The sequence below is a fragment of the Asticcacaulis aquihabitans genome (assembly GCF_032490435.1).
GTDB lineage: Bacteria > Pseudomonadota > Alphaproteobacteria > Caulobacterales > Caulobacteraceae > Asticcacaulis.
In genome coordinates, this window is record NZ_JAVGWM010000001.1 from 1 (window position 1) to 57,235 (window position 57,235).

Genomic DNA, 57,235 nt, shown 5'->3' on the forward strand with positions numbered 1-57,235 from the left:
TTGCGCGGCACCAAGCGTGAAGACGTTGAGCGCGGCCAAGTTCTGTGCAAGCCGGGTTCGATCACGCCGCACACGAAGTTCGTTGCCGAAGCCTACATCCTCACCAAGGAAGAAGGCGGCCGTCACACTCCGTTCTTTACTAACTATCGTCCTCAGTTCTACTTCCGCACGACCGATGTCACAGGCATCGTGAAGCTGAAGGAAGGCGTTGAAATGATCATGCCTGGCGACAACGCTGAGCTGGACGTTGAGCTGATCACCCCGATCGCCATGGAAGAGAAGCTGCGCTTCGCTATCCGTGAAGGCGGCCGCACCGTCGGCGCCGGCGTCGTGTCCAAGATCGTCGAATAATCAAGACTTCGTTCCTGAGCTATTCGATATAGTCGCTTAAAACCCCGTCGGTGCAAACCGGCGGGGTTTTTCGTTACGGAGAGGGGGTTAAGAAAACTCAGGCTTTACATCCGCTTCCCATATCTGTCCGCCTGAACGGCCAATTTCGCCGTTTTCATTTATGGCCTCCAGCGGGCATTCCGGCAGATAGATTTGTACAGGTACATATCGTACCTTGAGAGGACCATCCTCAACCTCTACCGCCGGGAAGGTGAGGCCAAAGTTCAGCAAATCCGGCTCCAGCCGCAAATGGAGGGCTTCATCCAGATGCCCATCCATAGAATCAAAATATCCGCGCATCCGCCAGCTTACGACATCGGACACATGCGGTGAAATCTGGCGGGCGGTTTCCGCAGCCACGAACGGCGGCAGGAGGCGGGTGATCGGATCATTTCCCCATTGCTGGAGCGCCACCGTCGCGTCCACAACGATATAGGGCGGAACCACCAACCAGGCATGGCCGAGCACGGCATCCTGAAAATCCTGGAAATCATGCTTGTAAAAGCCGCAGCACAGGCCTTCGCTTGGCGCATCGAATGTGGTGCTGCCCAGGACGCTGAAGCTCCAGATGCCGAGGCGGTCGAGCATGCGCGACATCATGGTTGAGGCTTCCACGCAGCCGCCATGCCAGTTATCGGCGTGGAAGGCAGCGATTATCCGTTCGCACAGACGGGGCACGATATCGCGGACATGCGCGTCATAGGCTGCGCTGCGCGGCCGTATCTGCACCCAGTGAGCGTACAACGCGCGCAGATCCTCGGCCGGCATAGTTGACGACTGGTCGTAGAAGGCGAAGCGTGAGGTATCGATACCCGCTGCGCGCAAATCCGCATCAAGCCTGTGGAATTCGACACCGGAAGCGGTAGGCGGTGTCGATGGCCTGACAGACATGTCGTTTTCCTCTTGGTACAGACTGATACTGGGTACAGATCGATACTGTGGTGCGCCGCAAGGGTGATGTCCAGTGCAATCAGAAATCGATGCGTTTCATGACGGCGACAAAATGTCGGACTAGGCGGACCGGCCTTTTGCCGGTATGGTCTGCATATGAGAATTCTTTTCATGTTTGGCGGGCTGGTCTTCGTCGGACTGGGTATTCTCGGCGCGTTTTTGCCGGTGATGCCCAGTACGGTGTTCTTTATCATCGCCGCTGTCTTCTTTGCCCGCTCCAATCCGGAATGGGAGGCAAAGATCATGAATCATCCCAAAATCGGTCCGCCGATCCGCGCGTTTCGCGAACGCGGCGCCATCGGTCAGTCGGCTAAGATCGCGGCTGTTTCAGCCATGGCGGTCAGCTCGGTTGTTTCGGCTATATTGCTGCATGGCTACTGGCGGTTCGCCCCCGCCGCCGTCTGTGCGGTGTGCGCCCTGTTTATCCTGACCCGCCCCAGCGAATAGAAGCCCCATGAAAGACCTGATCCGAACCAATAATCCGGCCTTGATCTCCTTCGTGGAGTCATTGCTGAAAAGCGCGGACCTAGCTTACTTTATCGCCGATCAGGCGATAAGCGCCGCTGAAGGCTCAATAGGCATGTTCCCGAAACGCATTCTGGTCGCCGACGAACAGTTCGCGAAAGCGCGCGATCTATTGATCGACGCCGGTCTTGAAGACGAACTGCAGCCGCCCAAATCCTGACATTACGGATTTGTAATCTTGCCGATCTTTGTTTCCCGTGCAACCGCCTTGACGGCCTCGGCAGGCCGGGGCTAGCGTTCGCGCCTCTTTATATGGGGAATGTGACTTGATGAAATCCGCCCGTTTGCCGTTGATCCTTCTGGGGTCTTTCCTGATGACCACAACCATGATGACGGGAGCGGCCATGGCCCAGACCTCCACAGCACAATCCCCGACCGCCGTAACGCAGGCAACGCACAATATCCTGACGCCGGAACGTGTGTTCGCCGATCCCGACATAAACGGGCCCAAATCTGTCGGTGTCAAACTGTCGCCGGATGGCACGCTTCTGACCTGGCTCAAGCCAAAGGCCAGCAATGCCCAGGTCCAGGATCTGTGGGCCGTGCCGGTCAAGGGCGGCGAGCCGTTTTTGCTGGTTGATGCGGATAGCCTGTCGTCGCAAAACAAGGAATTGTCAGAGGCCGAGAAATCCCGCCGCGAACGTATGCGCGTTTCCGCCCGCGGTGTCGTCGCCTATGAGTGGTCTGAAAACAGCCAGTCGATCCTTTTGCCGCTCGACGGTGATATCTATCTGGTCGATCGCGCCACAAAGAAGATCAGCCGTCTGACGGAGACGCCGGGTGATGAGGTCGATGCCAAGCTGTCACCAAAGGGTGGCGCTGTGGCTTTTGTCCGCGACCAGACCCTGTATCTGAAGGACCTGAAAAGCGGTATCGAAACCCAGTTGACGCCGAAAGGCGAGGGAACGACCACCTATGCCACGGCGGAGTTTATCGCCGAGGAGGAACTGGCCCGCCACACCGGCTATTGGTGGTCCCCTCTGGCGACCCAGATCGTTTACCAGAAAACTGACGAAAGCGGCGTTGCCGTTGCGCAACGCGTGGAGATCGGTGGCGAGGGCGTCAAGATTGTTGATCAGCGCTATCCGTTCGCCGGCAAGCCCAACGCGATTGTCGAACTCTATGTGAAGACCATCGGCCAGGAAACGCCGGTGAAGGTCGATCTGGGGAGCAATCCAGACTTTTACCTAGCCCGCGTCAACTGGGCCAAGGACGGCAAAACCTTCTACGTCCAGCGCTTGAGCCGCGATCAGCACAGACTTGATCTGCTTCAGGTCGATCCGGCGACAGGCGCGACCAAGACCATTCTATCGGAAACATCCGACAGCTGGGTGGAGCTGCATGACGATTTCAAATTGCTGAGCGACGGAAGCTTCATCTGGTCGTCCGAACGCGATGGAAACAATCACTTTTACTACTATGGCCCCGACGGCAAGCTGGTCCGCCAGGTTACGCATGGCGACTGGCCGGTCGATAAGCTGGCGGACATAAACGAAAAGACCGGCGAGCTTTATTTCGAAGCCTCGAAGGATACACCCATAGAACATGGCCTTTACAAGGTCAGCTTCCGCAAGGCGGGAGAGCCGGTCGCCATCACCCCTCCGGGCGGTTGGTGGACGACGTCGGTGTCCGGCGGCGGCGCTGCCTTTATCGGCAGCTATTCCGATCCGACGACACCGCCGCAGTCTGCGCTCTATGACGGCTCGGGCAAACGCCTGCGCTGGATCGAGGAAAACAAGCTGGACGCGTCACATCCCTACTATGCGTACAAGGATACCTACAGCGCGCCGGAATTCGGCGAACTCACGGCGGCGGACGGGGAGAAGCTGGAATATTACCTGTTAAAGCCGCGCAATTTCGATCCGTCGAAAAAGTACCCGGTCATAGTCTCCATCTATGGCGGTCCGGCGAGCGCGACGGTTAAAAAGACGTGGGTGGCCGCCAGTAACCGCCTGTTCCAGGAAGCAGGCTTCATTGTCTTCTCGCTCGACAATCGCGGTACGCCCGGCCGGAGCGTGAAATTCGGCCGCGCCATCTACAAGAAGTTCGGCCAGCCCGACATCGACGACCAGATCATGGGCGCCAAATGGTTGCAAAGCCTGCCCTATGTCGATGGCGCGCACATCGGCATTATGGGCTGGAGCCAGGGCGGCTTTGTCACGCTGATGGCGATGACGGCCAAGGATACGCCGTTCGCCGCCGGTGCGGCGGGGGCGCCGCCGACGCAATGGGGCCTGTACGACACCGCCTACACGGAGCGTTACATGTCGACGCCGCAGGCCAATGCGGACGGTTATGCGGCTTCGGATGTGCTGAACCGCATCGATAATCTCAAACCCGGTGCGCTTCTGCTGATGCACGGCATGGCCGATGATAATGTGCAACTGGCCAATTCGACGCGCGTCATGGCGGCCTTGCAAAAGAAGGGCGTGCCGTTCGAATTGATGCTGTTCCCGGGTGAGCGTCACGGTCTCAAGGGGAACGAACGCAACCTGCAACGCTTCCGGCTGCAACTCGATTTTTTCACCCGCAAGCTCAAGCCCAAGGCTTAATATTGTGCGGCGGGATGTGTATTTCCCGCCGGTCACTTTGATTACAAACGCTTCATGACAGCTAATTAAGTTGTAACCGGCGTAACCTGTGTCCAAAATGTGTCCAACAGATCATTTCCTACAGGATCAAATACAATGAAGACCTTTGCCCTGATCGCCTCCGCCTCGGCATTTACCGCTATCGCCCTTACGGCATCCGCCGTTTCGGCGCATACGGAAGTGCAACTTGAAAACATCGCCGCGCGGGTTGTTGTCACGCCGGAAAATCGCGCCGATGTCGAACTCAAGGTCGTTTACGGCAAGGTGCAGGTGCCTCAGATCATGGTTCGCACCAAGGGCGACACCTTAGTCGCCGACGGCAAGTTGAAGGGGCGCGGCCTGAATTGTAAGTCCGGCGGGGTTAACATCAACGGGCTGGGGCAGGTGGCCAGTGCCGATCTTCCGACGGTATATATAAAGGTCCCGATGGACGCCAAAATTGCGGCCGGCGGGGCGACCTACGGCACGGTCGGGGCCAGCAAGTCCCTGGAGTTCAGCGAAGGCGGTTGCGGTAGCTGGCAGTTGGCAAGCGTTTCCGGCAAGGCCGAAATTAATATCGGCGGCTCCGGTGATGTGTCGCTGGTCAACAGCGCCGACGCCGAGGTCAATATTGGCGGTTCCGGCAATTTCACCGCGCAATCCGTCAACGCTTTGGAGGTCAATATCGGCGGTAATGGCGATCTGCTCGTCAACAAGCTGAATGGGCCGCTGCAAGTGAACATTGGCGGTTCCGGCAATGTGAAGGTCGACAGCGGTGTAGCCTCGTCGATGGAAGTCAATATCGCCGGTTCAGGTGACGTCCGTTTCGGCGGAGAGGCCAAGAGCCTGGAAGTCAATATTGTTGGCTCCGGCGATGTGCGCGTCAAGTCGGTGACCGGTAATATTTCACGGTCGATCATGGGGTCGGGCAAGGTGATCGTCGGTCAGTGGTAAAGCGCAAGGGAATTCTCCCTGCAACTGTGGCGCTTTAGCCCTTTACACGGTTAATGCCTGTGTTAACGATTTGAGCCCGGTGGATCGCATCCGCCGGGCTTATGCTTCAGGGGTGGGGATCGTGTTCGAGGAAGAGGTCAGGCGGCGCATTCATTTTGCACCTGAACCCGATTGGGTAAAGGTGCAGGATTTCAAGCGCCCCGCGACGCTCGATCAATCCAAGTCGCCATACGGTTTTTACACTTGGCTGGTCGATGACCAGTCGAAACTGGATTTTCGTCCGCACCGCTACGATCGCACGATCGAGGAAGTGGTGAACCTGTCGGCCTTGAGCTATCTGGCCAATGTCACCCTTCCGTTCAATCCCTATTACGATGAACTGACCATCCATCACATCCGCATTCTGCGTGGGGACCAGGTCATCGATGTGGACGTTGAATCCCGCTACATCGTCATGCGGCGCGAACGCAGCTTCGAGCGCCTGGTGCTGGATGGACGGTGGACTCTGGCCGTCACCCTGCCGGACGTGCGGGTTGGCGACATCATCGATACGGCTATGACCCTGTCCGGCGATCCGGCCTGCTTCCAGGGCGAGTTCTCGGTTCCGGTCCTGCTCCAGAACCTTATTTACTGGGATCGACGCCATGCCCGTCTGCTGGTGCCGCCGGAACGCCAGATCTACATGAAGCCGTTCCCCCTCGGCTGGACCGAGCCGCGGATCTCGGTTCTGGCGGACGGATACAGCGAAATCCTGTTTGAGGCATCGCAGGTGCGCGAGTGCGATTATGAGTCAGATACGCCGGGCTGGGTCATGCCGGTGAGGGGCGCCTACGCGTCCAGCATCGATACCTGGAAACGCGTTGGGGACGTAATGCGCGCGGGGTTTGAGGGCGATACCGACTATCCGGACGGTTTGCTGGACATCATCCACCAGATAGAAATCGACCATGCGGCGACCTCGGATCGCATTGTCGCCGCCGTTCGTTGGGTGCAGGAAAATATTCGCTACTTCGCTTTTTCATTCGGCGAAGGCGGGTTCGTGCCGCGCACCCTTAAGGAGATTTTCGCCGACCGTATCGGCGACTGCAAGGACGTCTCGAAAATGATCGCGGCCATGCTGACGCGGATGGGTATCGAGGCCTGGCCGGCCCTGGTCGACACCAGCCGTGGTTTCGATCTCGCTAATACCCAGCCCCGCCTGGGTGCGTTCAACCACTGTATCTCCATGTGCTACCACGACGGCCGGATGTACTGGTTCGAAGGCACGTCGGATGTGGCGCAGGGCGGGGACCTCGACCACATGGCCCAGAACGATCTGGGCTACGCTCTGATCCTGAAACCCGGCGGCGATCTGATCCGCATGATGGATAAGGCGCCGGGCCTGGATTATGAAGTGCGCGAGGTCATTCATCTGCCGGTCAAGACGGGTGAAGAGACGGTCATAGAGATCGACTATGTCTATCGCGGTGCACGGGCTGACGGTGTGCGTCGGGAACTCCGGCACCAGAGCCTTAGCAGCTATGTCGAAGACCGTTGTGCCCTGTTCAGCTATATCTATGGCATGAACATGTGTGCCATTCCGCAAATGACCGACGATCGCAAGCGCAACGAGATCATCATCACCACGCTCGTCACGACCGACAATCCCTGGCACATGACCAGCCGAAACGGAGAAAAGGTTTTCTTCAGTCCGGAGTCCGGTTTCGACTATGTGCTGGAGGAACCGGAAGGGCGGCGTCGGTTTCCGTTCGACATTGGCGATGTCCGCGAAGGGCGCATCACCACCCTGATCAAGACGGCATTGCCACTTAGCTGGCCGACCCAGGCCAGAAGCTGGGATTTTGGCGGTTTGCGCCTAAGCTTCACCCCGCGCCAGACCGCGCAGGGCTATGAAGCGGTGCGCGACTATACGGTGTCGCGGCCGTGGCTGACGGCCGAAGAAAAGATGGCGCTTGACCGGGCATACAGCGATATTGGCACCTATGACCGGATGAGCATTTGTGCGCCTGGCCGGGCGCCGGTCAAATGGCTGCCGGGTTTGATGACACGCGCCGCTCTTTGGGGCGGCTTGCCGCTGCTTGGCCTAGCTATCTGGGGCGTGGTCCACCTGCTGACTTGACAGAAGCTATCTGCCGGATGTCAATGACGGGCATAATATAAAAAACGTCAGGGAAGACATCATGAAGGGATTGGCATCCTCCAGCCGGCGAACAGTGTTGTTCACGGTCGGTGCATCGGCGCTCGTCGCAGCCTGCGGCGGCGGTGGCAGCAGCAGTGGGGGAGGCGGCGGGACGTCCTCCGGTAGTTCCAGTTCTTCATCGTCTTCGGTGACCTTACCCGATCCGGCGACGGCGCCCGCGCTCAAAACCGTCTTTGCCAGCAAGTTCAAGATTGGTTTTGCCGTCGATCCGGCAATTACCGGCCAGTCGCCGACCAATGCCTTACTGCTCAAACATGCCAATACCCTGACCGCTGAAAGCGTCATGAAGGCCAATCCGATAGGCGTGTCGGCGGGCGTTTATGATTTCACCCAGGCCGATGCTTTGATCGCCTTTGCGCAGGCCAACGGAATTTCCGTGCGGGGACATGCTCTGGTCTGGCACCAGACCTCACCGTCATGGTTTTTCGACGGCGACCGGACCGATATGACCGCCTATAAGGCTCTGGTGCGCGGGCGGCTGGAAACATATGTGACGGATGTCGTCACCCACTTCAAGGGCAAGGTCTATTGCTGGGACGTCGTCAACGAAGTGACCAGCGATACCGCAGGGGCGACCTATCGTGACAGCGAATGGTATCGTATCTTCGGGTCTGACTTCATCGACTACGCCTTTCGCGCGGCGCGGGCGGCCGACCCTGGTGCGCAATTGTTCATCAATGAATATCTGACGGAGGAAGCCGGGAAGCGCGGCCGCCTGATGACGATCGTCCAGGGACTGCTTGACCGCGGCGTTCCGGTCGACGGGGTTGGGCATCAGCTGCATATCAGCATTTCCTACCCTGGCGCCGCGGAAGTCGAGGCGGCTCTTGCGGCGGTCGAAGCGAAGGGGCTCATCAACCATGTGACCGAAATGGATGTGTCGGTCTATGCTGATCCGGGAACCTGCGATGCAAGCGCCACCGGCTGTCTGCCCGCCGTGACGGTGGGATCGACGGGTTATAATGCCGCCCTTCGGTCACAGGCGCTCAAATATCGCGAACTGTTCGCCGTCTTCGCGGCGCACACCAGCGTCAAGTCCGTGACCCTCTGGGGTGTGGCAGACAATCATACCTGGCTCGATACTTTTCCCGTGACGCGGAAGAATTATCCCCTGCTGTTCGACACCGCCGGCAATCCGAAATCCGCCTTCTGGGCGGTGGTCGATCCGGCTTTCGTGCCTTAAGCTGTGAAAATTCCCACAATGGGTGTTGCGCGCCGCGCTTTCGGCTGATAAACCGCACGCCTCCCATGGATACGCCGAGACTCAGGTCTGGCTGTCCCTGAGAACTGCAGGGGTGTAGTTCAGCTGGTAGAGCGTCGGTCTCCAAAACCGGATGTCGTGGGTTCGAGTCCCTCCGCCCCTGCCATTTCTTTTCGGAACGCGTTTTGAAACGTGTCACGCTTGTCGTGCACTTTTTGGATAAAATGCGGTCCAAATTAAATGTAGGCTTGAAACCTGGGTTTCGAGCCTCATTTCTGTTGTTCGGAAGCCGCGACGTGCGCGGCGCAGACTGATAGGCGTTTTAACGGTGAAGAAACCTGAAACCCAAAAAGCGGGTACAAAGACGAAGACCGTGGAGCCGGGCCGCAAGGTGGCAATCGGTAAGGTCGATCCGGTAAAGGCGCCCGCAGGGGCCGCCGCTGTCGAAAAGACGCCGAAGAAGCCATTCAACCCGGTGAAGTTCTTCAAGGAAGTTCAGGTTGAGGCCAAGCGCATCACCTGGACGACGCGCAAGGAAGTCTGGATCACGACCGTGATGGTCCTGATCATGGTTGTCCTGGCTGGCGTCTTCTTCTTTGTCATTGACGGCGCGCTCGGTTTCCTGACCAATTACGTTACAAAGATCGGCATTCAAGGATAATCTGACATGGCAAATCCCGCACACTCCGAGGCGCCGGTCCTCTCCAACCCGAACCACAAGTGGTATATCGTCCACGCCTATTCCAACTTCGAAAAGAAGGTGGCCGAAGCCCTGCGCGAGCAGGCGAAAAGCCAGGGTCTGGAAGACAAATTCTCCGAAATCCTGGTGCCTACCGAGGAAGTCGTCGAGGTTCGTCGCGGCCGCAAGTTCAATTCAGAGCGCAAGTTCTTTCCGGGCTATGTCCTGGTGAAGATGGAGCTGTCTGACGAAGCCTATCACCTGGTCAAGAACACCCCGAAGGTCACCGGCTTCCTGGGTTCCGGCTCCAAGCCGATGCCTGTGTCGCAAAGGGAAGTCGATCGTATTGTTGGCAATTCAGCCGCTGCGGTTGAGCGTCCGATGCCCGTCCTGTCCTTCGATATCGGTGAGAAGGTCAAGATCACGTCCGGCCACTTCGCATCGTTCGACGGTGTTGTCGAAAGCGTCGATCAGGAACACGCCCGTCTGCGTGTGTCCGTGTCGATCTTCGGTCGCGCCACGCCGGTTGAGTTGGAATACGCCCAGGTCGAAAAGACCGCGTAGCCCGTTCGCATCGTAAATTTAAAAAACGCTCCGACATGTCGGGGCGTTTTTTTATGCTCTACGGCCTGAGGCACCACGTCTAGCGTAATTGCTTTAGGTCATGCTATCCCTTGCGTCGTGCTTGGCCGATGTTTTAACCATTTTGCGATGCGTAATGCCTGCCTGACGGCGGTGGGGCTGGCTCTTGCCGGCGGAGCAATGGCTCAAGATTCAACCGAGGTCGTTGTCGTCGGCAAGAAGCCGGACGCTATCGAAAAGATAGATCGCCTCAGCTACGACATTGAATCCGATCCGGACGCGCAGACGGGCGTCATCCTCGATATATTGCGCAAACTGCCGTCGGTCACCGTATCCTCCGACGGCAAGGTGCAACTGCGCGGCGCCAATGTGACCATATTGATTGATGGCAAGGTGCCCGCGGACGGAAATGCCGTGGTGAAGGTTCTGGCGTCCGCCGATGTCGAACGAATCGAAGTGATTACCAACCCGTCGGCGCAATTCGCACCGGACGGCACGGGAGGCATTATCAATATCGTCACCCGCAAGCGGCGCAAAGTCCATCTGTCCGGTGATCTAAACCTTCAGGCAAACACGCTTGGGCAAGCAGGGCTGTCTTTATCCACGACGATCAACAGCGGGCCGTGGTCGGCGGGTGGCCAGTTACGTCTCGATCACGGGCGCAATCGAACGCGTCTGTTTGAGCGTCAGGCAGCGCTGAACCCTGACGGTGGCTACGATGTCCTTGATCGTGAAGATCACTTGCATACGGCGTCGGACGAGGCGACGGGTGGTCTGTCACTTGAATATAGGCTGTCCCCGCGCAGCAGCCTCTCCTTCAAAGGTAATTACGGCAATTACGACGCGATGACCAAGGGATGGAGCCATTACAGCGGCATCGCCGACTATGACGAGACGTCCCTTGTGACGTCGGGGAGTCATAATGGGGATGTCCTGGCTCAATACGATTATCGCGGCGATGCGAATAACGAGACCCTTAGCCTGAGTTTCGATCATTCCGATTACGCCAATCTGACCCGTTCGACATATGATCGGGGCGATGGCGACCTCTATGGCACGATTTCGGACATCGGTGGCAATAGCGACCGGGTGCAGGGTGATTATGAGCGGCGCTTCGGCCGGCGTCTACTGACGGCGGGCCTGTCCATCGATCGGACCTTCAATCGCGATGTGTCGCGCCTTGATAGCCGCGGCACGGACCTGGACCTGGCCGTTTCCGACTACGATTACGCCTTTTCGGGCACGCGAACTATATCGGCCATATATGCGACGTGGCAGACCCCGTGGGGACGGTGGACTCTTCTGCCCGGTATGCGTCTGGAGGCAGCGCATCTGAATCTGGTGGGGGATGTCGGCGTTTCCGATCTTACCCTTTATCCGTCGCTTCATATCAGCCGCTATCTCAACGACACCGATCGCGTGAAGTTCAGTTTTTCGCGTCGGGTATCACGTCCGTCCATCGGTGAGTACAACCCCAATATCCAATATTGGGGCAATAATCTCGGAGTCACCGGTAATCTGGCGCTGAAGCCGCAATTCACCAATGCCTATGAGGCGGCCTACGACCGCAATATCGGCGATTTCGGAATGGGCGCCACCCTGTATTTCCGCGATACGCGCGGGAGCTTCTCTCCCTACAGCCTCGTCACCGCGGATGGCCTCCTTCTGAGCACATCCATCAATTCCGGACGCAGTCGTTCGGGCGGGACGGAACTGACTCTCCACGGTAAGGTGTCGAAGCGCGTCAAATACGCGATCAACGCCAACCTGTACTACACACAAGCACCGTATATAGACGGATACGTGCAGAAGATGCGCGGGCGATTTTCCGGGTCGGGCAACGGCCTTCTCGAATATAACGCGCCGAACGGCGACCAGTTTCAGATCAACCTGACGGGGTTTGGCCGCCGGTTGACCTATCAGGGCCAGACCAGCGGCGCCTGGCGCGCGGACATGACCTATCGCCGTCCGCTGACCGACAAGGTCGCCGTGGTGGTCAGCATGACCGACCTGTTCAACAGCTTTCATTTTCGCAGCGTCGTCGATACAGCGCTGTTGAAAACCGAATCCGAGGGCGAGGCAAATATGCGGGCGATCAAGATCGCTTTGTCCTATCGGTTCGGCGACGGTGGCCGTTGAGCCCTTTGGCCATTCATGCGTCCCGTTATGAGGCTTGCCACCCCTGAACAAATAGGTTATAGCGCGCGCTCTTCGTTTCACGACGGGGATAAATCCGTGGGAGGCCAAAGCCAAGCCAGGCCAACTATACCACGGCTCACAACGCGCCTTACGGCGCTTCAGGAGATTTCCAATGGCTAAGAAAATCCTGGGCTATATCAAGCTCCAGGTGAAGGCCGGCTCTGCCACGCCTTCGCCCCCCATCGGCCCTGCACTGGGTCAACGCGGCGTCAACATCATGGGTTTCTGTAAGGAATTCAACGCCCGTACCGAAAACGTCGAGAAGGGCACGCCGCTTCCGACCATCATCACTGTCTATCAAGACAAGTCCTTCACGTTCCAGACGAAGACGCCTCCGGCGACCTTCTTCATCAAGCAGGCGTTGAACCTGAAGTCCGGCTCGAAGCTGCCGGGCCGCGACGTTGCCGGCAAGATCACGCGCGCTCAACTGCGTGACATCGCCGAAAAGAAGATGAAGGATCTCAGCGCCCACGATCTCGATCAGGCGACCAAGATCATCGAAGGTTCTGCCCGTTCCATGGGCCTGCAGGTGGTGGACTAATATGACCCATATCGCAAAACGTATTAAGGCCTGGAATGCCGACAGCAGCAAGCTGTACGGCCTGACCGAAGCTCTGAACGTCGTCAAGGCAAACGCCAAGGCCAAGTTCGACGAAACGGTCGAAATCGCCATCAATCTGGGTGTTGACCCGCGTCACGCCGACCAACAGGTCCGCGGCGTTGTCAACCTGCCGTCCGGCACGGGTAAGGACGTTCGCGTCGCCGTGTTCGCCAAGGACAAGAAGGCCGAGGAAGCTCTGGCAGCTGGCGCTGAAGTCGTCGGTGCCGAAGACCTGGTCGAAAAGATCCAGGGTGGCTTCATGGACTTCGACCGCGTCATCGCGTCTCCAGACATGATGGCTCTGGTTGGTCGCCTCGGTAAGGTGCTGGGCCCGCGCGGCCTGATGCCGAACCCGAAGGTCGGCACTGTCACGCCGAACGTTGCCCAGGCCGTCAAGGACGCCAAGGGCGGCGCGGTTGAGTTCCGTGTCGAAAAGGCCGGTATCGTCCACGTCGGCGTCGGCAAGACCTCGTTCACTGTCGAAGCTTTGGAAATCAACGTCAAGGCTTTGGTTGACGCGCTGGTTAAGGCCCGTCCGTCGGGCGCCAAGGGCCTCTATGTCAAGAAGATCGCTTTGTCTTCGACCATGGGCCCGGGCGTAAAGGTTGACACGGCGTCGGCTCAGTAATCGTTCCGACTGTCGATTTTGCATCGCAAGTGAAAAGCCGCTCCTGTTAAGGGGCGGCTTTTTGCTTTGTAGCAGGATCAGGCTGGCCAGGATCAGGCCGGCGGGCCGCTATGGAAGCGGAAATCTGGATCGGGATCGGCGATCAAGGCTTGCTCGACCGGTCGGATGAGGGCGATACGCTCAGCGATGTCCTGAGCATCGCCGTAAAGACTGGCCAGTTTTATATAGCCCTGATAGTGACGGGCTTCGCTTTTCAGCAGGCCAAAATAGAACTTGCCCAAATCACCATCCAGGTGCGGCGCCACCGCGCCAAACCGTTCGCACGACCTGGCTTCTATGAAGGCGCTGATCAGAAGAATATCAATCATCATGCCGGGCTCCGTGCGCCGGCACAGGCGGCGCAATCCCATGGCGTAGCGCGATGGGGTGAGGGGGCGCAAAGCGATGACGCGTTTCTTGAGGATTTTCATCACCTGCTCATGGTGCGCCAGTTCCTCGCGCGCCAGACGCGCCATGGCCATGACCAGGGCTTCGCTTTCCTGATACTTGGCGATCAGGTTGATGGCGTTGCTGGCGGCCTTGTACTCGCAATTTTTGTGGTCAAGCAGAAGCAGGTCGAGATTTTGCAGAGCAGCGTCGATCCAGGCATCCGGTGTCCGGGACCCCAGAAACGCATGAATATCGGCCAAGACGTCGGTCGGCATGATGACTCCTTTTGGCGTGCGTCTTTGGCAAGGCTGCGCCCTGAAATCAAGGGTGAAGATATGGAAATCAAGGGTGAAGATATGGCCCTGAATTTACGACTGTCTTCAAATTGTAACAAAATAAACAATGGTTGCTGTATATATTTCAGAACTTAAGGAAGTGACACCTTAACATTACCTATAATTCATTCGACATAGGCAAGTTTTTGGTTAAAAGACACCTTGTCAAATACCACCTGTGATATGCGACTGCGAGCCAAACGGTCTTGGCTTCTATCGAATACTCAGGTGAAGCTGTATGTCCTGTAATAATAACTTCAGGCTATAAGTTTATCTGAGTGAACTTCCTCTCCGGGTTGCCGCAGCTCAGGTAATGCGGGGGAAGATGTAGGCGCATCTTCCCCTATTTAATTACTCGGCTTAAAGGAACGCGTGACGATACTGGCTATCGCTTACCCCTATTTGCGCAGGCCATAGGCCCGCTCGACGCGCGCGATCCGGACTTCGTAATGTTCATACCACATATCTCGACCGGCTTTTTGCGCAGCCATGTGGTCAACAACGCGTTTCCAGTTGCGGATGGCGTCCTCATTTTCCCAGAATGAATTGGTAATTCCGAAGCCGTCGGCGCCGCGCACGCTTTCAACGCCGAGATAGCCAGGCTGTTTGGCGGCCAATTCAATCATGCGTGTCGACATATCGCTATAGCCCCATTCTTCCTGGGTGCGTTGCGAACTGAAAGTGACGACATAGTAGGGCGGGGCGGGCAGGGTGGCAAAGGTCATGCGGAGGCTCGGCTGAAGGTCTGACGGTAGGCGGTTGGGGTGGTGTTGAGATGTTCGCGGAAATGGTGGCGCAAATTGGTCGGGCTGCCGAAGCCGGTATGCTCGGCGATCCGCTCGATGCTGATGTCGCTGGTTTCCAGGTGATCCTTTGCCTCACTCAGGCGGACATGCAGCAGCCATTTGGCCGGCGTCATACCTGTGGCTTCACCGAAGCGCCTGAGGAAGGTGCGCTCGCTCATGCCAGCGCGACGGGCAAGGTCAGGAATGCGGTGTTCCTTGTGCAAATGTGTACGCATGTAGTCGAGCAGTGGCCCCAGGCGATCGCTCTCGTAATGGGTCGGTACGCTGCGTTCGATGAATTGCGCCTGACCGCCGTCACGATGGGGTGGCACCACAAGACGGCGTGCGACGGTATTGGCGGCGGCAGGACCGAAATCACGACGGATAAGATGCAGGCACAGGTCGATACCGGCGGCACTGCCTGCCGATGTCATGATCTGGCCTTCGTCGATGTAGAGGACATCGGGGACGACGTCGATATCGGGATAGAGCGTTTTGAGCTGCTCGGTATATTTCCAATGGGTCGTGGCACGCAGCCCTTTCAAAAGGCCGCTTGCCGCCAGTACGAAGACACCCGAACAGATGGTTAGGATACGGGCGCCGCGCCGTTTGGCGGCGATTAGCATGTCGGTCACTTCATGTGGAACCGGCCGATCTATGGGCCAGCCAGGCACAATCACGGTTCCAGCGCCCTCAAAAACGGACATCCCGCCGTCGACGTGGATTTTTAATCCGGCCGTCGTCTGCGCCGGTTGACAATCCAGGCCGCCCACCGCGAACTGATACCAGTTCGGCCCCATTTCTGGGCGGTCGAGGCCAAACAATTCAACCGCGATGCTGAACTCGAACAATGGCATGCCGTCGAAGGCGAGGAGCGCCACATTACGATTGGGGAGGGAGGATGGATTTGGCATGATTCTGTCTTTAGGCGTCAATTCTGCCATCTTCAAGGGCGAAAAGGGCCTTTTGGGGAGGTTGGCCGGGCAAGGTTGGCCCCCGTCATTGGCGGATATACGGAAAAATGTACGCTCAGCCTTGATATTTGTATGCTTTGCCTGTAATAGGCGCGCCTCGGCTTGAAGGAAGCGATTCCTTCGTGTCGTTCTGTCCGAGACCTTCGGGGATCAGGGGCCACCTGATCCATAATGTGCGAGAGCCCTTGCACGCCGAATTGAGACGGGACGCGAACCGCCAAACAGAATTCCCGTGCCGCCTTAAAAGGTCGCGCGTCTCTGTGGTGATCAGCATCTCATCTGGACAGTAACCTTCACGTTCCATTCGGGACGCGAAGGCTTTTGTTTGTTCTGCGGGTTTTCCGCAGGACGTCACCCCCATGGAGGCCAGCAATGGACCGCGCAAAAAAGGCCGAGTCGATCGAAGAGCTGAAAAGCGTCTTCGCAAACTCCGGCGCCGTGGTTGTTACCCAGTATACGGGTATGACCTTTGTGGAAATGTCTGAACTTCGCAACCGCCTCCGTAAGGAAGGCGCCGTTGTGAAGGTGTTCAAGAACCGTCTGGCTCAAAAGGCCCTGGATGGCAAGGTCGGCGAAAAGGGCGATGCCCTGTTCAAAGGCCCGGTCGCCCTGGTCTATTCGGCCGATCCGGTTGTTGCCGCCAAGGTTTCCGTCCAGTACGCCAAAGAAAATGACAAGCTCAAGATCATTGGCGGCATCATGGACACGGAAGTCCTGACCGAAGCCGGCGTCAAGTCGCTTGCGACCCTGCCGTCTCTGGACCAGCTGCGTGGCAAGCTTATCGGCCTGCTGCAAGCCCCGGCGACCAAGATCGCTGGTGTTCTGCAAGCTCCGGCCGGCGCCGTGGCCCGCGTCATCGGCGCGTACGCTGCCGCGAACGCCTAATCAGACCCTTTCACTCAATACACTCATCTTTTAAGGAAATCACATGTCTAAGTTGGAAAAGCTGGTCGAAGACCTGTCCGCCCTGTCCGTCCTGGAAGCCGCTGAGCTCTCCAAGCTGCTCGAAGAAAAGTGGGGCGTTTCCGCCGCTGCTCCGGTTGCCGTCGCGGCTGCCGCTCCGGTCGGCGCTGCTCCGGCCGAAGCCGCCGAAGAGCAAACCGAGTTCACCGTTGTCCTGACCGACGGCGGCGACAAGAAGATCAACGTGATCAAGGAAATCCGTGGCATCCGCTCCGACCTCGGTCTGAAGGAAGCCAAGGACCTGGTCGAAGGCGCTCCGCAGAACGTTAAGGAAAACATCTCGAAGCAAGAAGCCGCCGACATCAAGAAGAAGCTGGAAGACGCCGGCGCCAAGGTCGAAGTTAAGTAATTTCGGCTTTAGCCAACGTCTAAAAAATTCAGGCCCGGAGGTTCGCTTCCGGGCCTGTTTTTTATACAAACCAAAATAATTGATGTCGCCCCTTTACATGTGGCGGCAACGGGCGTATGTGACGCTCCCCCATAGGGCGTATTGCGCCTTGTTTTGGGGCCCGAATGCCGGTCTTATGCTCTTTCTACCGGCGAAGGGTTTGATCCGAATCTACGGATCATCACACAGCGTCTTTGGCTACCCAGCCATAAAAGAGCAGGCGCAAGGCAAATTTTTCGGTCGAAAACCGGCCCAAACCCAACCCTTCGCGCGCAGTTTACTCTGCATAATTTTGATCACAATCAGGCGTTTATAACGCAAGGAAAAACGATGGCCTTATCGTTCACCCAGAAGAAGCGGATTCGTAAGTCTTTCGGCCGCATCCCCGAAGCTATCCGTATGCCCAACCTCATCGAGGTGCAGCGCTCGTCGTATGAGCAGTTCCTGCAACGCGATGTCCGTCCGGCCAACCGCATCGATGACGGTCTGGAAGCGGTTTTCAAATCCGTTTTCCCGGTGAAAGACTTCAACGAGCGCGCCACGCTCGAATATGTCTCTTACGAGTTCGAAGAGCCTAAATATGATGTCGAGGAATGCATCCAGCGTGACATCACCTATGCTGCGCCGCTGAAGGTCAAGCTGCGCCTGATCGTTTTTGAATCCGACGAAGAAACCGGCGCCCGTTCCGTCAAGGACATCAAGGAGCAGGACGTCTATATGGGCGATATCCCGCTCATGACCGACAAGGGTACCTTTGTCGTCAACGGCACCGAGCGCGTCATCGTTTCGCAGATGCACCGGTCTCCGGGCGTCTTCTTCGACCACGACAAGGGCAAGACCCATTCGTCGGGCAAGCTGCTGTTTGGCGCGCGCGTCATTCCGTACCGCGGTTCGTGGCTCGACTTCGAATTCGACGCCAAGGACATGGTCTATGTCCGTATCGACCGTCGCCGCAAGCTGCCGGCAACCTCGTTCCTCTATGCCCTGGGCATGGACGGCGAAGAAATCCTGACGACCTTCTACGATGTTGTGCCGTACGAAAAGCGCGAAGCCGGTTGGGTCACGCCTTACAAGTTCGAACGCTGGCGCGGTGTGAAGCCGGAATTTGACCTGATCGATGCCGATTCCGGCGAAGTGGTCGCTCAGGCAGGCACCAAGATTTCCGCCCGCGCCGCCAAGAAGCTCGCTGACACCGTCAAGTCTCTGCTGCTGAGCCAGGACGCCCTGGTTGGCCGTTACCTGGCGCGCGACGCCGTCAATTACGAGAACGGCGAAATCTACGCCGAAGCCGGTGACGAGCTTGATGCCGCCGCCGTCAAGACGCTGGAAGAAAACGGCTTCACCACGGTGGACGTGCTCGACATCGACCACGTGACTGTTGGACCGTACATGCGTTCAACCCTGCGCGTCGACAAGAACAACTCGCGCGAAGACGCTCTGTTCGACATCTATCGCGTTATGCGTCCGGGCGAGCCGCCCACGATCGAAGCCGCAGACGCCATGTTCAACTCGTTGTTCTTCGAGCTGGAGCGCTACGACCTGTCGAGCGTTGGCCGCGTCAAGATGAACATGCGCCTGGAACAGGAAGTCGCTGACACTGAGCGCGTTCTGCGCAAGGACGACATCCTGAAGATCCTCAAGATCCTAGTCGGTCTGCGGGATGGTCGCGGTGAAATCGACGATATCGACAATCTCGGCAACCGCCGTGTGCGTTCGGTCGGCGAATTGCTGGAAAACCAGTACCGCGTTGGTCTGCTGCGTATGGAGCGCGCCATCAAGGAGCGTATGTCGTCGGTCGATATCGACACCGTCATGCCGCATGACCTGATCAACGCCAAGCCCGCCGCCGCCGCTGTCCGCGAATTCTTTGGTTCGTCGCAGCTGTCGCAGTTCATGGACCAAACCAACCCGTTGTCGGAAATCACGCACAAGCGTCGCCTTTCGGCGCTTGGGCCTGGCGGTCTGACTCGCGAACGTGCAGGCTTCGAAGTCCGCGACGTTCACCCGACCCACTATGGCCGTATCTGCCCGATTGAAACGCCGGAAGGCCCGAACATCGGCCTGATTAACTCGTTGGCCACCCATGCCCGGGTCAACAAGTACGGCTTTATCGAAAGCCCTTATCGCAAGGTTGTGGACGGCCAGGCTCAGGAAGAGGTCGTCTATATGTCGGCCATGGAAGAGTCCAAGCACGTCATCGCCCAGGCCAACATCACCATGAAGGATGGCCACATCGTTGATGACCTGGTTCAGGGTCGCGTCAATGGTGAACCGGGCCTGCAACAGGCCTCGACCGTCGATTATATGGACGTGTCGCCGAAGCAGGTTGTTTCTGTCGCCGCAGCGCTCATCCCGTTCCTTGAAAACGATGACGCCAACCGCGCTCTGATGGGATCGAACATGCAGCGTCAGGCCGTTCCGCTCGTTAAGGCGGATGCGCCTTTCGTCGGTACCGGCATGGAAGAAGTGGTTGCCCGCGATTCCGGCGCTACGGTCGCCGCCCGCCGCACCGGCGTGGTCGAGCAGATCGACGGTACGCGTATCGTTGTCCGCGCGACGGAAGAAAGCGATCCGAACAAGCCGGGCGTCGATATTTATCGCCTGTCGAAGTTCCAGCGCTCCAACCAGAACACCTGTATCAACCAGCGCCCGCTCGTTCGCGTGGGTGACAAGGTGGCTGCCGGTGACATCATCGCCGACGGCCCGTCGACCGACCTCGGCGATCTGGCCCTGGGCCGCAACGTTCGCGTCGCCTTCATGCCGTGGAACGGGTACAACTTCGAAGACTCGATCCTGATTTCTGAGCGTATCGTTCGCGATGACATCTTCACCTCTATCCACCTGGAAGAGTTTGAAGTCATGGCCCGCGATACCAAGCTTGGGCCTGAAGAAATCACCCGCGACATTCCGAACGTCGGTGAAGAAGCCCTACGTAACCTCGACGAAGCCGGCATCGTCGCCATTGGCGCCGAAGTCCAGCCGGGCGATATCCTGGTTGGCAAGGTGACGCCGAAGGGTGAAAGCCCGATGACGCCGGAAGAAAAGCTTCTGCGCGCCATCTTCGGCGAAAAGGCTTCCGACGTGCGCGATACCTCGCTGCGTCTGCCGCCGGGCGTTGCCGGTACAATCGTCGAAGTCCGTGTCTTTAACCGTCACGGCGTTGAAAAGGACGAACGCGCTCAGGCTATCGAGCGCGCCGAAATTGAACGTCTCGGCAAGGACCGCGACGACGAACTGTCGATCCTGGAGCGCAACATCTACGGTCGTCTGAAGGAACTGCTGCTCGGCAAGGTCGCCGTGTCCGGTCCGAAGGGCATGGGCCGTGGCGAAGTCACCGAGGAAAAGCTGGCCGAGGTCTCCAAGGGCCTGTGGTGGCAGGTTGCCCTCGAAGACGAAAAGATCATGGCCGAACAGGAAGCCATGAAGCGCCAGTTCGAAGACGCCCGCAAGCGTCTGGACCGCCGTTTCGAGGACAAGGTCGAAAAGCTGCAACGCGGTGATGAACTGCCCCCGGGCGTCATGAAGATGGTCAAGGTGTTCGTGGCGGTGAAGCGCAAGCTGCAACCGGGCGACAAGATGGCCGGCCGTCACGGCAACAAGGGGGTTATCTCCAAGATTCTCCCGGTCGAAGACATGCCGTTCCTGGCCGATGGCGAACACGTCGACATCGTTCTGAACCCGCTGGGCGTGCCTTCGCGCATGAACGTCGGTCAGATCTTCGAAACCCACCTGGGTTGGGCCTGCGCCAATATCGGCAAGCAGATCGCGGCGTTGCTGGAAGACTGGCAACATGGCGGTCAGAAGCAGGCACTGATCGACCATCTGCAAGGCGTCTATGGCAAGGATCAGGAGCTTCCGGAGACGGATGAAGAACTGATGGACCTGGCCCGGAACCTGTCGCGCGGCGTGCCGATCGCGACCCCGGTATTCGACGGTGCGCATATCAGCGACATCGAAGACATGCTTGAGTTTGCCGGTCTCGATCGTTCGGGCCAATCGATCCTGTTCGATGGTCAGACGGGTGAGCAGTTCAAGCGTCCGGTCACCGTGGGCATCATCTACATGCTGAAGCTCCACCACTTGGTCGACGACAAGATCCACGCCCGCTCCATCGGGCCATACTCGCTCGTTACCCAGCAACCGCTGGGCGGCAAGGCGCAGTTTGGTGGTCAGCGCTTCGGGGAAATGGAAGTCTGGGCTCTGGAAGCGTATGGCGCCGCCTACACGCTGCAGGAAATGCTCACCGTCAAGTCGGACGACGTGGCGGGCCGCACCAAGGTTTACGAAGCGATCGTCCGCGGCGACGACAGCTTCGAAGCCGGTATCCCGGAAAGCTTCAACGTTTTGATCAAGGAAATGCGTTCCTTGGGTCTGAATGTCGAGCTGGAAAACGGGCAGGGCTAAGCGAGCCGGGGAGGGCGCAAATCCTCCCCTGATCCCTTAACCGCATTGAATTTTTTACGGGCCTCGCCCAAATTGGAGTCACTGGAATGAACCAGGAAGTCCTGAATATCTTCAACCCGGTCCAGGTCGCCCCGACCTTCGACCAGATCCGCATCACCCTGGCGTCGCCGGAAAAGATCCTGTCGTGGTCGTTCGGCGAGATCAAGAAGCCGGAAACCATCAACTATCGTACCTTCAAGCCGGAACGTGACGGCCTGTTCTGCGCCCGTATCTTTGGCCCGACCAAGGATTACGAATGCCTGTGCGGCAAGTACAAGCGCATGAAGTACAAGGGCATCATCTGCGAAAAGTGCGGCGTCGAAGTGACGTTGTCGCGCGTTCGCCGTGAGCGCATGGGTCATATCGAGCTGGCCTCGCCGGTCGCTCACATCTGGTTCCTGAAGTCGCTTCCGTCGCGTATCGCCATGATCCTCGACATGGCCTTGAAGGACGTCGAGCGCGTTCTGTACTTTGAAAACTACATCGTCACCGAGCCCGGCCTGACCTCGCTGAAGCAGCACCAGTTGCTGTCGGAAGACGAATATTACCGTTGCCAGGAAGAATTCGGCGATGACAGCTTTACCGCTGAAATCGGCGCCGAAGCCGTGCGCAACATGCTCATCGCCATGAACCTCGCCGAGATTGCCGAGAAGATCCGCAGTGATCTGGTCGACAACACCTCGGAAATGAAGGGCAAGAAGCTCTCCAAGCGCCTGAAGCTGATCGAAAACTTCATGGAATCCGGCAACCGCCCGGAATGGATGATCTTGACGGTTGTGCCGGTCATTCCGCCTGAACTGCGTCCTCTGGTTCCGCTCGATGGCGGTCGCTTCGCCACGTCCGACCTCAACGACCTCTATCGCCGCGTCATCAACCGGAACAACCGTTTGAAGCGCCTGATGGAACTGCGCGCGCCGGACATCATCATCCGCAACGAAAAGCGCATGTTGCAGGAATCGGTTGACGCCCTGTTCGATAACGGTCGCCGTGGTCGCGTCATCACCGGCGCCAATAAACGTCCGCTGAAGTCGCTGGCCGATATGCTGAAGGGCAAGCAAGGCCGCTTCCGTCAGAACCTGCTTGGCAAGCGCGTCGACTATTCCGGTCGTTCGGTTATCACCGTCGGTCCGGAACTGAAGCTGCACGAGTGCGGCATTCCGAAGAAGATGGCTCTGGAACTGTTCAAGCCATTCATCTACGCCCGTCTCGATGCCAAGGGTCTGTCCGGTACGGTCAAGCAATCCAAGCGCATGGTCGAGCGTGAGCAGCCGCAAGTGTGGGATATCCTCGAAGAGGTCATCCGCGAACACCCGGTCATGCTTAACCGCGCTCCGACCCTTCACCGTCTCGGCATTCAGGCGTTCGAGCCCAAGCTGATCGAAGGCAAGGCCATCCAGTTGCATCCGCTCGTCTGTTCGGCCTTCAACGCCGACTTCGACGGTGACCAGATGGCCGTCCACGTGCCGCTGTCGCTCGAAGCTCAGCTTGAAGCGCGCGTCCTGATGATGTCGACCAACAACATCCTGTCGCCCGCCAACGGTCGCCCGATCATTGTCCCGTCGCAAGATATCGTCCTCGGCCTCTACTACCTCTCTCTGGTGAAGGACGGCGAAATCGGCGAAGGCATGATCTTCTGCGATCTCAACGAAATCCAGCAGGCGCTGGACTCGAAGGCCGTGTCCATGCACGCTAAGATCAAGTGCCGCTTCACCCAGAAGGACGCCGATGGCGTTGTGCGCACCAAGGTCGTTGACACGACCCCGGGCCGCATGAAGATCGCCGCCTTGCTGCCGCATAACGAAAACATCGGCCTTAAGGTTCTGGACAAGACCCTGACCAAGAAGGAAATCGGCAACCTCATCGACATCGTCTACCGCCACTGCGGTCAGAAGGCGACGGTGATCTTCGCCGACCAGATGATGGCGCTGGGCTTCAAGGAAGCCGCCCGCGCCGGTATCTCCTTCGGCAAGGACGACATCGTTATCCCCGACACCAAGAAGGGCATCGTCGATGAGACCCGCCATCTGGTTGAGGAATACGAGCAGCAATACGCCGACGGTCTGATCACCAAGGGTGAAAAGTACAATAAGGTGGTTGATGCCTGGTCCAAGGCGACCGACCGCGTGTCGGACGAAATGATGAAGGAAATCAGCCGCAAACATACGGACGCCGATGGCCGCGAAAAGGAGATCAACTCGATCTACATGATGGCCAACTCCGGCGCCCGGGGTTCGCAGGCCCAGATGAAGCAGCTCGGCGGTATGCGCGGCCTGATGGCCAAGCCCGACGGCTCCATCATCGAAACGCCGATCATCTCGAACTTCAAGGAAGGCTTGTCGGTTCTGGAATACTTCAACTCGACCCACGGCGCTCGTAAGGGCCTCGCGGATACCGCGCTGAAGACCGCCAACTCCGGCTACCTGACCCGTCGTCTGGTCGACGTCGCTCAGGATTGTATCATCATGGAAACCGACTGCGGCACCACCAAGGGCATTACGCTCAAGGCGGTTGTTGAAGGCGGTGACGTGCTGGTCTCGCTCGGCCAACGTGTTCTGGGCCGTACCACGGCTGAGGACATCAAGGACGTGGCGACCCAGGAAGTCGTGATCGAAGCCGACACCTATATCGACGAAAATGTGGTGGACCTCATCGACGCCGCCGGCGTGCAATCGGTCAAGGTACGCTCCGTCCTGACCTGTGAAGCCGAGCTGGGCGCCTGTGCGGCCTGTTATGGTCGTGACCTGGCCCGCGGCACCCGTGTCAATATGGGTGAAGCGGTTGGTGTCATCGCGGCTCAGTCGATCGGTGAACCCGGCACTCAGCTGACCATGCGTACCTTCCACATCGGCGGTACCGCCCAGGTCGCCGAACAGTCGTTCTACGAAACGACGTCGGATGGCGTGGTCAAGTTGTCGACGGCTCCGACGGTCAAGGGCTCGCATGGCGATCTGATCTCCATGTCGCGTAACCTGATCATCACCATCCATCACGATGGCAAGGATCGCGAAACCTACAAGGTGCCGTACGGCTCACGCCTGCGCGTCACCGCAGGCGCGACGGTCAAGAAGGGCCAGCGTCTGGTGGAATGGGATCCGTATACCACGCCGATTATCACGGAAGTCGGCGGTAAGGTTCGCTACGAAGACCTGAACGAAGGTCAGACGGTGCGTGAGGAAACCGACGAAGCGACCGGTATCTCGAACCGTGTCGTGGTCGATTACCGCGCGTCCAAGGGCGCTGAATTGCGTCCGAGCATGGGTATCACCGATGATGCCGGTGCGTACAAGAAGCTGACCAACGGCGGTGACGCCCGTTATCATCTGCCGGTCGGAGCCATTCTCTCCGTCGGTAATGGTGACGAGGTCAAGCCGGGTGACATCGTCGCCCGTATCCCAACCGAAGGCGCCAAGACCCGTGACATCACCGGTGGTCTGCCGCGCGTCGCCGAACTCTTCGAAGCCCGCCGTCCGAAGGATTGCGCTGTCATCGCCGAAATGGATGGCCGCGTTGAATTTGGTCGCGACTACAAGAACAAGCGCCGCATCAAGATCACGCCGGAGGGCGAGGGCGAAGCCGTCGAATTCCTGATCCCGAAGGGCAAGCATATCTCCGTCCATGACGGCGATTTTATCCAGAAGGGCGACTACATCATCGATGGCAACCCCGATCCGCACGATCTGCTGCGCATTCAGGGCGTTGAGGCGCTGGCCGAATATCTGGTCAACGAAGTGCAGGAAGTCTATCGCTTGCAAGGCGTGCCGATCAACGACAAGCACATCGAAGTCATCGTGCGTCAGATGCTGCAGAAGGTCGAAATCCTCGATGCTGGCGATACGGGCCTCATCAAGGGCGACCATCTCGATAAGGCGGAAGTCGATATCGAAAACGCCAAGGCTGAAAAGCGTGGCGGTCGGCCAACCCTGACCCAGCCCATCCTGCTGGGTATCACAAAGGCCTCGCTGCAGACCAAGTCGTTCATTTCGGCCGCATCCTTCCAGGAAACGACCCGCGTTCTGACCGAAGCCTCGGTTCAGGGCAAGATCGATACCCTGGACGGCCTGAAGGAAAACGTCATCGTCGGTCGTCTGATCCCGGCCGGTACCGGCGCCTATCTGCGTCAACTCCAGCGCGTCGCCATGAAGCGCGACGAGCAACTGTCGCATCAGCGCGAAGAGGCCATGGAGCCTCTGCCCGCTGAAGTGCTGCTTGAAGGACCTGTGGACGCCGGCGAATAAGCCGTCTTCAGAGACACCAATGATAAAGCCCCCGTGCCTTAGGTGCGGGGGCTTTTTTCATGTCTGAAATCTGTCCAATTGTTAACTGGTCACGACCAACCGCTCTTTATAGCTTCGGCGCATGACAAGGCTACGGTGTTACAGATTCGCATTTGCTCTCGCTGCCGCCTGCCTGGGCCTCGCCGGTTGCAGACCGGAGACGGCGCCAGCGGCTGAGCACGCCGTGGCTGAGGGACTGGAAACACCCCGCCCTTCAGGGCCGTTTGGTGTTGGTGTCGTTGAACGCGATGGCCGTTGGTTGATTTACTATCCAGCGGAAATGAATCTCACCGCGCAAGCGGCACCAGCCCTGCCTAAGGACTACGCCGCTGACTTGAAGCGCCGGTTCGGGTCATTGGTCTCGCAGGCATTGGAAGCGGGCAAAGGGTTCGCTGTGGCCAATGCGCGTCCCGCGACGGGTGCGCGGCCGGTGATCGTGTTCGCACCCGGTTGGCATATGATGGCTCAGGACTATCGCGCGGTACTGGAGGATATTGCGAGCCGCGGCTACGTTATTGTGGCGCTGGAGAGGCTGCCGGAAAGCCAGACACCGCCTTACACTGCCACGGCGCGAGCGCTTACGGAAGGCCGGGCGCTTGCAGCCAGTGTCGCCGCCGACCGTCTGGATTGGCTAAATACGGCCATCGATTCTCAAAAGGTTGTCCTTATGGGGCACTCGGTTGGCGGTGCGGCTGCCGTGCTGGCGGCAAGCGCCGACTCGACGGTAAAGGGCGCGGTCAATCTCGACGGGGATTATGCGGATGAGGCCGCATCAGCCCGGCCCACCGTCCCTATGCTGTATATGCTCAGTTACGCCCCGGACGAAGCGGCGTCCAGTGTTGCCCGCCGGGCTGAGGCCTGGCGTCGGGTGAAAGCGAAATCATCTGCGCCGCTCGCCCTGCAAATCCAAGGCTTTCGCCATTTGAATTTTCTCGATGCTGCGCTTCTGGCCGAGCAGGTGCCACTCAAAACCCGGGCCAGTGGTTTCGGCTATTATATTCCCGCCGCCGGGCTACGAATGACGGCGGACCTTGTCGCAGCCTTTTGCGACGAATACGCGAACGGTAAAGATTGGGCCTTGGCACAAAAGCGCGTGCACTGGCGCGACGCGGTTCCCCTGGCAAATTAAAGCGCGGACCGGATCGATTTTTTACGCCGAGTAGCGCCACCTTACCGGTTCACGACAGGCGGCAGGTTCCGCCGGAATGAGCTGCTGCCCACTTGCGGGCAGCCGCCGTGAATAGGAACACAGCATGGACCCGGTTATCTACACACCCGATATGGAACACAGCATCGAGGACGAAGCGGAGATCAACGCCCAGCTTGCCGATACCTTACTGAAGATCAGCAAACGGACTGAGGCCGACGGGTTTCATGGCCTGCGCAGCGTTCATGCCAAGAGCCACGCCTTGCTGGTGGGTGAGCTTGAGGTCGCCACCGATCTACCGCCGCATCTCGCGCAGGGACTTTTCGGTCATGCAGGAACCTATCCGGTAATGATGCGGTTTTCGACGACACCCGGCGACATTCTGCCCGACAGCGTGTCAACCCCGCGTGGCCTGGCCATCAAGGTGGTGGGGGTCGATGGGGCACGCCTTCCTGGTTCCGAAGGCGATATGACGCAGGATTTTGTCATGGTCAACGGCCCGGCATTCCAGACATCCAATGCCAAATCATTCCTCAATAGCCTGAAATTGCTGGCGGCTACGACGGACAAGGCCGAAGGTGCCAAAGTAGCGTTGTCCGCCGTTATGCGCGGCACTGAAAAAGTCATCGAGACGTTCGGTGGCAAGAGTGCCTTGGTTCGCGGCCTCGGCGGAGAACCCGCCAGCCACCCGGCCGGCGAAACCTACTACACTGGCGTGCCGATCCTTTATGGCCGGTACATTGCCAAGCTTCAGGTCGTGCCGGTATCGGAAAACCTGACCATGCTGGCCGATCAGCCGATCGATATTACCCATGGCCAGACGCCCATCCGTGATGCCATGATCGAACATTTCGCGCTGTATGGCGGTGAATGGGAGGTACGGGTTCAACTCTGTACCAATCTCGACACCATGCCGGTCGAAGACGCGGCGAAGGTATGGCCGGAAGACCAAAGCCCCTATGTCACGGTCGCCAGGCTACGCGTGAAGTCTCAGACGGCCTGGAGCGAAGAACGATCCCAGGCCGTAGACCACGGCATGTCGTTTTCGCCGTGGCATGGACTTGCGGCGCATCGTCCCTTGGGCTCGATCATGCGGTTGCGGAAGTCTGCTTACGAAGCCTCGGTGCAGTTCCGGTCGGCGCATTCTGGGCATCCGGTTGCTGAACCCCGGTCACTGGACAACCTGTTTACGGACGAGCAGGTGTCGGAGTTGACAGACGTTTATTATCCCTGACCGCTTGACTCCGTGTAACCTATAAGTTACCTATAACCTATAGGTTACACGGAGGGTGCCATGTCAGAAAATGAACGCCTTATCAAACAGGCCGAACATATGGGCGGTCTACGCCGCTTGCTGTTGATAGGCCAGGCTGTCGGTTATATCGGGTGGATTGGGTCGCGCGGGCTAGGCTATGTCCAAGGCCTTAGCATCGATCCGCTCGTTCTAATGGTGGTACAAAATCTGTGCTGGCCGTTATGGATGGTTAGCCTGTTGGCGAGTCTGTGGCTGATGCGTCGCACAACCAAGAACCGCCAACTCAGCGCGCTGCTGGATGATGAGCGTACCGCTGAGTTGACCAAAAAGGTCTTCCAAATTGGCTATTGGGTCCTGTTGATTGCCTTAGCGCTTGTCTACGCCTCTACGTTTTTGACCGACGTCGATATCCGCGCCATAGCGCCAATCCTGCTGTCGCTTGGTGTCGCTGCTCCGTCGCTGACCTATGCCGCGCTCTATCGTAGTTGATCGATGAGCGTTCTGAAAAACCGCTTAAAAGAACACAGGTCCGCACGCAACCTGACCCAAGCCGATTTGGCAGTTATGGCGCAGGTGTCGCGCAAGACAATAAATACCATTGAGAACGAGGTCTTTATCCCATCCACGCTACTCGCCTTGTCTTTGGCTCGGGTGCTGGAGGTTAAGGTTGAGGACCTGTTTTACCTGGAGGAGACATGAAACTGCGCACATGGGGACGTAAGTCAGACCCTCGTAAGCTGGAAGCCGATCGGAGGCGTCAGCAATTGATGATCTATACCGCCATCTACGGTGGCAGCAGCGCCGGCGTCCTTATGATGGCCTTGGCAGCTTCGGCCCTGTCGCGTTAAACCGCCTGGCCGGCCGCCCAACCCGATGACCACGCCCATTGGAAATTGTAACCGCCAAGCCATCCTGTCACATCGACACATTCGCCGACGAAGTACAGACCCGGCTGAAGCTGGCTTTCCATGGTCTGAGACGAAAGGGTGCGTGTGTCGATACCGCCCAAGGTGACTTCGGCCGTGCGGAAGCCTTCCGTGCCGTCGGGAATGAAGGACCAGCGATTGACGGCGTCAGCCAGGGTCTGCATCACGGCCTTACCAAGGTCGGCCATGCGCACCTCCGGTGACAGGGCGTGCCAGTCCAGAATCCGATCGGACAGGCGCCGCGGCAGATACTCCGCAAACGCATTGCCAAGTGTTTGCTTCGGGCGGTCTTTGCGATGCGTCTGCAAGGCTTCGAACATATTTGTTCCCGGCAACAGATCGACTTCTACCGATTGTCCCGGCTTCCAGTAGCTTGAAATCTGCAGCACTGCCGGTCCTGACAGGCCGCGGTGCGTAAACAGGAAGCCATCGGTAAAGCGCGTCTTGCCACAGCTAACCCGCGCGATCAGCGATACGCCGGACAACCCGTCTATGGCGGCTAGGCGGTCGCCGCCGAAGGTGAAGGGCACAAGCCCGGCACGGGTATCGGTGATGTCGTGACCGAACTGGCGGGCGATATCGTACGCCAGACCCGTTGCGCCCATTTTCGGGATCGACAATCCGCCGGTAGCCACCACCAACTTGTCGCACCGTAACTGACCTTGCGAGGTCGCGATTTCAAACCCATCGTCTCGACGGATGACGCCAGTAATATCGATGCCCGGATGCAGCTCCGCGCCGGCTTGGGTCATGTCATCGAGCAACATGTCGATGATATCGCCCGCAGACGTTTCGCAAAACAATTGCCCCTCGGTTTTCTCGAAATACGGGATACCGCGCGCGATGACGCGGTCAAGGAAATCCCACGGCGTAAAGCGTTTCAATGCCGAGATGCAAAAGTGTGGGTTTTGCGACAGGAAGTTTTTAGAGGTGGCCTGCAAATGGGTGAAATTGCATTTGCCGCCGCCCGATATCCGGATTTTCTCGGCCGGTTTACGCGCGTGATCCAACACGATCACCCGCCGTCCACGACGGGCGGCCTCTATGGCGCACATCAGCCCTGCTGCACCTGCGCCCAATATGACGACATCGAACCTGACTTCGGTCATTCGCAAATATTTCTCTCAACTTGACCCAAGGTCTATCTTGTTCGCGCCGCAACTTACGTTAAGGTCGGCCGCAACCCTGTAGCACAAAAGCGGAGGCGAACATGTCCGATCTCGAAACCATTACCCAGAAAATTGCCGGCGCCGTTGGTGAAAATTCCGGCCTCGGCAAAATCATCAAGGTCGACTTCGGCGATGCCGGCAAGATTCTGATCAATGCGGCTACCGTTCCGAACGTGGTCAGCAATGATGACGGCGAGGCCGACACCACCATCCAGATTTCCATCGATGACCTGAAAGCCATGGCGGCTGGCAGCCTTGATCCCATGATGGCCTTCATGATGGGCAAGATGAAAATCCAGGGCGATATGAGCGTCGCCCAGAAACTGGCGCCCCTGCTTAAAGGTTAAGCCTGCTCACCGGCTAGAAGCGTCGAAAATCAGCCGGGCCCATGCGTATTGGGCCCGGCATTGCCGACCACGCTGTCGGCCACGAACGGATTGGTTTGACGTTCGAGGTTGAAACTCGACATCGGGCCATGGCCCGGCACGAAGCGCACATCGCCCAGTGGCCACAGCTTTTTCGTAATCGCATTGATAAGATCGGCATGATTGCCGCGTGGGAAATCCGTGCGCCCGATCGATCCTTTGAACAGCACGTCGCCGACTTGGGCGAATTGTGACGGGGCGTGGTAAAAGACGACATGCCCAGGCGTATGACCAGGGCAATGAATAACGTCCCAGGTGGTTTCGCCCAACCTAACCGTATCCCCATCTGTCAGCCAGCGATCTGTGGTAAAACTGCGCATGTCCGCAATGCCGTAGCGCTGCCCCATCGACGGAATGGTATCGATCCAGAATTGGTCGTCCTCATGTGGCCCTTCTATCGGCGCACCGGTCCGCTCTTTGAGTTCGGCCGCGCCGCCGGCATGGTCGGCATGGCCGTGCGTTATCCAGATTTTTTCGACCGTCAGACCGCGACGCTGTATTTCCTCCAGAATCGGGTCCAGGTCGCCACCGGGATCGATAATGGCGGCTTTGTTTGTCTTCGTGCACCACACCACCGTGCAGTTTTGCTGAAGCGGGGTGACGGGAGCGACGAACAGACGGATTGGGGGCGTTTCAGACATGCGGGCTCATAATAAATAGGGCGCTCATAACAAAAAGAGCTCCGGCACATATAAGCGCCGGAGCCCGCTTTGTCACATGACAACGACTATTTCTTTACGTCGTCCACGCCGTGGGCCAGAGCCTCGGCAACGGTTTCCAGTTCGTCGTCTTCGGAGATGTCTATGCCCTTGGCCAGTTTGGAATGCCAGAAGCCGTAGCCAGCATAGATCAGCAGACCCACCAGCGCGTAGCAGATCAGAATGGTCAGCGGCAGAGTATTCCCCCGCTTATAATGATCGATCATGGGCGAGAAGTTTTGATAGGCAAGGAACAGGCAGGCCAAGATACCGAGCACGGCGGTGACAATGCCGCCGGGTACCTTGAACGGGCGCTCCATTTCCGGATGCTTGACGCGCAGGTAGATGACCGACAGGCAGACGATCGAGAAGGCGACCGCCGTGCCCAGGCTGACCAGGTCGCCGAGCAGAGAAATCGGCAGGAACGACGCAGCAACGGCGATCATGATGCCGAGCAGGATGGTGCCGAGCCACGGGGTGCGGAACTTACGGTGGATCTTGGAGAAAACCGCGGGCAGAAGGCCATCACGCGCCATGGTGTAGAAGATACGCGTCTGGCCGAAACACAGCACCAGCATGACCGAGCTGAGCCCGGCGACGGCGCCGACCTTGATCAGCAAGCTGATGGCGTTCATTTGGCCACTTTCGACGTAAGGCCACGGGAAGTTGGCCCAGGTCAGGGCCATGCGATCGATAGCGACGGCGATAGGGGCCGGGCTGGCCAGTTGAAGGTAAGGCACCACGCCAGTCATGACGGCGGCGACGGCCATGTAGATGATGGTGCAGATGATCAGCGCGCCCAGGATACCAATGGGCACATCACGCTTCGGGTTCTTGGCTTCGGCGGCGGCGGTGGAGACGGCTTCGAAACCGACATAGGCAAAGAAGATAATGGCCGCGCCACGGAAAATACCGCCGACACCGAATTCACCGGGATTGCCGGTCGCTTTCGGGATGAAGGGGTGCCAGTTGGCTGGATTGATGTAGGAGATACCGACGGCGATAAAGGTAATCAGAACGATAATTTTCAGGATCACAATGGCATTGTTGACATTGGCGGATTCGCTGACGCCCAGCACAAGCAGGGCTGTGACCAACGCAATCCCGATGGCGGCGACGAGGTTGAACGTGCCGGTCATAGACATGGTGGTGTGGCCGGCGGCATCGGAGGTGGCCTGAACCAACGGCGTAGCCCACATGACGGCCGCATGGTCTCCGCCGGGTGCCCCGGCAATCGCCGGGAAATGGACGCCGAAATCACCGAGCAGGCTGACGACATAGCCGGACCAGCCGACCGCGACGGTCGAGGCGGCGATACCGTATTCCAGCACCAGCAGCCAGCCCATGATCCACGCGGCGTATTCGCCGAGCGTGCCGTAGGCGTAGGTATAGGCCGAACCTGAAACAGGCATGGTCGACGACAGTTCAGCATAACAAAGACCCGCCAGAGCGCAGGCGATACCAGCCACGACAAAGGAGATCATGATGGCCGGACCGGCATTGGCCGACGCGACCTGACCGGTCAAAACAAAAATGCCGGCGCCAATAATGGCGCCGACACCCAGCGACATGAGATTAATCGGCCCAAGCGTGCGCTTGAGCGGACTTTTTGCTGCCTCTGTCTGGATTTTGAGAATCGACTTTTTTAGACCAAGTCGATTGAAAATATTGGCCATCAGACCCCTCGCAAATTTTTTGTTATTGATGCGTCCGCCTTACAGACACAGCGCTTGACAGGCCTTGGTCCGGCCCCTGACGGTCACGCTATCGTCATATTGTCACTTTGGCAACGGGTTAATAAATATGGGAGAAGGCTGTGGCTGGCATGAAACATCGACGGGTCGGACTTGAGTTCAATCTAGGTTCTGCTACCTAGGCTCGATGTTGCCCGTCGAGGAAATCTATACGCCGCTGAAATCGTGGCTGACGCAGAACACCACGGCCCTGGTTATTGCGCCACCGGGGGCGGGGAAGACGACCGGTATTCCGTTGGCCCTGCTGAGCGCCCCTTGGCTTGCGGGGCAGAATATCGTCCTGCTTGAACCGCGTCGTCTGGCTGCTCGGGCAGCCGCTGCTCGCATGGCCGAGACCTTGGGCGAGCCGGTCGGGCAAACGGTCGGCTTTCGCGTGCGCGGTGACAGCAAGATGTCCGCCAAGACCCGGATTGAAGTCGTCACCGAAGGGATTTTCTCACGCCGTATTCTCGATGATCCGTCATTGGAAGGTGTGGGGTGCGTCATTTTCGACGAATTTCACGAGCGCAGTCTCGATGCCGACCTGGGGTTGGCGTTTGCTCGTGACGCGCAAGGCGTACTAAGGGACGATCTGCGGCTTCTGGTCATGTCCGCTACACTGGATGGCGATCGGGTGCTGGGATTGCTCGAAGGCGCGGGCCGGTTTGAATCTTTAGGGCGAAGCTTTCCCATCGACACCCACTATCTGGGCCGCGATCAATCATTGCTGATGGAGCAGGACATGGCACGCCACGTCGCGCGTCTGTCGACCAAGCTTACGCCGGAAAACGCGGAGACCATGCTCGTGTTTTTGCCGGGGCAGGGTGAAATCCACCGCGTTGCCCGCTTTCTGGATGAAAAGGGTGTGCCGCCGCATATCGACGTCTGCAAGCTCTATGGCGCGATGGATTTCAAGGATCAGGCCCATACCCTGGCTCGCAATGCGCCGGGGCGTCCCAAGATTGTCCTGGCCACAGCCATAGCGGAAACGTCGCTGACACTGGACCGCGTATCAATGGTTGTCGATTGCGGCCTGTCCCGACTCGGCCGGTTCGATGCGGCGCGCGGTGTGACGCGTTTCGTCACTGAGCGTGTGTCGAGAGCTTCTGCCGATCAGCGGCGCGGCCGGGCCGGACGGACTCAGGCCGGCGATGCTTACCGTCTATGGGATGCCGAGCAGGATCGGTCCCTGATTCCATTCGCTAAGCCGGAAATCCTTGAAACCGATCTGTCGCAACTGGCGCTTAGTCTGAGGCTGTGGGGCGCCAAATCGACGGATGGCTTGGCGTTGCTTGATCACCCACCGAAGGCCGCGATGGATGAAGCGGTAAGGTTGCTGCGGGCACTCGGTGCGGTGGACGCAAACGGCGAGCTGACCGGCCACGGTAAGGCCATCGCGCAATTGCCCATGGCGCCACGTTTGGCGCACATGCTGATAACGGCGGCGTCATATGGCGCGGCGGAGCAGGGGGCGAACCTGGCTGTCCTGCTGTCGGAAAATGGCTTGGGGGGCAAATCGACCGATCTGGATACGCGTCTGGAGGCGCTGGCGCGTGACCGATCGCCGAAAATTGTGCAGGCGCGCACCTTGGCGCAAGGGTGGGCGCGTCAGGCCCAGGATCTTGTAAAAAATCAGGCAAAACAAGCCAGTGGAACGCGTTTTTCCCACCATTTGTTAGCTGAATGTTTTCCAGAACGGATTGCGAAAGCCCGCGGCAAGCCCGGTGAGTTTGTCATGGCAAACGGTCGCGGCGTCTATGTCGATGCGCATGACCGCCTGGCGCGTGAGTCCTTCCTTGCGGTTGGTGACCTTGGGGGCGGTGCCAATCGCGATCGCATATTGCTGGCCGCGCCCTTGACGGAGGCGGAAATTTTCAGCCTGTTCGCCGATCGGTTGGAGCAGGAAACGGTTCTGGAGCGTAACAATGGAAAGTTCCGCGCGTTCGACCAGACACGGCTAGGTGGCATTGTGTTGTCCAGCAAGCCGCTCGAAAAGATACCGGCGGAATTACTTCTTCGCGCTGAAGCCGAGGAGATTCAGCACAAAGGTTTGAAAGCCTTGAATTTACCGGAAAGCGTCGAGGCCTTTCGCGCGCGTGTCGCCTTCCTGCGCGCACAAGACGAGACCTGGCCCGATCTGTCGGATGCGGCTCTCTTGGCAACCCTTGAGGATTGGCTGGGGCCCTACGCCGCCGGTAAATCCATGTTGTCGCTGGGTGGCGGTATTGTATCGCAAGCGTTGCATAATCTGCTCGATTACGACCAGCAGCGCGCGCTCGACCGGTTGGCACCGGAAACCTGGCGCATGCCGACCGGTTCCAACATACGCATTGATTACGGCGCCGAAGGCGGGCCGCGCCTGGAGGTTCGCGTCCAGGAACTTTATGGCACGGATAGTCATCCGGTCGTTGGCCCCAATCGTACGCCGCTGACCTTATCGCTCACCTCTCCGGCGCACCGGCCCATTCAGATTACCAAGGACTTGCCGGCGTTCTGGGACGGGTCGTGGGCCGAGGTACGCAGCGAGATGAAGGGGCGATATCCCCGTCACGTCTGGCCGGAAAATCCGCGCGACGCCGACCCTACGACCCGCGCCAAGCCGCGCGGCACCTGAAACGGATTAATCCTTTATGCGAGCCACGCGTATAAGGTCGAAAAGGAGTTTGCCATGATCACCGTCCATCACCTCGACAATTCCCGTTCGCAACGCATTCTGTGGCTGCTGGAGGAACTCGGCCTCACCTATGAGGTCAAGAAATACAAGCGCGACAAGCGTATGCTGGCGCCGGCGGAACTCAAGGCGGTCCACCCACTGGGTAAGGCGCCGGTTATAACCGATGGCCTGAGGACCATCGCGGAAACGGGGGCCATTATCGATTATCTGGTGACGACATACGGCGCCGGCAAGCTGATCCCGCCGGCAGGAACCGAAGACCGGTTCAGCTATACCTATTGGATGTATTATTCCGAAGGTTCTGCGATGACGCCTTTGCTGCTCAAACTGATCACCACGCAGATACGCAAGCGGACGCCCCTGATCCTGCTGCCGGTGGCGTCAGGTATCGCCAATTCGATCGATAAGAGCCTGGTGACCCCAAACCTGAAGGCCAATGTCGATTTCTGGGAGCAGGCGCTTAACAAGGCGCCATGGTTTGCCGGCGCGGAATTCAGCGCGGCCGACATCATGATGAGTTTTCCGATCGAAGCGGCATCGACACGCAAACTGGCGCAGGACAAGCCGGCCATAGAGGCCTGGCTAAAGGCTATTCATGCCCGCCCTGCTTACCAAGCGGCCCTTAAGCGCGGCGGCCCTTATGCCTATGCGTAACGGGCTTGCCCGCCTGACTTGGCTGGCCTGATTAGATGGTGATGCAGCCGGCGAAGGCGACGCCGATGAACGGCAGGACGATGAGTTTCAGAATGAGCTTTTTCATGACGTACTCCACAAGAGATCTATCGCGCACGCTACGGGCGATGGCGGACATTGTAAACGACAAAGGCGCCGTTTTTAGCGGCGCCTTACGGTTGGGGGTGTGATTCCCGATACGGCCTTAGCGGCTGTATGTGAAGTGGGAGCCACTGCGGTCGACAATGATGCAGCCCGACAGGGACGAAGCCAGAACGGCGGCGAGAACAAGTTTGATAGCGATGGATTTCATGGTTTTCCCCAATACTAGAATGCCAGATACTTAAAACGAAGGCGAGCTTGACATGACATCGGCCGGCTTTTCTTTGGCGCTGGCCGGTGGCGACGAGTCATAGTCACGATCAGGGCTGACATACATGATGCAGCCGGTCAAGCTGGCGGCCAGTGCGGCAACGCAGGCCAATTTGATGACGATGGATTTCATAGCGGTGTCTTTCGGTTGAGACGCCGGATGCGCCCCCTCGATATCGAACTTAAGAGTGGCTCTATGAACGCTATATGAACCAAATCCACCTTAATTCTTTTTAATTATCAAGCTTCAGCAGGCATTTCTGCGTCCTGTGTCTCTTTTGCCCACCGGTTGGCCAGAGGCGTACAGATCATTAGCTGAAGCGGGTGGTATATCATGATGGGCAGGAGGATCAGCCCAAGACCGGGATTTCCTGCAAATATCAGATGCGCCATGGGAACGCCGGACGCCAGGCTTTTCTTGGTGCCGCAAAAGACAATGGCTGACCTGAAGGCAGGCGCGATGCCAAAGCGGTCGCATAATTTCCATAGCAACAGCAAGACAAGAAAAAACAAGCCGAGCGTCGCCGCAATGGTCAGGCCCAGGGTAATGGGCGAATTGCCGCTCCAGATATTCTTGGCGAAAGAATCGCAGAACGAGGTGTAGACCAGCAGGATGATGGTGCCGCGGTCGGCAAACTGGGCCCATTTACGATGGCGTTGCAACCACGCGCCGATAAGCGGCCGGGCGATCTGGCCGGCCACCAGCGGAAGCACCAGCCAGCAGGTAAGATCGATGAAAATACTCCACACATCAAGGGTTTGTCCCGAAGTTTGAAGAAGCAGGCTCATCCATAAAGGGGTGATGAGAATGCCCAGCGGGCTGGACAGGCTGGCATTGAACAAGGCAACAGGCACATTGCCCCGCGCGGCGGCCGTCATCGCGACCGAGGACGAGATGGTCGAGGGCAGGGCGCAGAGGTAGAACAGGCCGATGCGCAGGTCCGGCGTGATCCACCGGCCGGCAACAGCCAGCAACGCCAGGCCAATCAACGGAAAAAGGACGAAGGTGGTGCCCTGTATGATCAGGTGTAGCCGCCAGCGCATGATGCCGTCGCGCAGAGCGGCAAAGGACAGCAGGGCGCCGTTGAGAAAGAAGACCAGGGCGATGCCGAGCTTGGTCAGCAATTCCGGTTGCAGCACGCCGCCTTCGGCACCAGGCCCTGGAAACAGAGCTGCCAGGATGATGGCCAGCACCATGCCGGTCAGGAAGCCATCAAGCTTGATCTTGCCGATTGTCATAGGCCCGCTGCAGCGTAGATCATTATGCCGGTCGCGACTGATAGGTTCAGGCTGTCGGCACGACCCTTCATCGGGATCTTTACATGCAGGTCGCAGGCTGCGGCCACCTCTGGAGTCAGGCCCGATTGTTCGGTCCCCATCAGAAGCAGGGTCGGTCGGGCATATGGCGCGGTGCGGTGATTGTGTGTAGCGGTCAGCAAGGTTCCCACGACCGAGCCGGTCCAGCGCGGTCGGTCGTTCAGGAACGCTTCGCGCGTACATTTGACGATCGGCAGGGCGAAAATCGAGCCCATCGTCGCCCGTACGGTTTCGACAGAGAACGGATCGACGCAATCCCCGATCAGGATGACCCCGCCTATGCCGGCGCCGTCTGCCGTGCGAATGATGGTGCCGAGATTGCCGGGATCGCGCACCTGTTCCAAGGCCACCCAGACGTCGTTGGAAGATGGATCGATATCGGCCAGTGTCTTGACGATCTGGGCGAACACCGCCACCACCATCTGTGGATTATCCTTGCGTGAAATTTTCTCAAGGATTTCGTGGGTTACTTCCAGAACTTCGCCATTGGAATGAAGCGTTTCATCGATGGCACGTTTTAGAAGGGGATGATGATCGGCATCCTTGCCATAGACCAGAATTTGCGGTGCAAATCCTTGGTCCAGCGCATCGATGATGATCTTCAACCCTTCGGCCAGGAATTGCCCGGTGACTTCGCGTTCCTTGCGCATATGCAGGGCGCGGATATCCTTGACCGTCTGGTTGGTCAGCGACGTAATTTGTTTGATCATTTCGCGGACCCACCCATCCAGCGGGCAAAAAAGCTGAGGCCGATTTCGCGCGGGGCTATGTCGGCGGCGCGCTGTCCCTTCGGCGGTTTGGCATCTTCGATCAGGGTCAGTTCGCCATAGTCGACACGGCCGCCTTTTTGCGGGCCGACGGCCTCGGCGACCAGATGCGCCAGTGCCGGTCCCGAAACGCGCGCGGCGTAGGCGTTGAGCAACAGGAAGGCGGCGTCATCGCTCAGCAACTGGGCGCACAGATGGATCATTTCGGGCAGGTCTTCGAACAACCGCCAGACCTCGCCGGTCGGCCCGCGCCCGTATTTGGGTGGATCGAGGATAATGCCTTCGTACTTGGAACCGCGCTTGACCTCGCGCTGGACATATTTACGGGCGTCTTCGCAAATCCAGCGAATGGGGGCGTCGGCCATACCCGACAGGGCAGCGTTATCGCGGGCCCAACCGATCGCCTTTTTCGACGCGTCGACGTGGGTCACTTTGGCGCCCGCCGCGGCGGCAACCAGACTCGCGACGCCGGTATAGCCAAACAGGTTCAGGATGCGCGGGGCGTTACGCCGGGCGATAACGTCTTTTTGCCATGCCCAGTTGGCGGCCTGTTCCGGAAAGAAAGCCAGGTGACGGAAATTGGTGAAACGGCCATAGAATTTGACACTGTCCCAGGCAAGAGACCATTGATCGTCCGGCCGCCGGCTGAAGCGCCAGTTGCCTTCGTCGTCTTCGCCTTGCGGATCGAATATGGCGTCGGCCTTATCCCAGACCTGGGGGTATTTCGGCGCCCACCAGCACTGCGGTTCCGGTCGTATGACCAGGTAATCTCCGTAGCGTTCCAGCTTCTTGCCGTCGCCGGAATCGACGAGCGCATAGTCAGCCCACGCTTTGGTGCGCAAGGTAGTTGGCGTATCATTGATAATCATGCAAACGCCATAAGCGTTTGCCCGGTATTCGTAAAGTCAAAAGCTCGCCTTGGGGCCATATGGAAAGCTGTATCGGTGACGGCAGAATCCTTATAAAACCATTTTTGTTTGAATGCCTGCAGCACTGTGCCCATGACTGGGTTCCTTCCGGGGAATTTCGTTACGAAATCGGGTGCTGCTATGGGGCGCGGCTTTTGAACCGGGATGACCAGTTTGACGACAGGATATCGGCCGCAATTGGGGCTGCACAAACGGAAACGAACCGGCGTATGCCCTACGGCCAGCCTCATGCTTGCCGCCAGCCTATGTGTGACTGGCCCTGCCGTGTCGCGGACGTTTGCGCCTAAGGGGGATGTTCGTGCCCTGACCGTCGTCTCGCTCGACATGTGCGCGGATCAGTATGTCCTTGGGCTTGTGCCGCGCGATCAGATATTGGCTCTGTCGGAACGATCGGCCTTGCCCGATTCCAATTTTCGCGAGCGGGCCGAATATGTCCGGCGTATAAAGCCGCGCATCGAATCTATTCTGGCCCTCAATCCCGATGTGGTGGTTCGCACGTGGGGCGGTGATTTAAATCTGATCAAGGCGTTGGAGCGGCGTCATATAAAAATTATCAATATCAATGATATAAGCAATTATGATCAGGCGAAATCTGAGCTGTTCCGCGTTGGTCATGAACTCGATCAGGAGGCCAGCGCCCAAATCGAGGCGCGCCGTTTCGATCTGGCTCTGGCGGATATTCAGCCACTGGGACGCGGGCGCTCTATCCTTTACTACACGCCATCGGGCTACAGTGCCGGACCGGACACGATGACCGGGGACATGCTGCGCCGGCTCGGTTTCAAGCTGGAAACTCAGGACAAGGGGTATTTCTATTTGTCTCCGGAAGTCTTGCTGAGCAAGAAGCCTGACGTCTTTGCCCTGGCCTTCTATGATGATGCCTATGCCATGCGCCGCGTGCCCGGCCGAAACCCGCTGATCCGCGCCCGTATCGCCGACACCCCGCATATTGTCCTGCCGCGTCAGGCTTTGAGTTGCAATGGCTGGTTCACGGCTTACGATTTGGTTCGAGTTTCGAAAACGCCAATCCATGTCGGTAGCGGAAAGGCCGGTTTCTAATGCATGTGTCCCAGACCGCTTTTAATGCTGTGGTGGGTATCGCCATCGGGCTTTTGCTCATTGTCTTGATGTTGTTTGGCGATATCGCTCTCAATGGGCACATGTGGCTGGACGCACTCATCCACTGGAATTCCATCGGGGCGGAAATTGTCTGGGGCATTCGCATGCCGCGCAACCTGGTGGCCGTCGGTGTCGGCGCGATGCTGGGTATGAGCGGTGCATTAATGCAGGGGCTTTTGCGGAACCCCTTGGCCGAGCCTGGCTTGCTGGGCGTTTCGGCCGGATCGGGGCTGGGCGCGTCGCTGGCCATCGTATTCGGCTTGGGCCTTGTTCCGTTCGCCGTGGAAAGCTTTGCTCTTGGGGGCGCCGTGATTGTGGCAATCGTGCTGCTCATATTCGTGCAACGGTTCCCGCAGCGGCAATCACTTATCCTGCTGGGTGTAGGGCTTTCCGCCCTGTGCGGCGCCCTGATGTCCCTTGTCTTCAATCTGGCGCCGTCGCCTGTCACCCTGTCCGAGATCATGAACTGGATGATGGGCTCGGTCCAGAACCGTAGCTGGTTTGATGTCCTGATCTGTATCTTCGGTTTGGCTGCCGCGGGTCTGCTTAATTTGACTTTGGGCAAGGGGCTGCGCCTCCTGACATTGGGGGAAGAAACCGCGCGGTCGATGGGGGTGGATATGACGCGGCTGACCCAGGTGGTAGTGATTGGCTCGTCCTTATTGGCGGGGCTTGCCGTATCGGTTGCCGGCGTAATTGGCTTTGTCGGCCTGGCGGCGCCGCACTTCGTTCGTGCCTTCGGTATCAAGGATCCTTATACGCTCATCTGGCCGTCGGCCCTGACCGGCGGACTTATGGTCTTGCTGTCCGATGGACTGACACGGCTCCTGCCGCCGACAGCCGACGTACATCTGGGGGTCCTGACCTCACTGGTCGGTGCGCCCTTGTTCGCTATATTGGCCTACAAGAGCGCCAGAAGTTGGATGCAGGATTGATGACACAGCTTTCAATCGACAAGGTCACTGTCGCTCTCGGTCACGAGACCGTCGTCCACGCGGTCAGCGCCGAACTGGCCCCCGGCAGCCTGTATATCATCGTAGGCCCTAATGGTGCCGGAAAGACGACGTTGTTGAAGGCCATGGCTTCGTTGCTGCCTTTGCAATCCGGGGCTATCCGTCTGGATGGTCGCGACCTGAAATATATTACCCAGGCGCGGCGGGCCGAGCAAATGGCCTACTTGCCGCAGGACCGCAGCATCGCCTGGGATCTGAGCTGCGTCGATATTGCGGCACTGGGCGCGCCGCACCTATCGCCAGAACAGGCCCGGCGGGCGGCGTTCGCGGAATTGCAGGCCCTGGGGCTTCAGGAGGTTTCGGACAGGGGCGTATTCAGCCTGTCGGGCGGGCAACGCGCACGCGTCTTGCTGGCGCGTGTTCTGGCTGGACCGGCAAAAGTACTGTTGCTTGATGAGCCGCTGATCGCGCTGGACCCGGCCTGGCAACGTCAGGTGCTGATCCGGCTAAAAGCGCGGGCTGAAAGTGGTCAGACCGTCGTCCTGAGTTTGCATGACCTGCATCTGGCGGCACAGTTCGCCGATTCGGTTTTGCTGATGAAGGAAGGCCGGCTGATCAAGATGGATCAGCCGGAAAAAATATTTGTACCCAGGCTGTTGTCGGATGTTTTTAATCTCGACGGTGAATTGGTCGATGGGGCCCTGAGGCTTGAAAGCCGGCCGCGGCTGTAAGCGCAGGGCACGAACTCAGTCCCGTTTCGCCTTCTTCTTTTTGGCTGTGGTCTTCTTGTGTTCAGACGCGTGATGGCCGGTTGCGGACTTCTTCTTCGATGTGGTTTCTTTTTTCTTATGGGTTGTCGGTTCTGCCACGGCCTTTACCGGCTCCGTCGCTGCGGCGCGCGGCTGCGCGGTCAGCTGTTGCGCCACCTGCGGATTGGTCGTCTGAGCCTTCTGATAATCGAGATAGCCGATTGGCGCGTCCGGTTGTTCGGTATCGCTGAATTCAGCCCCGGTGAAGGGGCCAATCTGTCCGGGCGTGCCGCGGGTGACATCCGCCATGGCGGTAAGGGCTGCTGTGCCGCCGTTGAGACGGGCGCGATAAACGCGCATGTTTTCCGTCACACGCATCATGTAGTTGCGCGTTTCGGTGAACGGATGGCATTCGATGAATGACAAGGCGTCGGCGCCGTCACCGCGTGGATCGCCGCAATCACTGACCCAGGTCTGCATTCGGCTGGGGCCGGCATTGTAGCCGGCGGCGGCCATGACGTATGATCCGTTGAAGCGGTTGACCAGTTCCCCGAGGTGGTAGGTGCCCAGCGTCATATTGTAGTCGGGTTCATACAGGCGCGCCTCGCTGTAGCCGAGATTCATCCGATTGGCGACGGCGCGGGCTGTCGACGGAATGAGTTGCATCATGCCGCGCGCATTGGCGTGGGAGCGAACGCTGGGGTCGAAGCTGGATTCCTGACGGGTGATAGCCAGGACAAACGCCTTTTCCGGACCAGGGACGTCAGGAACAGCGCGCAGGGGGTAAGCGCGTTCGGGCAGATAGAAACCGCGCTGCATCGATACGCGCGCTACCTTCATGGCCATCAATTGCGAATCGTAAGACCCGACAAGATCGACCAATAAGGCTTCTTCCTCGGCATTGGGCAAAATGTCGTCGAGATGTAAAACAAGGGCGCGGAACAGGTCCAGTTCGCCCATTTGCCCAAGCATGCGGGCAGCCTTGATCATGTCGCGGCTTTCGAAGCGATCCTTGTCAGCCCGCGAAGGCACCGGGTCCTTGCCAATGGTGATGGTTTTCTGGCCGGCTTTTTCCGCTGCCAGCTGACCATAGAAGGCGTAGATGTACTGCCCGCCCTTGGCATAATAGCGTTGGGCCGTGGCTGCGTCGGAGTCCATGCCGTTCACGGCAGGATTATTGCGTTTTTCGTAGGCGCGCCCCAACCAGTAATTGGCCCGGCCCTGGGTGATGGGAGAGGTGCCGGCCGTAGCCAGGCTCTGGAAATGGCTGATGGCGGCATTGGCGTCATTGAGCTTGATCATGGCCACCCAGCCAGCGAAGAATTCGGCTTCGGCCTTGGCTTCCCCGGGCTCGAACCCGCCGCCATTCATGGCGTCGTAGGCAGCGCGATAATTGCGCGCCTTGAGAGCCGATTTGAAGTAGCTCCAGCGCAGCGAATAGAGCTGGCTTGCGGCATCCGGGCTGGCAGAGGCGGGCGGCAGGTCGGCCAGAAGCGGGAAGCCGAGCGCTTCCAACCCCTTGCCCGACAGATATTTGGCGCGCGCGAAGGCCAGGACCTGATTGTGGGGATCGCCGGCGAGGGCAGTTTGATACAGCGCATCTGCACTGGCCGCGCTGGTGCGCATGGCGATAACGGCATTGGCGATATCGGCATCGCGCTGCCCGGCCATAGCGGCGACATCCCGGATGGCCTGCGAGGCGCCCGACTGGATATTGAGCTCCAGACAGATCAGCCGCGCCTTATGATCGTCCTGGGTCAGATAGGTGCCGAAGGCCTGATAGAAGTTGGCCTGCGTCATGGCATCGAACACCTTGGTGCGCCACCAGTTGCGAGCCAGGGCGCGTGCGTCCTCCGTGCGCGTCAGGTTGCCATAGGCGGTGATCAGGGCGGATGCGCCTTCCGTGCTTTGGGGCGGCGCGCCTTTGAACCAGTCGACGATCTGTTGCGGCGTCATGCCAGAGGTCGTGATGAGTTTTTCGGCAGCAATCTGGCGCTTTTGCTCGCGCGGCCATCCCCACAGGTCGCGCCGCGCCGCATCAAGAGCGGCGAAGCCATAGATATTGCCGTCATTGTTTATGATCGTCCAGGTGACGATCTTGCGCGCAATCGGATTGGACAATTGCGACCCTAGCGAATCGGCCTGGGTGAAATTGCGTGCCTTTACGGCCGACAAGGCGGACCGCAGGGTTTGCGAATCCGCTTCGGTCATGCCCGACGGTATATAGGGGCGCGCCGTATCCATGGGCGTGAAGACGGTGCCTTGCGGAATGCCGTTGACGTCGGGCGCCGGGTCGTCCTGGGCCGCCACGGGTTGCAAGGTGCACAGGCTTATGAGGCTTACCCCCGCGACCAGGGCGATCTTGCGCAGTCGGATGAGATTGGAGCGGGTCGGGCGGTCAGTTTGAGGCATGATCTTCCTGTGTCTGGCCAAAGGCATTTGTCAAAAACGTCGGCTACGGACTATAGGCTATAGTTTCTTTTTAGAAAGACATTGCAGCAAAAGCTTTGCTTATCTATGGCTATTTTTTATATTCTCTGTGGGCAAAAACATGCCCCGATTACAGCTTTTTCCGGCGTTAAAGGCCTACCTCAATGACCCATTCCACTGACCTTCCCCTGTTTCGCGGCGTCATCACGGCTTTGGTAACGCCGTTCAAAGGCGGTGAGGTGGATTACGCTGCATTCGAAGCCATAATAGAGCATCAGATTGCCTCCGGCGTTCACGGCGTGGTGCCGGTCGGGACAACCGGCGAAACCTCGACCCTGAGTATGGAAGAGCATCGTAACGTCGTCGAATTATGCGTCAAAAAGGTGGCCGGTCGCATAAAGGTGATCGCCGGGGCGGGCTCAAACAATACGGCCGAAACGCTGGAACTGGCCCACCACGCCAAGGCGGTTGGGGCGGACGCGGTGTTGGTTGTGGCACCGTACTATAACAAGCCGTCGCAGGAAGGTTTGTATCAGCATTTCAAGGCGTTGAACGACGCAGTTCAGATTCCTGTGTTGCTCTACAATGTGCCGGGGCGCACGGTTGTTGATATGAGCAATGAAACGATTGCGCGGCTGGCGAAGTTGCCCAACATTGTCGGCATCAAGGACGCGACAGGTGAAATCGAACGCCTGAGCCAGATGCGCCTCGAAATCGACAGCACCTTCTCCTACATCTCGGGTGACGATCCGACCTTGCTTGGCTATATGGCGCACGGCGGCCATGGCGTCATTTCCGTAACGTCCAATGTCGCGCCAGCCCAGGTGGTCGCCATGTACGAAGCTGCCAATCAAGGCGCGTTCGACACCGCACGTCAATGGCAGGACAAGCTGATCACCCTGCACAAGGTGCTTTTCGCCGATTCGTCGCCATCGCCGACCAAATATGCCATGAGCCGCCTGGGCCTGTGCACGGATGAGGTTCGTTTGCCCATCGTCGCCTGTTCGCAAGCTGTGCGCCCATTGGTCGACAAGGCCCTGGCGCTGGCCGGTCTGGAACTGGAACAAGCCTGATGGCAGAACTCACCACCAACAAGACAATTGCCGACAATCGCCGCGCGCGTTTTGATTATTTCCTTGAGCAGAATACCGAGGCGGGTATTTCGCTGACCGGTACCGAGGTCAAGGCCTTGCGATCCGGTCGCGCCAATATCGCCGAATCCTATGTCAGCATCGAAAATGGTGACGAACTGTGCCTGATCAATGCGGATATCCCGCCCTACGGTCACGCCAACCGGTTCAATCACGAGCCTCGCCGTCCGCGTAAGCTGCTGCTACATCGCAAGGAAATCAGTCGCTTCATGATCGCCATCCAGCGGGAAGGCATGACGATTATCCCGACGCGCCTCTATTTCAACGACAAGGGTCGGGTGAAGCTGGAAATCGCCTTGGCCAAGGGTAAGAAGAACCACGACAAGCGCGAAGCCACCGCCGAGCGCGATTGGGCGCGCGACAAGGCGCGCCTTATGCGTGACAAGGGCTGAGCGCGTTTAAAGTACGCCTGGATAGGCCCCGCCGTCGATCAGGAGGCTCTGGCCCGTGATGTAGCCCGCTTGGGCCGAGCACAAGAAGGCGCAGGCGGCGCCGAACTCCGACGGTTCCCCAAACCGTTTTGCTGGAATCCGCTCTTCGCTCTCAGCACGGACGACGCCTATGGCCACACCCTGTTGTTGGGCTTTGGCCGCCAGCCCCGTAAGCTGACGATTGGTGTCGAACGAGCCGGGCAGCAGAAAATTGATCGTCACATTGGCATGGGCCACCGAACGCGCGACACCCGCGAGAAAGCCAGTAAGTCCCACCCGGGCGCCGCTGGATAGGTCCAGCCCCGATAGCGGCATCTTGACCGAGGCGGAGGTAATGTTGACGATCCGCCCGAACTGGCGCGCCACCATGCCGTCGATCACGCGCTGCACCATTTCTATGGGCGTCACCATATTGTTGGTAACACCGTCGATCATGGCAGCGCGGTCGATCTGGCGGAAGTCGCGATAGGGCGGGCCGCCATTGTTATTGACCAGGATATCGACCTGAGGCACCGCGCCCATCAATGCCGCCTGGGTTTCCGGGCTGGCGACATCGCCGGCAATGGCGATGATTTGGGCCCCTGTCTCTTCACGCAGTTCCTCGGCTACGGCATTCAGCTTTTCTGCGTCACGTCCATTTATGACGACAACACAGCCCGCACGCGCCAACTCGGTGGCGCACGCCCGACCAAGCCCCTGGCTTGACGCGCAGACAATGGCGTAGCGCCCCTTGATGCCCAAATCCATTTATCGTCCCTAATCTGTTAAATTTTTAGTGCTGCGACAGCGATAGCAGGTTGCCGTCCGGGTCTTTGAACCACGCCACCTTGTCGCCCGATGGCGCGGTCCACACGCCATGAGGCGTTTGTGCCGCGCCCAACGCTTCGTAACGTTCAAAGGTAATACCGGCGGCCGTCAGGCTGAAGACCTTGTCATCAATATTGACGACCTGCCAGCCAAACACCGTATAGGGCGCGACAAATAGCTTTTCCGGGCGCGTGAGTCTTATCAGGGTGGAGCCTGACCGAAGCACAAGTGCGTAGTCGTCCTGGCTGAACACCGTCAAACCCAGCACGCCTTCATAAAAGGCGCGCGCCTGTCCGAAATCGCTGACCGCCAGAAAGCCCATCGGCGTGCCGTCGCTGAGCGGCTTCATTCCCGGTGTGATGTCTGTGGGCGTGGCTGACTTGTTAGGGGTAAGGTTCAGACCGAGCATGACGACGCCTCCGAATAGCACCGCCGACAGCATGACGCCGTCGGCGATAAAAAATCAAATCGGAATGTGGAAATCCTCAGACGGTTTCGTCGTAGTCGTCCTCGGCGCCAAGGAATTTCGGCGGATTGGAATGGGCCTGACGGGGGCGGCCGACGACCGTGGCCAGATCGGCCAGATCGACAAAGGTATCCGCCTGGCGGCGCAATTCGTCGGATGTCATGGGCGGAGACGATTTGACGGTTGAGACGACCGTGACGCGGGCGCCCTTGCGCTGGACCGCTTCGAGCAGCCGACGGAAATCACCGTCGCCCGAGAAGAGGACGAGATGATCGGCATGCTCGGCCATTTCCATCATGTCGCAGGCGATCTCTATGTCCATATCGCCGCGCCAGCGTTTGCGGCCCTGACTGTCGGTATATTCCTTGGCCGTCTTGGTGATAAGGGCAAAGCCGTTGTAATCCAGCCAGTCGACCAGCGGGCGGATCGGCGAATAATCGTCGCCTTCGACAAGGGCGGTGTAATAATAGGCCCGGATCAGAATGCCGCGCTTGCGGAACTCGTCGAGCAGTTTGCGGTAATCGATGTCGAAATTCAACGCCTTGGCAGCGGAATACAGGTTGGCACCGTCGATGAAAAGGGCGATACGGTCAGTTGGATAAAAGCTCATAGTTCAATCAATATCCTGAAAATATACGGTCAAAATGGCAGAAATAGATGATCCCGAGGCAATCTTCATCGCCTACGGTTCAAACCTGTTATCAGGTCCGGAAACTGCATCGCAAGCTTTTGAGCGCGTTGTCAAGGATTTGCGCGAGAGCGGATTGCAGGTTACAAAAATTTCACGTTTGTGGTCGTCAATGGCATGGCCAAATAATCAGGACCCGTCATATGTGAACGCCGTTTTGCAAATTAAAACGACCTTGCAACCTGATGAATTGTTACATTTATTACATAATATTGAACACGATCACGGACGCGTTCGTGATGAAAAAAGAAATGCACCGCGCGTACTTGATCTCGATATCGTGGCGTATGGGCGGCACGTTTCAGTTTCGGAAAACGGACTGAATTTGCCCCATCCCCGGGCGGCAGATCGCGCCTTTGTGATGGGGCCTCTTGCCGAAATTTCGCCCGGCTGGGTCCATCCGGTTCTAGGGCGGACCGCGCAAGACCTGTTCACGACAGCCACAGTCGGGCGCGACGCCTATCCGTTGGACTGAGCCGCCTTTTGCGCGGCGGCGTAGCCTTGGTCAATCCAGACGTAGACGCCTACCCCGACAAGGACAAGTATTGTGCCCGCGACATCGGCCAGGCTGATATGCTGTTTAAGGATGAGAGCGCTCATGGCCAGGGTGAAAATTGGGTTTATGAAGCTGATGATGGCATTGGCCTGGGACGAGATGCGGCTGAGCGCGAAATTGGTCAGGTAGCTCGGCAGTACGGTGGCACCGATCGCCAAGCCGATGACCAGCGTCAGCAACGGCGGTGTCAGGTGGATATCGCTTATGCGGTGGACAATCAGAAAATGAATGCCGGTTGCGATGGCCGCGCCGCTCATGGCCCAGGAGGTAAATAGCGACGGCCCCATGCGCTTTATCAGCGGCTTAGCCAGCAGCAGGTAAAGCGCGAAGGCGACGGATGAAATCGTGCACCACAGCGCACCGGCCACGATCATCGAACCATAGGTGGTCAGATCGGTGACAAAAACGAGGGCAAGGCCGGCGTAGCTGATGGCGAAGGCCGAGACGGCCTTAAGGCGGAACGGTTGTTTAAAAAACAGGGCACCGAACAGGATCACGAATAGCGGGTAGGTGAACAGGATCAGCCGTTCGAACTGCGGCGACAGCGTCGTCAGGCTTTCAAAATCCGTATAGCTGGCGACCCAGTAGCCGAGTGCGCCGACAAGCAGGGTGCGGATATACAGGCCTGGAGCCTGATCGATAGGCGGCAGGGTGTTGGTCCCCTTCGCACGAGCGCGCAGGAAGGTCAGAATACCGAAGACAACGAAGAAGGGCGTGGCGAAGGCCAGCCTCAGGGCAATGAGGGACGAGGCGTCAATCTGCAGGTTGTAAGCCAGCTTGATCCAGATGCCCTTGCTGGCGAACAGAAACGCGCCGAGCATAGCCAGGATATAGCCGCCCCAGGTCAGGAACCAGGCGGGCTGTTTGCTACGGGCATCTGTATCGGACATTTGTAGGAGCCTTGATCGGGCGCCTGTCGTTGATACCGCGCCCATTGGGGAAAGGGCGTGGATCGGAAGCCGTCGCCTAGGATTTTTTGCGCATGCCAAGGCGCACGGTCTTGCACGCCCAAATAAGCTTGGACATGATGTCGAGGTGCGTTAGCGCAAAGGTATTGGCGAATTGGGTAATCATGGCGGCGGGCTTAGACAGTTTGGTACATAAGCGCAACCGCAAAGCCGCCATCGCGTTGTCACTTTGTGTTGCCGTCTGTTTGGCGGTTTGTGTACCGGCGCCGGCACAGCCGCTTCGCATAACGGGAAAGGCCTTTGTGATCGACGGCGATACGGTGGTGATCAATCGTAGACATATTCGCCTGTTCGGGATCGATGCGTTCGAACGCGATCAGACCTGCGGGCGCTTTCGTTGTGGCGTCGAAGCCCGGCGCGTGTTGCAGGCTTTGACGCGGAACCAGGCCGTGTCCTGCGAACAGCAGGATGTAGACCCTTATGGTCGTATGGTGGCGATTTGCCGGACCTCGGCTGGACTTGATATCGGGGGCGAAATGGTCCGGCGCGGACTGGCCGTTGACTATCGCACCTTCAGCGATCGCTATATGGGCGAAGAAGCCGATGCCCGGGCGCATAAACGGGGCGCCTGGGCATACGGTTTCCACAGTCCTTTGCAGTATCGCCGCGAGACGCGTTAAGCGGCCTTGGTAATGGCGTTGGCTGCCGACAAAACAGCCTTTATGCTGGCCGTCGCCACGTCGTGGTCGATGCCGACGCCGAAGACCGTCAAATCACCGGCCTTGCATTCGACATAGGCAACCGCCTGGCTTTCGCTGCCGACCTGAAGCGCGTGCTCGGCATAATCGACGACTTCCAGACCCAGGTCATAGTGCGAGTTCAACCCGCGTACGGCGCTGGAAATCAGGCCATTGCCGTGGCCAATGACCGATGTTTCGACACCATCCTTGATGATACGGCCGACGAAGGTGCGTTGGGCGCCGGACCGAACCGGACCCTTGTGGTCGTATTCGATCAGTTCATAGGCTTGCGGCCCGGTCAGGTGGTAAGCCGCCTGGAAGGCATCCCACAATTCGGCGCCGCTGACTTCCTTGGCGGAGGCGTCGGTGATGTCCTGAACCTTACGGGAAAAGTCTACCTGAAACCGGCGGGGTAGCTTCAGACCATGATTTTGCTCAAGTATCCACGCTATCCCCCCCTTTCCCGATTGAGAATTGACGCGGATGACCGCTTCATAGCTTTCGCCCAGGTCCGCCGGATCGATCGGCAGGTACGGCATTTCCCAATACCCGTCATTGCGTTTTTCGTGGGCGGCGAAGCCCTTCTTGATCGCATCCTGGTGCGATCCCGAAAAGGCGGTGAACACCAACTCGCCGGCATAGGGATGGCGTGGATGCACAGGGATATTGTTGCAGTGGACGACGGTACCGACGACTTCGCGCATGTTGGAGAAGTCAAGCTCAGGCGAAACCCCCTGGGTGTAAAGGTTGAGCGCCAGCGTTACCAGATCGACATTGCCGGTCCGCTCGCCATTGCCGAACAGACAGCCTTCGATGCGATCGGCGCCCGCCAGCAGTCCCAGTTCGGCCGCGGCGATACCGGTGCCACGGTCATTGTGCGGGTGCAGGCTGATAATGACGCTGTCGCGCTTGGAGACGTGGCGGCAGAACCATTCGATCTGATCGGCATAGATGTGCGGCCCGGCCACTTCGACCGTGGCTGGCAGGTTCAGGATTAGCGGGTTTTCCGGTGTCGGCTCGACGACCTTGATGACCGCTTCGCAGACTTCCAGCGCAAATTCCGGTTCCGTGGCGGTGAAGGTTTCGGGGCTATATTCAAATCCCCATTGGGTTTGTGGCTGTTTGGCTGCTTCTTCGCGCAGCAGACGCATACCGTCGACCGACAACTGGATGACTTCCGCTTGGCTGCGGTCGAAGACGACGCGGCGGAAGAGCGGGGAGGTGGCGTTGTACAGGTGCACAATGGCCTTCTTGGCGCCGCGCAGAGCTTCGAAGGTGCGCTTGATCAGGTCTTCGCGCGCCTGGACCAGGACCTGGATTGTGACATCGTCGGGTACCAGGTTTTCGTCGATCAGCTTGCGTACAAAGTCGAACTCCGTCTGGGAAGCGGACGGGAAGCCGACCTCGATCTCCTTCAGGCCTATTTTCACCAGAAGATTGAAGAACATCATCTTCTTCTCGACATCCATGGGATCGGCGAGCGCCTGATTGCCGTCGCGCAGATCGGTGGACAGCCAGCGCGGCGCCTTCGTGGTCGTTTTGGACGGCCAGGTGCGGTCGGACATGTCGATACCCGGTTCGAACGGGCGGTATTTATTGGCGGGATTGGACAGCATCATGGGCAGGAACCCTTACTTCGGAAATGATCGTATTCGGATGACGCGCGAAAAGTCTCCGCTCACAGGCTGGCGCACGCCCGTGAGCTGGCGCGAATTCGTAGGGTGAGTAGCAGAAGAGAGGTCATGATCAAACCCGAAAACGGGGAAAAAGCCGAAAGACGCGTCGCGACGAAATCCTGACCGCTATCAAGCGATCAGGCAACGAATAAGCGCGAGCTGGCGAAGGTGTGCGATCATGGCGCGGTTCATGTCACGAACAGGGGCGGCAAGTCAATGGAAAGTCGGGGTGCGCCAGAGCGAGCCGGGATGTATCGAATGAACGCCCACGCTGGCGTTCGGTTATCTGTAAGTATATCTTGTGTTTTCCCCCGACACGCGCTATGGGCTGCGGTTCATGACTTTTGCGACTTCGCCCGATGGCCGCCCACACAGCGAGCAGGCCAAGCGGAGTCTTTACTTTTATTGAGGTGCTTCATGGCCCGCGTCACCGTCGAAGATTGCGTCGAAAAGATCGATAATCGTTTCAACCTCGTTCTGTTGGCCGCCCACCGCGCCCGCGCCATTTCTTCAGGTTCGTCCATCCTTGTTGATCGCGACAACGACAAGAACCCGGTGGTCTCGCTGCGCGAAATCGCCGATGGTGCCATTGAGCCCAGTTCTTTGACGGAAAGCCTGATCGCCTCGCTGCAACGTGTCGATGAGCGTACCGAAGCCGAGGAAGAAGCTGAAACCCTGGCCCTGCTGGCTGATCCCCAGCACCAGCAAATGTCGGAAGGCGACCTTATCCGCGCCTTGCAATCCGATCGCGATGGTGGCCAGGAAGAGCGCTACTAGGCACACTCTGGCGAAAGCCACGGAAAACGCCATATATAAATAGGCTCCGGACGCGGTCCGGGGCCTTTTTTGCTTGTGAAATGATGAAGCTGTGAGACACTTTTAACCCGGTCTCATGTAGGCTTCGGGTCTGTAATGGGAATCAGCGTCGCATATGTCCTCAGAAGGTGAGCAAATACTGGAGAAAGCCAGCCAGGCGTCCGAAACAACCAGCGCCGGATCTGTCGCTGCGCCCGTGACCTCAGCCAATGCGACGCCTGCGCCTAATCGTCCGAAATTCCTGCGTCAGATCGAATTAATCGACCGCGTCGCGGCTTACGACCCGACGGTTGACGAAGCGATGCTCAACCGCGCCTATGTCTATGCCATGAAGATGCATGGCGCGCAGCTGCGTGCGTCCGGCGATCCGTACTTCGCTCACCCTATCGAGGTGGCCGGAATTCTGACCGACTATAAGTTGGACGCGGCGGCTATCGCCACTGCACTGCTGCACGACACGATCGAGGACACGCCGGCCACGCGTGAGGAAATCGCCGAAAAGTTCGGTGAAGACGTGGCCAACATGGTCGAAGGCGTCACCAAGTTGACCCGCCTGGAATTGCAGTCGGAATATACCAAGCAGTCGGAAAATCTGCGCAAGTTCATACTGGCGATCTCGAAGGATATACGCGTCCTGTTGGTCAAGCTGGCCGACCGTCTGCACAATATGCGTACACTGCATTTCGTGGCGCCGGAAAAGCGCGAACGCATCAGCCGTGAAACCCTGGAAGTCTACGCCCCGCTGGCGCGGTCCATCGGGTGCAACCGCTTCGCGACCGAACTCGAAGACCTGGCCTTTTCTTTCATAAACCCCCTTGCGCATCAGGCGATTATTCATCGCCTCGAAGAAATGCGTACGGAAAAGGGGGCGACCATCGCTGCCATCGCCCGCGATGTCGCCGCCAAACTGGAAAAGCAGGGCATTTCGGCCCGCGTCTCCGGTCGGGAAAAGTCGCCCTATTCGATCTGGAAAAAGCTTCAGCGCAAATCGGTCGGCTTTGCGCAGTTGTCGGATATCTACGCCTTCCGCGTCGTCGTGAACAATGTCGAGGAATGCTATCGTGCGCTCGGCATCATGCATCGTGCCTGGCCGTGCGTGCAGGAGCGTTTCAAGGACTTCATTTCGACGCCGAAGTCCAACAACTACAAATCCCTGCATACCACTGTCGTCGGTCACAAGGGGACGCGCATCGAGTTGCAGATCCGAACCGAGGAAATGGATCGCATCGCCGAAGAGGGCGTGGCTGCGCACTGGGGTTACAAGAACCAGGCTTACGGGTTCGACGAAGAGGCGGCAACGCGTGAAGGTGGGCGCAATCCTATCAATTCACTACGCAATATCGTCACCATCGTTGAAAATGGCGGCGACAGCGAGGATTGGGTCGAACATGCCAAGATGGAGATGTATCTCGATCAGGTCTTCTGCTTCTCGCCGAAGGGGCGGCTGATTTCCCTGCCGCGCGGCGCCATGCCGCTCGATTTCGCCTTTGCCGTTCATACCCAGGTCGGCGAGACCGCCATAGGCTGCCTGATCAATGGCGAGCACAAGCCGTTGCGCACGGTATTGCAGAACGGCGATCAGGTCGAAATCCTGACGGGGCTGGAATCGCGCGTCAATCAGGACTGGTTTTCTCTGACGGTCACAGGCCGGGCGCGGTCGGCAATCCGCCGTCATCTGCGTCAGCGCGAAGCCGGTGACTTCATCAAGCTGGGTCGCGCTGCCATCGAACGCGCCGCTGCCCAGGTCGATAAGCGGCTGGAGGACATCAGCTGGCGGCCGGCCTTCGAGCGGTTCCATGTCGCGAACGAGGACGCCCTGTTTGAACTGTGCGGACGGGGCAAGATATTTCCGGCAAAGATACTGGAAGCCATTTTCCCTGGCCTGAAACTGCCGCTTATGCTGACGACCGATACCTTGACGCGCATCAAGGATGGTATCGGTGGCGCGGCCTTCGTGCGCGGCAGCGCCCTGCGCGAACAACACAAGGTCATCTTCTCCAAATGCTGCTATCCGGTGCCGGGCGACCGCATCGTCGGTTTCGTCGAAGGTGACGCGGTGCATGTCCATTCGATCGAATGCGAGCAACTTGAGGCGCTTGAGTCGCAGGACGAAAACTGGATCGATCTGCATTGGACGCTTAATGCCGAGAAAAACACGCTGAGCGTGGCGCGCCTTAGGGTCAACATGCAGAATAAGCCCGGCGTGCTGGGGCAGGCCTGTACCTTGATCGGTGAAGCCAAGGGCAACATCATCAATATCGCCATAAACGCCGAGCTGATGGATTTTCTCGACGTCGATTTCGATATCGAAGTGCTGGATGCCCGTCATATCACCAATATTTCGGCAGCTTTGCGGACATCCCCCATGATCGAAAGCGTCGATCGGGTGAGGGGATAGGCGTCCTTACAATTCGTCATCAATCGTGGTTTTAAATCCCGGCCGAACGCGCTAAATACGCGGCATAGAAAAGGATTACCGCATGACCAGTGAAGACGTGATCAACGAGTTCCGTGCCGCCAACGCCTTGCGCGAAGGGCATTTTGTCCTCTCCAGCGGCTTGCATAGCCCGATGTTTCTGCAAAAGAATCTCGTTTTCATGAACGCTGATCGGTGCGAGCGTCTGTGTAAGGCGCTGGCGCAGAAGATCGTCGCCCAAGTCGGCGAAGTCGATGTTGCCATCTCGCCCGCCGTCGGTGGGATTATTCCGGGATATGAAACCGCCCGGCACCTGGGCGTGCCGTCCATGTATGTCGAACGCGAGGGCGGCGTTTTCAAGTTGCGTCGCGGGTTCCATATCGAGCCGGGCCAGAAGGTGGTCATGGTCGAAGATATTGTGACAACCGGCTTGTCGTCGCGCGAATGCATCGCCGCCATCAAGGATGCCGGTGGTGACGTGGTTGCCGCCGCCTGCATTGTTGACCGTTCCGGCGGCAAGGCTGACGTCGGTGTGCCGCTGATCGCCCTGGCTTCGCTTGAGGTGCCAGCCTATCCCGCCGATAACTTGCCGCCGGAATTGGCCGCAATACCGGTCGAAGACCCCGGCAGTCGCCGTCTGGCAAAGGCCTGATCGATGTCCGAACGCATACGCCTGGGACTGAATGTCGATCATGTCGCCACCGTGCGCAATGCGCGCGGCGGTCACGCACCCGATCCGGTGCGCGCCGCGCAACTGGCGCTGGCGGCGGGCGTGGATGGCATCACCGCGCACCTGCGTGAGGACCGTCGGCATATTGTCGACAAGGACATTCTCGCGCTCAAGGCGGTGTGCGACGACTTTGGCCGTCCGCTCAATTTCGAGATGGCCATCACCGAGGAAATGGTCGAGATGGCCGTGGCGATGAAACCGCACGCCGCCTGCCTGGTTCCGGAACGTCGACAGGAACGCACGACCGAGGGCGGGCTGGACGTCGCGGGCCAGCACAATTGGGTCGGCAAGGCGGTGTCGCGGTTGAACGATGCCGGTATCCGTACCTCGCTGTTTATTGCGACCGATCCGGCTCAAATCGACGCCGCCGCGTCGGTCAAGGCGCCGGTGGTGGAGTTTCATACCGGCGCGCTTTGTGATGCTTTCCGCGACGGGCAACAGACC

53 protein-coding genes and 1 tRNA gene (1 of these 54 cut by a window edge) are annotated in these 57,235 nt (G+C 58.5%); 36 read left to right on the forward strand and 18 right to left on the reverse strand.

All coding sequences use genetic code 11. The features are described 5' to 3' along the window. On the forward strand, nt 1-351 hold a 351-nt coding region (locus tag RCJ00_RS00005), incomplete at its 5' end, for an EF-Tu C-terminal domain-related protein (RefSeq protein WP_524524935.1). An 87-nt stretch (nt 352-438) separates the two neighbouring features. Here the strand turns inward: RCJ00_RS00005 and RCJ00_RS00010 are convergent. Next, nucleotides 439-1,281 (reverse strand): hypothetical protein, encoded by an 843-nt coding sequence (locus RCJ00_RS00010; protein WP_316219546.1) that lies wholly within the window; start codon nt 1,279-1,281, stop codon nt 439-441. 156 nt (nt 1,282-1,437) lie between these two features. On the opposite strand from RCJ00_RS00010, the gene RCJ00_RS00015 reads away from it, so the two are divergent. The 12 genes from RCJ00_RS00015 to rplA all read left to right on the forward strand — a co-directional run bounded on the left by RCJ00_RS00015 (nt 1,438) and on the right by rplA (nt 13,480). Further along, nucleotides 1,438-1,788 carry a YbaN family protein gene (locus RCJ00_RS00015; protein WP_316219547.1) on the forward strand — a complete coding sequence of 117 codons (351 nt, stop codon included), beginning with the start codon at nt 1,438-1,440 and terminating at the stop codon, nt 1,786-1,788. Nucleotides 1,789-1,795: 7 nt separating this feature from the next. After that, entirely contained in the window at nt 1,796-2,026 is a 231-nt protein-coding gene (locus tag RCJ00_RS00020; RefSeq protein WP_316219548.1) for a putative signal transducing protein, read from the forward strand. Between the two features lie 166 nt (nt 2,027-2,192). Next, nucleotides 2,193-4,418: a S9 family peptidase gene (locus tag RCJ00_RS00025; RefSeq protein ID WP_411267522.1), complete on the forward strand. Its 2,226-nt coding sequence runs from the start codon at nt 2,193-2,195 to the stop codon at nt 4,416-4,418. A 135-nt stretch (nt 4,419-4,553) separates the two neighbouring features. Then, nucleotides 4,554-5,390, forward strand: coding sequence for a GIN domain-containing protein (locus tag RCJ00_RS00030; protein ID WP_316219550.1), 837 nt, complete (start codon nt 4,554-4,556; stop codon nt 5,388-5,390). A 121-nt stretch (nt 5,391-5,511) separates the two neighbouring features. Continuing rightward, the gene (locus tag RCJ00_RS00035; RefSeq protein ID WP_316219551.1) at nt 5,512-7,509 is read left to right on the forward strand and encodes a DUF3857 domain-containing protein; all 1,998 of its coding nucleotides are present in this window, start codon (nt 5,512-5,514) and stop codon (nt 7,507-7,509) included. Between the two features lie 61 nt (nt 7,510-7,570). Further along, on the forward strand, nt 7,571-8,773 hold the full coding sequence (locus RCJ00_RS00040; protein WP_316219552.1) for an endo-1,4-beta-xylanase: 1,203 nt from the start codon (nt 7,571-7,573) through the stop codon (nt 8,771-8,773). A gap of 108 nt (nt 8,774-8,881) precedes the next feature. Next, nucleotides 8,882-8,957: transfer RNA gene (locus RCJ00_RS00045), tRNA-Trp, on the forward strand. Between the two features lie 162 nt (nt 8,958-9,119). Next, a complete protein-coding gene (gene secE, locus RCJ00_RS00050; protein ID WP_316219553.1) occupies nt 9,120-9,452 on the forward strand; it encodes a preprotein translocase subunit SecE in 333 nt (110 codons plus the stop codon). Between the two features lie 6 nt (nt 9,453-9,458). Continuing rightward, on the forward strand, nt 9,459-10,034 hold the full coding sequence (gene nusG, locus RCJ00_RS00055; protein ID WP_316219554.1) for a transcription termination/antitermination protein NusG: 576 nt from the start codon (nt 9,459-9,461) through the stop codon (nt 10,032-10,034). A 198-nt stretch (nt 10,035-10,232) separates the two neighbouring features. Continuing rightward, a complete protein-coding gene (locus RCJ00_RS00060; protein ID WP_316219555.1) occupies nt 10,233-12,191 on the forward strand; it encodes a TonB-dependent receptor in 1,959 nt (652 codons plus the stop codon). Between the two features lie 172 nt (nt 12,192-12,363). Further along, nucleotides 12,364-12,792 (forward strand): 50S ribosomal protein L11, encoded by a 429-nt coding sequence (gene rplK / locus RCJ00_RS00065; protein WP_023458426.1) that lies wholly within the window; start codon nt 12,364-12,366, stop codon nt 12,790-12,792. Between the two features lies 1 nt (nt 12,793). Continuing rightward, nucleotides 12,794-13,480: a 50S ribosomal protein L1 gene (gene rplA / locus RCJ00_RS00070; RefSeq protein WP_316219556.1), complete on the forward strand. Its 687-nt coding sequence runs from the start codon at nt 12,794-12,796 to the stop codon at nt 13,478-13,480. 92 nt (nt 13,481-13,572) lie between these two features. On the opposite strand, the gene RCJ00_RS00075 is transcribed toward rplA, so the two are convergent. The 3 genes from RCJ00_RS00075 to ftrA all read right to left on the reverse strand — a co-directional run bounded on the left by RCJ00_RS00075 (nt 13,573) and on the right by ftrA (nt 15,943). After that, nucleotides 13,573-14,184 (reverse strand): MiaE family protein, encoded by a 612-nt coding sequence (locus RCJ00_RS00075; protein WP_316219557.1) that lies wholly within the window; start codon nt 14,182-14,184, stop codon nt 13,573-13,575. Between the two features lie 458 nt (nt 14,185-14,642). Then, nucleotides 14,643-14,969, reverse strand: a complete 327-nt coding sequence (locus RCJ00_RS00080) for an antibiotic biosynthesis monooxygenase family protein (protein WP_316219558.1) — start codon at nt 14,967-14,969, stop codon at nt 14,643-14,645. After that, complete coding sequence (ftrA, locus tag RCJ00_RS00085) at nt 14,966-15,943, reverse strand: transcriptional regulator FtrA (protein ID WP_316219559.1); 978 nt, start codon at nt 15,941-15,943, stop codon at nt 14,966-14,968. Before ftrA ends, RCJ00_RS00080 begins: the two co-directional genes overlap by 4 nt. Before the next feature lie 432 nt (nt 15,944-16,375). Between ftrA and rplJ the strand changes: the two genes are divergently transcribed. The 9 genes from rplJ (at nt 16,376) to RCJ00_RS00130 (ending at nt 29,321) form a co-directional block, all read left to right on the forward strand. Then, the gene (gene rplJ / locus RCJ00_RS00090) at nt 16,376-16,888 is read left to right on the forward strand and encodes a 50S ribosomal protein L10 (RefSeq protein ID WP_023459006.1); all 513 of its coding nucleotides are present in this window, start codon (nt 16,376-16,378) and stop codon (nt 16,886-16,888) included. A gap of 43 nt (nt 16,889-16,931) precedes the next feature. Continuing rightward, on the forward strand, nt 16,932-17,315 hold the full coding sequence (rplL, locus tag RCJ00_RS00095) for a 50S ribosomal protein L7/L12 (protein WP_316219560.1): 384 nt from the start codon (nt 16,932-16,934) through the stop codon (nt 17,313-17,315). Nucleotides 17,316-17,684: 369 nt separating this feature from the next. After that, nucleotides 17,685-21,758 carry a DNA-directed RNA polymerase subunit beta gene (gene rpoB, locus RCJ00_RS00100; protein WP_316219561.1) on the forward strand — a complete coding sequence of 1,358 codons (4,074 nt, stop codon included), beginning with the start codon at nt 17,685-17,687 and terminating at the stop codon, nt 21,756-21,758. Nucleotides 21,759-21,844: 86 nt separating this feature from the next. Further along, nucleotides 21,845-26,032, forward strand: a complete 4,188-nt coding sequence (gene rpoC, locus RCJ00_RS00105) for a DNA-directed RNA polymerase subunit beta' (protein WP_023459009.1) — start codon at nt 21,845-21,847, stop codon at nt 26,030-26,032. A gap of 223 nt (nt 26,033-26,255) precedes the next feature. After that, nucleotides 26,256-27,200, forward strand: coding sequence for an alpha/beta fold hydrolase (locus tag RCJ00_RS00110; protein WP_316219562.1), 945 nt, complete (start codon nt 26,256-26,258; stop codon nt 27,198-27,200). 124 nt (nt 27,201-27,324) lie between these two features. Then, nucleotides 27,325-28,452, forward strand: a complete 1,128-nt coding sequence (locus RCJ00_RS00115) for a catalase family protein (RefSeq protein ID WP_316219563.1) — start codon at nt 27,325-27,327, stop codon at nt 28,450-28,452. Between the two features lie 60 nt (nt 28,453-28,512). Next, entirely contained in the window at nt 28,513-28,962 is a 450-nt protein-coding gene (locus tag RCJ00_RS00120) for a hypothetical protein (protein ID WP_316219564.1), read from the forward strand. A 3-nt stretch (nt 28,963-28,965) separates the two neighbouring features. Continuing rightward, complete coding sequence (locus RCJ00_RS00125) at nt 28,966-29,172, forward strand: helix-turn-helix transcriptional regulator (protein WP_316219565.1); 207 nt, start codon at nt 28,966-28,968, stop codon at nt 29,170-29,172. Further along, nucleotides 29,169-29,321 carry a hypothetical protein gene (locus tag RCJ00_RS00130; RefSeq protein ID WP_316219566.1) on the forward strand — a complete coding sequence of 51 codons (153 nt, stop codon included), beginning with the start codon at nt 29,169-29,171 and terminating at the stop codon, nt 29,319-29,321. The genes RCJ00_RS00125 and RCJ00_RS00130 overlap by 4 nt, the downstream gene beginning before the upstream one ends. Here RCJ00_RS00130 and RCJ00_RS00135 read toward each other — a convergent pair. Further along, a complete protein-coding gene (locus RCJ00_RS00135) occupies nt 29,318-30,508 on the reverse strand; it encodes a BaiN/RdsA family NAD(P)/FAD-dependent oxidoreductase (protein ID WP_316219567.1) in 1,191 nt (396 codons plus the stop codon). The genes RCJ00_RS00130 and RCJ00_RS00135 overlap by 4 nt on opposite strands. Before the next feature lie 101 nt (nt 30,509-30,609). Between RCJ00_RS00135 and RCJ00_RS00140 the strand changes: the two genes are divergently transcribed. Beyond that, nucleotides 30,610-30,915 carry an SCP2 sterol-binding domain-containing protein gene (locus RCJ00_RS00140; protein WP_316219568.1) on the forward strand — a complete coding sequence of 102 codons (306 nt, stop codon included), beginning with the start codon at nt 30,610-30,612 and terminating at the stop codon, nt 30,913-30,915. Nucleotides 30,916-30,944: 29 nt separating this feature from the next. Here RCJ00_RS00140 and RCJ00_RS00145 read toward each other — a convergent pair whose 3' ends face one another. After that, a complete protein-coding gene (locus RCJ00_RS00145) occupies nt 30,945-31,634 on the reverse strand; it encodes an MBL fold metallo-hydrolase (RefSeq protein ID WP_316219569.1) in 690 nt (229 codons plus the stop codon). Between the two features lie 86 nt (nt 31,635-31,720). Then, nucleotides 31,721-33,367, reverse strand: coding sequence for an amino acid permease (locus RCJ00_RS00150; protein WP_316219570.1), 1,647 nt, complete (start codon nt 33,365-33,367; stop codon nt 31,721-31,723). 205 nt (nt 33,368-33,572) lie between these two features. Here RCJ00_RS00150 and hrpB point away from each other — a divergent pair, with 205 nt between their 5' ends. Further along, nucleotides 33,573-36,038, forward strand: coding sequence for an ATP-dependent helicase HrpB (gene hrpB / locus RCJ00_RS00155; protein ID WP_316219571.1), 2,466 nt, complete (start codon nt 33,573-33,575; stop codon nt 36,036-36,038). Between the two features lie 54 nt (nt 36,039-36,092). Next, nucleotides 36,093-36,752: a glutathione S-transferase gene (locus RCJ00_RS00160; protein WP_316219572.1), complete on the forward strand. Its 660-nt coding sequence runs from the start codon at nt 36,093-36,095 to the stop codon at nt 36,750-36,752. Nucleotides 36,753-36,783: 31 nt separating this feature from the next. On the opposite strand, the gene RCJ00_RS00165 is transcribed toward RCJ00_RS00160, so the two are convergent. The 5 genes from RCJ00_RS00165 to RCJ00_RS00185 form a co-directional block, all read right to left on the reverse strand. After that, the gene (locus RCJ00_RS00165) at nt 36,784-36,909 is read right to left on the reverse strand and encodes a hypothetical protein (protein WP_316219573.1); all 126 of its coding nucleotides are present in this window, start codon (nt 36,907-36,909) and stop codon (nt 36,784-36,786) included. Between the two features lie 204 nt (nt 36,910-37,113). Then, nucleotides 37,114-37,275, reverse strand: a complete 162-nt coding sequence (locus tag RCJ00_RS00170) for a hypothetical protein (protein ID WP_023459021.1) — start codon at nt 37,273-37,275, stop codon at nt 37,114-37,116. A gap of 107 nt (nt 37,276-37,382) precedes the next feature. After that, nucleotides 37,383-38,381, reverse strand: a complete 999-nt coding sequence (locus tag RCJ00_RS00175) for a bile acid:sodium symporter family protein (protein WP_316219574.1) — start codon at nt 38,379-38,381, stop codon at nt 37,383-37,385. Beyond that, complete coding sequence (locus RCJ00_RS00180; RefSeq protein WP_316219575.1) at nt 38,378-39,169, reverse strand: TrmH family RNA methyltransferase; 792 nt, start codon at nt 39,167-39,169, stop codon at nt 38,378-38,380. Before RCJ00_RS00180 ends, RCJ00_RS00175 begins: the two co-directional genes overlap by 4 nt. Next, nucleotides 39,166-40,095 (reverse strand): class I SAM-dependent methyltransferase, encoded by a 930-nt coding sequence (locus RCJ00_RS00185; RefSeq protein WP_316219576.1) that lies wholly within the window; start codon nt 40,093-40,095, stop codon nt 39,166-39,168. The genes RCJ00_RS00180 and RCJ00_RS00185 overlap by 4 nt, the downstream gene beginning before the upstream one ends. A gap of 288 nt (nt 40,096-40,383) precedes the next feature. Here RCJ00_RS00185 and RCJ00_RS00190 point away from each other — a divergent pair, with 288 nt between their 5' ends. The 3 genes from RCJ00_RS00190 to RCJ00_RS00200 are packed head-to-tail and all read left to right on the forward strand — an operon-like array spanning nt 40,384 to nt 42,958. Next, the gene (locus tag RCJ00_RS00190; protein ID WP_316219577.1) at nt 40,384-41,214 is read left to right on the forward strand and encodes a TroA family protein; all 831 of its coding nucleotides are present in this window, start codon (nt 40,384-40,386) and stop codon (nt 41,212-41,214) included. Then, the gene (locus tag RCJ00_RS00195; RefSeq protein ID WP_316219578.1) at nt 41,214-42,209 is read left to right on the forward strand and encodes a FecCD family ABC transporter permease; all 996 of its coding nucleotides are present in this window, start codon (nt 41,214-41,216) and stop codon (nt 42,207-42,209) included. Before RCJ00_RS00190 ends, RCJ00_RS00195 begins: the two co-directional genes overlap by 1 nt. Continuing rightward, a complete protein-coding gene (locus RCJ00_RS00200; RefSeq protein WP_316219579.1) occupies nt 42,209-42,958 on the forward strand; it encodes an ABC transporter ATP-binding protein in 750 nt (249 codons plus the stop codon). Before RCJ00_RS00195 ends, RCJ00_RS00200 begins: the two co-directional genes overlap by 1 nt. A 15-nt stretch (nt 42,959-42,973) precedes the next feature. On the opposite strand, the gene RCJ00_RS00205 is transcribed toward RCJ00_RS00200, so the two are convergent. Beyond that, the gene (locus RCJ00_RS00205; RefSeq protein ID WP_316219580.1) at nt 42,974-45,388 is read right to left on the reverse strand and encodes a lytic transglycosylase domain-containing protein; all 2,415 of its coding nucleotides are present in this window, start codon (nt 45,386-45,388) and stop codon (nt 42,974-42,976) included. A 182-nt stretch (nt 45,389-45,570) separates the two neighbouring features. Between RCJ00_RS00205 and dapA the strand changes: the two genes are divergently transcribed. Then, nucleotides 45,571-46,479, forward strand: coding sequence for a 4-hydroxy-tetrahydrodipicolinate synthase (dapA, locus tag RCJ00_RS00210; protein WP_316219581.1), 909 nt, complete (start codon nt 45,571-45,573; stop codon nt 46,477-46,479). Next, on the forward strand, nt 46,479-46,949 hold the full coding sequence (gene smpB / locus RCJ00_RS00215) for an SsrA-binding protein SmpB (protein ID WP_023459030.1): 471 nt from the start codon (nt 46,479-46,481) through the stop codon (nt 46,947-46,949). The genes dapA and smpB overlap by 1 nt, the downstream gene beginning before the upstream one ends. A gap of 6 nt (nt 46,950-46,955) precedes the next feature. Here the strand turns inward: smpB and RCJ00_RS00220 are convergent, their stop codons facing one another. From RCJ00_RS00220 to RCJ00_RS00230, 3 genes are all read right to left on the reverse strand, one after another. Next, nucleotides 46,956-47,735 (reverse strand): SDR family oxidoreductase, encoded by a 780-nt coding sequence (locus RCJ00_RS00220; RefSeq protein WP_316219582.1) that lies wholly within the window; start codon nt 47,733-47,735, stop codon nt 46,956-46,958. A gap of 25 nt (nt 47,736-47,760) precedes the next feature. Further along, the gene (locus RCJ00_RS00225; protein WP_316219583.1) at nt 47,761-48,204 is read right to left on the reverse strand and encodes a VOC family protein; all 444 of its coding nucleotides are present in this window, start codon (nt 48,202-48,204) and stop codon (nt 47,761-47,763) included. A gap of 76 nt (nt 48,205-48,280) precedes the next feature. Further along, the gene (locus tag RCJ00_RS00230) at nt 48,281-48,871 is read right to left on the reverse strand and encodes a LabA-like NYN domain-containing protein (protein WP_316219584.1); all 591 of its coding nucleotides are present in this window, start codon (nt 48,869-48,871) and stop codon (nt 48,281-48,283) included. A 34-nt stretch (nt 48,872-48,905) separates the two neighbouring features. Between RCJ00_RS00230 and folK the strand changes: the two genes are divergently transcribed. Then, nucleotides 48,906-49,424, forward strand: coding sequence for a 2-amino-4-hydroxy-6-hydroxymethyldihydropteridine diphosphokinase (folK, locus tag RCJ00_RS00235; RefSeq protein ID WP_316219585.1), 519 nt, complete (start codon nt 48,906-48,908; stop codon nt 49,422-49,424). Here folK and RCJ00_RS00240 read toward each other — a convergent pair. Next, nucleotides 49,409-50,395 (reverse strand): DMT family transporter, encoded by a 987-nt coding sequence (locus RCJ00_RS00240; protein ID WP_316219586.1) that lies wholly within the window; start codon nt 50,393-50,395, stop codon nt 49,409-49,411. The two genes, folK and RCJ00_RS00240, sit on opposite strands and share 16 nt — an antisense overlap. Nucleotides 50,396-50,715: 320 nt before the next feature. Here RCJ00_RS00240 and RCJ00_RS00245 point away from each other — a divergent pair, with 320 nt between their 5' ends. Continuing rightward, nucleotides 50,716-51,093, forward strand: a complete 378-nt coding sequence (locus RCJ00_RS00245; RefSeq protein ID WP_316219587.1) for a thermonuclease family protein — start codon at nt 50,716-50,718, stop codon at nt 51,091-51,093. Here the strand turns inward: RCJ00_RS00245 and leuA are convergent. Continuing rightward, nucleotides 51,090-52,772, reverse strand: coding sequence for a 2-isopropylmalate synthase (gene leuA / locus RCJ00_RS00250; protein WP_316219588.1), 1,683 nt, complete (start codon nt 52,770-52,772; stop codon nt 51,090-51,092). The genes RCJ00_RS00245 and leuA overlap by 4 nt on opposite strands. A gap of 474 nt (nt 52,773-53,246) precedes the next feature. On the opposite strand from leuA, the gene rpoZ reads away from it, so the two are divergent. The 4 genes from rpoZ to RCJ00_RS00270 form a co-directional block, all read left to right on the forward strand. Beyond that, the gene (gene rpoZ / locus RCJ00_RS00255) at nt 53,247-53,606 is read left to right on the forward strand and encodes a DNA-directed RNA polymerase subunit omega (protein WP_023459039.1); all 360 of its coding nucleotides are present in this window, start codon (nt 53,247-53,249) and stop codon (nt 53,604-53,606) included. A 154-nt stretch (nt 53,607-53,760) separates the two neighbouring features. Continuing rightward, entirely contained in the window at nt 53,761-56,043 is a 2,283-nt protein-coding gene (locus RCJ00_RS00260) for a RelA/SpoT family protein (RefSeq protein ID WP_316219589.1), read from the forward strand. A gap of 82 nt (nt 56,044-56,125) precedes the next feature. Further along, on the forward strand, nt 56,126-56,713 hold the full coding sequence (pyrE, locus tag RCJ00_RS00265; protein WP_316219590.1) for an orotate phosphoribosyltransferase: 588 nt from the start codon (nt 56,126-56,128) through the stop codon (nt 56,711-56,713). Nucleotides 56,714-56,716: 3 nt separating this feature from the next. Next, nucleotides 56,717-57,235, forward strand: partial view of a pyridoxine 5'-phosphate synthase gene (locus tag RCJ00_RS00270; RefSeq protein ID WP_316219591.1) — the 5' portion only. 246 nt of this gene lie beyond the right edge of the window; only the first 519 of its 765 coding nucleotides appear in the window; the start codon lies at nt 56,717-56,719; its stop codon lies beyond the right edge, outside the window.

Coding starts and splice junctions, on each gene's coding strand:
- RCJ00_RS00145 (WP_316219569.1), bottom strand. CDS start 31,634: ATGTCTGAAACGCCCCCAATCCGTCTGTTCGTCGCTCCCGTCACCCCG.
- RCJ00_RS00015 (WP_316219547.1), top strand. CDS start 1,438: ATGAGAATTCTTTTCATGTTTGGCGGGCTGGTCTTCGTCGGACTGGGT.
- RCJ00_RS00205 (WP_316219580.1), bottom strand. CDS start 45,388: ATGCCTCAAACTGACCGCCCGACCCGCTCCAATCTCATCCGACTGCGC.
- RCJ00_RS00240 (WP_316219586.1), bottom strand. CDS start 50,395: ATGTCCGATACAGATGCCCGTAGCAAACAGCCCGCCTGGTTCCTGACC.
- RCJ00_RS00220 (WP_316219582.1), bottom strand. CDS start 47,735: ATGGATTTGGGCATCAAGGGGCGCTACGCCATTGTCTGCGCGTCAAGC.
- nusG (WP_316219554.1), top strand. CDS start 9,459: ATGGCAAATCCCGCACACTCCGAGGCGCCGGTCCTCTCCAACCCGAAC.
- RCJ00_RS00010 (WP_316219546.1), bottom strand. CDS start 1,281: ATGTCTGTCAGGCCATCGACACCGCCTACCGCTTCCGGTGTCGAATTC.
- rplA (WP_316219556.1), top strand. CDS start 12,794: ATGACCCATATCGCAAAACGTATTAAGGCCTGGAATGCCGACAGCAGC.
- hrpB (WP_316219571.1), top strand. CDS start 33,573: ATGTTGCCCGTCGAGGAAATCTATACGCCGCTGAAATCGTGGCTGACG.
- RCJ00_RS00185 (WP_316219576.1), bottom strand. CDS start 40,095: ATGATTATCAATGATACGCCAACTACCTTGCGCACCAAAGCGTGGGCT.
- RCJ00_RS00195 (WP_316219578.1), top strand. CDS start 41,214: ATGCATGTGTCCCAGACCGCTTTTAATGCTGTGGTGGGTATCGCCATC.
- RCJ00_RS00120 (WP_316219564.1), top strand. CDS start 28,513: ATGTCAGAAAATGAACGCCTTATCAAACAGGCCGAACATATGGGCGGT.
- RCJ00_RS00170 (WP_023459021.1), bottom strand. CDS start 37,275: ATGAAATCCATCGTCATCAAATTGGCCTGCGTTGCCGCACTGGCCGCC.
- RCJ00_RS00040 (WP_316219552.1), top strand. CDS start 7,571: ATGAAGGGATTGGCATCCTCCAGCCGGCGAACAGTGTTGTTCACGGTC.
- leuA (WP_316219588.1), bottom strand. CDS start 52,772: ATGATGCTGTCCAATCCCGCCAATAAATACCGCCCGTTCGAACCGGGT.
- RCJ00_RS00060 (WP_316219555.1), top strand. CDS start 10,233: ATGGCTCAAGATTCAACCGAGGTCGTTGTCGTCGGCAAGAAGCCGGAC.
- rplJ (WP_023459006.1), top strand. CDS start 16,376: ATGGACCGCGCAAAAAAGGCCGAGTCGATCGAAGAGCTGAAAAGCGTC.
- rpoB (WP_316219561.1), top strand. CDS start 17,685: ATGGCCTTATCGTTCACCCAGAAGAAGCGGATTCGTAAGTCTTTCGGC.
- rpoZ (WP_023459039.1), top strand. CDS start 53,247: ATGGCCCGCGTCACCGTCGAAGATTGCGTCGAAAAGATCGATAATCGT.
- folK (WP_316219585.1), top strand. CDS start 48,906: ATGGCAGAAATAGATGATCCCGAGGCAATCTTCATCGCCTACGGTTCA.
- RCJ00_RS00130 (WP_316219566.1), top strand. CDS start 29,169: ATGAAACTGCGCACATGGGGACGTAAGTCAGACCCTCGTAAGCTGGAA.
- RCJ00_RS00165 (WP_316219573.1), bottom strand. CDS start 36,909: ATGTCCGCCATCGCCCGTAGCGTGCGCGATAGATCTCTTGTGGAGTAC.
- RCJ00_RS00190 (WP_316219577.1), top strand. CDS start 40,384: ATGCTTGCCGCCAGCCTATGTGTGACTGGCCCTGCCGTGTCGCGGACG.
- RCJ00_RS00160 (WP_316219572.1), top strand. CDS start 36,093: ATGATCACCGTCCATCACCTCGACAATTCCCGTTCGCAACGCATTCTG.
- RCJ00_RS00025 (WP_411267522.1), top strand. CDS start 2,193: ATGATGACGGGAGCGGCCATGGCCCAGACCTCCACAGCACAATCCCCG.
- smpB (WP_023459030.1), top strand. CDS start 46,479: ATGGCAGAACTCACCACCAACAAGACAATTGCCGACAATCGCCGCGCG.
- dapA (WP_316219581.1), top strand. CDS start 45,571: ATGACCCATTCCACTGACCTTCCCCTGTTTCGCGGCGTCATCACGGCT.
- RCJ00_RS00175 (WP_316219574.1), bottom strand. CDS start 38,381: ATGACAATCGGCAAGATCAAGCTTGATGGCTTCCTGACCGGCATGGTG.
- RCJ00_RS00260 (WP_316219589.1), top strand. CDS start 53,761: ATGTCCTCAGAAGGTGAGCAAATACTGGAGAAAGCCAGCCAGGCGTCC.
- rpoC (WP_023459009.1), top strand. CDS start 21,845: ATGAACCAGGAAGTCCTGAATATCTTCAACCCGGTCCAGGTCGCCCCG.
- RCJ00_RS00230 (WP_316219584.1), bottom strand. CDS start 48,871: ATGAGCTTTTATCCAACTGACCGTATCGCCCTTTTCATCGACGGTGCC.
- ftrA (WP_316219559.1), bottom strand. CDS start 15,943: ATGCCAAATCCATCCTCCCTCCCCAATCGTAATGTGGCGCTCCTCGCC.
- pyrE (WP_316219590.1), top strand. CDS start 56,126: ATGACCAGTGAAGACGTGATCAACGAGTTCCGTGCCGCCAACGCCTTG.
- RCJ00_RS00080 (WP_316219558.1), bottom strand. CDS start 14,969: ATGACCTTTGCCACCCTGCCCGCCCCGCCCTACTATGTCGTCACTTTC.
- RCJ00_RS00200 (WP_316219579.1), top strand. CDS start 42,209: ATGACACAGCTTTCAATCGACAAGGTCACTGTCGCTCTCGGTCACGAG.
- RCJ00_RS00135 (WP_316219567.1), bottom strand. CDS start 30,508: ATGACCGAAGTCAGGTTCGATGTCGTCATATTGGGCGCAGGTGCAGCA.
- RCJ00_RS00075 (WP_316219557.1), bottom strand. CDS start 14,184: ATGCCGACCGACGTCTTGGCCGATATTCATGCGTTTCTGGGGTCCCGG.
- rplL (WP_316219560.1), top strand. CDS start 16,932: ATGTCTAAGTTGGAAAAGCTGGTCGAAGACCTGTCCGCCCTGTCCGTC.
- RCJ00_RS00020 (WP_316219548.1), top strand. CDS start 1,796: ATGAAAGACCTGATCCGAACCAATAATCCGGCCTTGATCTCCTTCGTG.
- RCJ00_RS00150 (WP_316219570.1), bottom strand. CDS start 33,367: ATGGCCAATATTTTCAATCGACTTGGTCTAAAAAAGTCGATTCTCAAA.
- RCJ00_RS00115 (WP_316219563.1), top strand. CDS start 27,325: ATGGACCCGGTTATCTACACACCCGATATGGAACACAGCATCGAGGAC.
- RCJ00_RS00030 (WP_316219550.1), top strand. CDS start 4,554: ATGAAGACCTTTGCCCTGATCGCCTCCGCCTCGGCATTTACCGCTATC.
- RCJ00_RS00180 (WP_316219575.1), bottom strand. CDS start 39,169: ATGATCAAACAAATTACGTCGCTGACCAACCAGACGGTCAAGGATATC.
- RCJ00_RS00225 (WP_316219583.1), bottom strand. CDS start 48,204: ATGCTCGGTCTGAACCTTACCCCTAACAAGTCAGCCACGCCCACAGAC.
- RCJ00_RS00140 (WP_316219568.1), top strand. CDS start 30,610: ATGTCCGATCTCGAAACCATTACCCAGAAAATTGCCGGCGCCGTTGGT.
- rplK (WP_023458426.1), top strand. CDS start 12,364: ATGGCTAAGAAAATCCTGGGCTATATCAAGCTCCAGGTGAAGGCCGGC.
- RCJ00_RS00125 (WP_316219565.1), top strand. CDS start 28,966: ATGAGCGTTCTGAAAAACCGCTTAAAAGAACACAGGTCCGCACGCAAC.